This window comes from bacterium, assembly GCA_035528375.1.
GTDB lineage: Bacteria > RBG-13-66-14 > RBG-13-66-14 > RBG-13-66-14 > RBG-13-66-14 > RBG-13-66-14.
Genome location: DATKYS010000051.1, coordinates 1 through 56770, shown reverse-complemented (window position 1 = coordinate 56770; position 56770 = coordinate 1). Strand labels below are relative to the sequence as shown.

55 protein-coding genes (1 of these 55 cut by a window edge) are annotated in these 56770 nt (G+C 64.7%); 37 read left to right on the top strand and 18 right to left on the bottom strand.

Annotated features, from left to right (window positions below):
• On the top strand, positions 1 to 499 hold the final stretch of the coding sequence (locus VM054_03980; protein HUT98214.1) for an Ig-like domain-containing protein. 605 nt of this gene lie to the left of the window's left edge; the window shows 499 of its 1104 coding nt (coding positions 606-1104); its start codon lies beyond the left edge, outside the window; the stop codon is at positions 497 to 499.
• A 384-nt stretch (positions 500 to 883) separates the two neighbouring features.
• On the opposite strand, the gene VM054_03975 is transcribed toward VM054_03980, so the two are convergent.
• A complete protein-coding gene (locus VM054_03975; protein ID HUT98213.1) occupies positions 884 to 1891 on the bottom strand; it encodes an NAD(P)H-dependent glycerol-3-phosphate dehydrogenase in 1008 nt (335 codons plus the stop codon).
• 223 nt (positions 1892 to 2114) lie between these two features.
• On the opposite strand from VM054_03975, the gene VM054_03970 reads away from it, so the two are divergent.
• Positions 2115 to 2336, top strand: a complete 222-nt coding sequence (locus tag VM054_03970) for a type II toxin-antitoxin system HicB family antitoxin (protein ID HUT98212.1) — start codon at positions 2115 to 2117, stop codon at positions 2334 to 2336.
• Positions 2333 to 2518: a type II toxin-antitoxin system HicA family toxin gene (locus VM054_03965; GenBank protein HUT98211.1), complete on the top strand. Its 186-nt coding sequence runs from the start codon at positions 2333 to 2335 to the stop codon at positions 2516 to 2518. Before VM054_03970 ends, VM054_03965 begins: the two co-directional genes overlap by 4 nt.
• A 339-nt stretch (positions 2519 to 2857) precedes the next feature.
• Here the strand turns inward: VM054_03965 and VM054_03960 are convergent, their stop codons facing one another.
• Entirely contained in the window at positions 2858 to 3373 is a 516-nt protein-coding gene (locus VM054_03960; protein ID HUT98210.1) for an epoxyqueuosine reductase QueH, read from the bottom strand.
• An 89-nt stretch (positions 3374 to 3462) separates the two neighbouring features.
• Here VM054_03960 and VM054_03955 point away from each other — a divergent pair, with 89 nt between their 5' ends.
• Positions 3463 to 5358, top strand: coding sequence for an aspartyl protease family protein (locus VM054_03955; GenBank protein HUT98209.1), 1896 nt, complete (start codon positions 3463 to 3465; stop codon positions 5356 to 5358).
• Between the two features lie 7 nt (positions 5359 to 5365).
• Positions 5366 to 6952 carry a retropepsin-like aspartic protease gene (locus tag VM054_03950; protein HUT98208.1) on the top strand — a complete coding sequence of 529 codons (1587 nt, stop codon included), beginning with the start codon at positions 5366 to 5368 and terminating at the stop codon, positions 6950 to 6952.
• A gap of 206 nt (positions 6953 to 7158) precedes the next feature.
• On the opposite strand, the gene VM054_03945 is transcribed toward VM054_03950, so the two are convergent.
• The 3 genes from VM054_03945 to VM054_03935 form a co-directional block, all read right to left on the bottom strand.
• Positions 7159 to 7773, bottom strand: a complete 615-nt coding sequence (locus tag VM054_03945) for an ImmA/IrrE family metallo-endopeptidase (protein ID HUT98207.1) — start codon at positions 7771 to 7773, stop codon at positions 7159 to 7161.
• Entirely contained in the window at positions 7770 to 8135 is a 366-nt protein-coding gene (locus VM054_03940) for a helix-turn-helix transcriptional regulator (GenBank protein ID HUT98206.1), read from the bottom strand. Before VM054_03940 ends, VM054_03945 begins: the two co-directional genes overlap by 4 nt.
• A gap of 124 nt (positions 8136 to 8259) precedes the next feature.
• Positions 8260 to 10899, bottom strand: coding sequence for a C13 family peptidase (locus VM054_03935; protein HUT98205.1), 2640 nt, complete (start codon positions 10897 to 10899; stop codon positions 8260 to 8262).
• A gap of 214 nt (positions 10900 to 11113) precedes the next feature.
• Here VM054_03935 and VM054_03930 point away from each other — a divergent pair, with 214 nt between their 5' ends.
• The 15 genes from VM054_03930 (at position 11114) to VM054_03860 (ending at position 27504) form a co-directional block, all read left to right on the top strand.
• Positions 11114 to 13753 (top strand): CHASE2 domain-containing protein, encoded by a 2640-nt coding sequence (locus tag VM054_03930; protein ID HUT98204.1) that lies wholly within the window; start codon positions 11114 to 11116, stop codon positions 13751 to 13753.
• A gap of 153 nt (positions 13754 to 13906) precedes the next feature.
• Positions 13907 to 14920 (top strand): RnfABCDGE type electron transport complex subunit D, encoded by a 1014-nt coding sequence (locus VM054_03925; protein HUT98203.1) that lies wholly within the window; start codon positions 13907 to 13909, stop codon positions 14918 to 14920.
• Between the two features lies 1 nt (position 14921).
• The gene (locus VM054_03920) at positions 14922 to 15335 is read left to right on the top strand and encodes a HEPN domain-containing protein (GenBank protein ID HUT98202.1); all 414 of its coding nucleotides are present in this window, start codon (positions 14922 to 14924) and stop codon (positions 15333 to 15335) included.
• Complete coding sequence (locus VM054_03915; protein ID HUT98201.1) at positions 15314 to 15730, top strand: hypothetical protein; 417 nt, start codon at positions 15314 to 15316, stop codon at positions 15728 to 15730. The genes VM054_03920 and VM054_03915 overlap by 22 nt, the downstream gene beginning before the upstream one ends.
• Positions 15717 to 16349: an FMN-binding protein gene (locus tag VM054_03910; protein ID HUT98200.1), complete on the top strand. Its 633-nt coding sequence runs from the start codon at positions 15717 to 15719 to the stop codon at positions 16347 to 16349. Before VM054_03915 ends, VM054_03910 begins: the two co-directional genes overlap by 14 nt.
• Positions 16350 to 16354: 5 nt before the next feature.
• Positions 16355 to 17749, top strand: a complete 1395-nt coding sequence (locus VM054_03905) for an SH3 domain-containing protein (GenBank protein ID HUT98199.1) — start codon at positions 16355 to 16357, stop codon at positions 17747 to 17749.
• A gap of 3 nt (positions 17750 to 17752) precedes the next feature.
• On the top strand, positions 17753 to 18388 hold the full coding sequence (gene rsxE / locus VM054_03900; protein ID HUT98198.1) for an electron transport complex subunit RsxE: 636 nt from the start codon (positions 17753 to 17755) through the stop codon (positions 18386 to 18388).
• A 7-nt stretch (positions 18389 to 18395) separates the two neighbouring features.
• Positions 18396 to 19763 carry a glycosyltransferase family 87 protein gene (locus tag VM054_03895; GenBank protein ID HUT98197.1) on the top strand — a complete coding sequence of 456 codons (1368 nt, stop codon included), beginning with the start codon at positions 18396 to 18398 and terminating at the stop codon, positions 19761 to 19763.
• Between the two features lie 40 nt (positions 19764 to 19803).
• Positions 19804 to 20445, top strand: a complete 642-nt coding sequence (locus tag VM054_03890; GenBank protein HUT98196.1) for a hypothetical protein — start codon at positions 19804 to 19806, stop codon at positions 20443 to 20445.
• Positions 20446 to 20474: 29 nt separating this feature from the next.
• Positions 20475 to 21569, top strand: coding sequence for an FAD-binding oxidoreductase (locus tag VM054_03885; GenBank protein HUT98195.1), 1095 nt, complete (start codon positions 20475 to 20477; stop codon positions 21567 to 21569).
• Between the two features lie 90 nt (positions 21570 to 21659).
• Positions 21660 to 22703 carry a hypothetical protein gene (locus VM054_03880; GenBank protein ID HUT98194.1) on the top strand — a complete coding sequence of 348 codons (1044 nt, stop codon included), beginning with the start codon at positions 21660 to 21662 and terminating at the stop codon, positions 22701 to 22703.
• Positions 22704 to 22705: 2 nt separating this feature from the next.
• Positions 22706 to 23278 (top strand): Rnf-Nqr domain containing protein, encoded by a 573-nt coding sequence (locus tag VM054_03875; protein HUT98193.1) that lies wholly within the window; start codon positions 22706 to 22708, stop codon positions 23276 to 23278.
• Between the two features lie 373 nt (positions 23279 to 23651).
• A complete protein-coding gene (locus tag VM054_03870) occupies positions 23652 to 23951 on the top strand; it encodes a FeoA family protein (GenBank protein ID HUT98192.1) in 300 nt (99 codons plus the stop codon).
• A gap of 63 nt (positions 23952 to 24014) precedes the next feature.
• Positions 24015 to 26405: a ferrous iron transport protein B gene (feoB, locus tag VM054_03865; protein ID HUT98191.1), complete on the top strand. Its 2391-nt coding sequence runs from the start codon at positions 24015 to 24017 to the stop codon at positions 26403 to 26405.
• Positions 26406 to 26844: 439 nt separating this feature from the next.
• A complete protein-coding gene (locus tag VM054_03860; protein ID HUT98190.1) occupies positions 26845 to 27504 on the top strand; it encodes a hypothetical protein in 660 nt (219 codons plus the stop codon).
• Positions 27505 to 27546: 42 nt separating this feature from the next.
• Here the strand turns inward: VM054_03860 and VM054_03855 are convergent, their stop codons facing one another.
• The 6 genes from VM054_03855 to lpxK form a co-directional block, all read right to left on the bottom strand.
• The gene (locus VM054_03855; GenBank protein HUT98189.1) at positions 27547 to 28836 is read right to left on the bottom strand and encodes an ArsB/NhaD family transporter; all 1290 of its coding nucleotides are present in this window, start codon (positions 28834 to 28836) and stop codon (positions 27547 to 27549) included.
• Positions 28837 to 30120 (bottom strand): ArsB/NhaD family transporter, encoded by a 1284-nt coding sequence (locus VM054_03850; protein ID HUT98188.1) that lies wholly within the window; start codon positions 30118 to 30120, stop codon positions 28837 to 28839.
• A gap of 56 nt (positions 30121 to 30176) precedes the next feature.
• Entirely contained in the window at positions 30177 to 30644 is a 468-nt protein-coding gene (locus VM054_03845; protein ID HUT98187.1) for a CBS domain-containing protein, read from the bottom strand.
• 179 nt (positions 30645 to 30823) lie between these two features.
• Positions 30824 to 31297, bottom strand: a complete 474-nt coding sequence (locus VM054_03840) for a PTS sugar transporter subunit IIA (GenBank protein ID HUT98186.1) — start codon at positions 31295 to 31297, stop codon at positions 30824 to 30826.
• Positions 31298 to 31353: 56 nt separating this feature from the next.
• Entirely contained in the window at positions 31354 to 32280 is a 927-nt protein-coding gene (locus VM054_03835; GenBank protein HUT98185.1) for a lysophospholipid acyltransferase family protein, read from the bottom strand.
• Positions 32273 to 33295 (bottom strand): tetraacyldisaccharide 4'-kinase, encoded by a 1023-nt coding sequence (gene lpxK / locus VM054_03830; GenBank protein ID HUT98184.1) that lies wholly within the window; start codon positions 33293 to 33295, stop codon positions 32273 to 32275. Before lpxK ends, VM054_03835 begins: the two co-directional genes overlap by 8 nt.
• A 129-nt stretch (positions 33296 to 33424) precedes the next feature.
• On the opposite strand from lpxK, the gene VM054_03825 reads away from it, so the two are divergent.
• The 4 genes from VM054_03825 to VM054_03810 all read left to right on the top strand — a co-directional run bounded on the left by VM054_03825 (position 33425) and on the right by VM054_03810 (position 35909).
• Complete coding sequence (locus VM054_03825) at positions 33425 to 33889, top strand: lamin tail domain-containing protein (protein ID HUT98183.1); 465 nt, start codon at positions 33425 to 33427, stop codon at positions 33887 to 33889.
• Between the two features lie 148 nt (positions 33890 to 34037).
• Positions 34038 to 34313, top strand: coding sequence for a 50S ribosomal protein L31 (gene rpmE, locus VM054_03820; GenBank protein HUT98182.1), 276 nt, complete (start codon positions 34038 to 34040; stop codon positions 34311 to 34313).
• On the top strand, positions 34306 to 34818 hold the full coding sequence (locus VM054_03815; GenBank protein ID HUT98181.1) for a TlpA disulfide reductase family protein: 513 nt from the start codon (positions 34306 to 34308) through the stop codon (positions 34816 to 34818). Before rpmE ends, VM054_03815 begins: the two co-directional genes overlap by 8 nt.
• 503 nt (positions 34819 to 35321) lie before the next feature.
• Positions 35322 to 35909 carry a hypothetical protein gene (locus VM054_03810; protein HUT98180.1) on the top strand — a complete coding sequence of 196 codons (588 nt, stop codon included), beginning with the start codon at positions 35322 to 35324 and terminating at the stop codon, positions 35907 to 35909.
• 262 nt (positions 35910 to 36171) lie between these two features.
• Here VM054_03810 and VM054_03805 read toward each other — a convergent pair whose 3' ends face one another.
• The gene (locus VM054_03805) at positions 36172 to 37398 is read right to left on the bottom strand and encodes a hypothetical protein (GenBank protein HUT98179.1); all 1227 of its coding nucleotides are present in this window, start codon (positions 37396 to 37398) and stop codon (positions 36172 to 36174) included.
• 97 nt (positions 37399 to 37495) lie between these two features.
• Positions 37496 to 38764, bottom strand: a complete 1269-nt coding sequence (locus VM054_03800; GenBank protein HUT98178.1) for a hypothetical protein — start codon at positions 38762 to 38764, stop codon at positions 37496 to 37498.
• Between the two features lie 122 nt (positions 38765 to 38886).
• On the opposite strand from VM054_03800, the gene VM054_03795 reads away from it, so the two are divergent.
• The 6 genes from VM054_03795 to VM054_03770 all read left to right on the top strand — a co-directional run bounded on the left by VM054_03795 (position 38887) and on the right by VM054_03770 (position 42558).
• Positions 38887 to 39585 carry a DUF2461 domain-containing protein gene (locus VM054_03795; protein HUT98177.1) on the top strand — a complete coding sequence of 233 codons (699 nt, stop codon included), beginning with the start codon at positions 38887 to 38889 and terminating at the stop codon, positions 39583 to 39585.
• A 163-nt stretch (positions 39586 to 39748) separates the two neighbouring features.
• Positions 39749 to 40111 (top strand): endonuclease domain-containing protein, encoded by a 363-nt coding sequence (locus VM054_03790; protein HUT98176.1) that lies wholly within the window; start codon positions 39749 to 39751, stop codon positions 40109 to 40111.
• A gap of 192 nt (positions 40112 to 40303) precedes the next feature.
• Positions 40304 to 40846: a DivIVA domain-containing protein gene (locus VM054_03785; GenBank protein ID HUT98175.1), complete on the top strand. Its 543-nt coding sequence runs from the start codon at positions 40304 to 40306 to the stop codon at positions 40844 to 40846.
• Entirely contained in the window at positions 40836 to 41141 is a 306-nt protein-coding gene (locus VM054_03780) for a DUF167 domain-containing protein (protein HUT98174.1), read from the top strand. The genes VM054_03785 and VM054_03780 overlap by 11 nt, the downstream gene beginning before the upstream one ends.
• Before the next feature lie 5 nt (positions 41142 to 41146).
• Positions 41147 to 42061, top strand: coding sequence for a tetratricopeptide repeat protein (locus tag VM054_03775; GenBank protein ID HUT98173.1), 915 nt, complete (start codon positions 41147 to 41149; stop codon positions 42059 to 42061).
• Positions 42058 to 42558 carry a helix-hairpin-helix domain-containing protein gene (locus VM054_03770; protein HUT98172.1) on the top strand — a complete coding sequence of 167 codons (501 nt, stop codon included), beginning with the start codon at positions 42058 to 42060 and terminating at the stop codon, positions 42556 to 42558. The genes VM054_03775 and VM054_03770 overlap by 4 nt, the downstream gene beginning before the upstream one ends.
• A gap of 315 nt (positions 42559 to 42873) precedes the next feature.
• Here the strand turns inward: VM054_03770 and VM054_03765 are convergent, their stop codons facing one another.
• Positions 42874 to 44097, bottom strand: coding sequence for an ABC transporter permease (locus VM054_03765; protein HUT98171.1), 1224 nt, complete (start codon positions 44095 to 44097; stop codon positions 42874 to 42876).
• 603 nt (positions 44098 to 44700) lie between these two features.
• Between VM054_03765 and VM054_03760 the strand changes: the two genes are divergently transcribed.
• Together VM054_03760 and VM054_03755 are read left to right on the top strand one after the other, a co-directional pair.
• Entirely contained in the window at positions 44701 to 45879 is a 1179-nt protein-coding gene (locus tag VM054_03760; protein HUT98170.1) for an FprA family A-type flavoprotein, read from the top strand.
• Positions 45880 to 46004: 125 nt separating this feature from the next.
• Positions 46005 to 47525, top strand: coding sequence for an aromatic amino acid ammonia-lyase (locus VM054_03755; protein HUT98169.1), 1521 nt, complete (start codon positions 46005 to 46007; stop codon positions 47523 to 47525).
• Between the two features lie 281 nt (positions 47526 to 47806).
• Here the strand turns inward: VM054_03755 and VM054_03750 are convergent, their stop codons facing one another.
• The 3 genes from VM054_03750 to VM054_03740 are packed head-to-tail and all read right to left on the bottom strand — an operon-like array spanning position 47807 to position 49784.
• On the bottom strand, positions 47807 to 48454 hold the full coding sequence (locus VM054_03750) for a DNRLRE domain-containing protein (GenBank protein HUT98168.1): 648 nt from the start codon (positions 48452 to 48454) through the stop codon (positions 47807 to 47809).
• 8 nt (positions 48455 to 48462) lie between these two features.
• Positions 48463 to 49128 (bottom strand): DNRLRE domain-containing protein, encoded by a 666-nt coding sequence (locus VM054_03745; GenBank protein HUT98167.1) that lies wholly within the window; start codon positions 49126 to 49128, stop codon positions 48463 to 48465.
• 8 nt (positions 49129 to 49136) lie between these two features.
• Complete coding sequence (locus tag VM054_03740) at positions 49137 to 49784, bottom strand: DNRLRE domain-containing protein (protein ID HUT98166.1); 648 nt, start codon at positions 49782 to 49784, stop codon at positions 49137 to 49139.
• Between the two features lie 460 nt (positions 49785 to 50244).
• Here VM054_03740 and VM054_03735 point away from each other — a divergent pair, with 460 nt between their 5' ends.
• From VM054_03735 to VM054_03715, 5 genes are all read left to right on the top strand, one after another.
• The gene (locus VM054_03735) at positions 50245 to 50607 is read left to right on the top strand and encodes a VOC family protein (protein ID HUT98165.1); all 363 of its coding nucleotides are present in this window, start codon (positions 50245 to 50247) and stop codon (positions 50605 to 50607) included.
• A 78-nt stretch (positions 50608 to 50685) separates the two neighbouring features.
• Positions 50686 to 51453: a type I restriction enzyme HsdR N-terminal domain-containing protein gene (locus VM054_03730; protein ID HUT98164.1), complete on the top strand. Its 768-nt coding sequence runs from the start codon at positions 50686 to 50688 to the stop codon at positions 51451 to 51453.
• A gap of 59 nt (positions 51454 to 51512) precedes the next feature.
• Positions 51513 to 51875 carry a VOC family protein gene (locus tag VM054_03725; protein ID HUT98163.1) on the top strand — a complete coding sequence of 121 codons (363 nt, stop codon included), beginning with the start codon at positions 51513 to 51515 and terminating at the stop codon, positions 51873 to 51875.
• Positions 51872 to 52429, top strand: coding sequence for a 4Fe-4S binding protein (locus tag VM054_03720; protein HUT98162.1), 558 nt, complete (start codon positions 51872 to 51874; stop codon positions 52427 to 52429). The genes VM054_03725 and VM054_03720 overlap by 4 nt, the downstream gene beginning before the upstream one ends.
• 107 nt (positions 52430 to 52536) lie before the next feature.
• Complete coding sequence (locus VM054_03715) at positions 52537 to 54138, top strand: T9SS type A sorting domain-containing protein (protein ID HUT98161.1); 1602 nt, start codon at positions 52537 to 52539, stop codon at positions 54136 to 54138.
• A 486-nt stretch (positions 54139 to 54624) separates the two neighbouring features.
• On the opposite strand, the gene VM054_03710 is transcribed toward VM054_03715, so the two are convergent.
• The gene (locus VM054_03710) at positions 54625 to 56691 is read right to left on the bottom strand and encodes a S8 family peptidase (GenBank protein HUT98160.1); all 2067 of its coding nucleotides are present in this window, start codon (positions 56689 to 56691) and stop codon (positions 54625 to 54627) included.
• Positions 56692 to 56770: the final 79 nt, after the last annotated feature.

The following is a 56770-nucleotide window of genomic DNA, read 5'->3' as shown; positions in this document are numbered from 1 at the left end:
CGACGGCTGGGTGCTCTACAACAACGCCATCAAATTCGCGATAGGGTACGATACCTCCCCCCGACCTTGGGTGGAGGGCATGGACCCCGATGACGGGGAATCCGACGTGCCGGTGGGCAGGGACATCGTGTTCCACTGTTGCAGCGGGATGTTTGGAATTGAAGTTTCCACGATAGTCTTCACGGCGGAGGACCAGTCGCGGCGATCGGGAGACAGAGCCCTGCGCGCCGGTTCGTCTTCCCTCTCGACGAGCTGTAATCCCCGGCCCGCGGGCGAGATTCCGGGAACGCTCGTGATTGATGACAGCGACTGGACCGATGTCGTCTGCACATTCACCCCCGACGAGGACCTGCCGGTGGACCTCATCACCTGCACCGTGGACGGTTGCCTGGCGGATCGTACCGGTCGTGAGATGAGATACGACTTCGTCTGGAGCTTTACCACCGAGGAGCTCAACGTGGTGCAGACGAGTTGGGGCGCCGTCAAGGCGGAGTTTTAATCCGATACTCGGGGGGAACAAAAAGACGCCCGCGGACGACCCCCTCTCCCTTTTAGGGAGAGGGATAGGGTGAGGGTCGGGGCCGGGAACGTGAAAACGGCGGGGAAAGGATTTGCTTCGCATAGCTCGCTTCTCTCGGTTCCCCGCCCTACGGGCACCATGTCGAGACGGGCCGACCTGAACGGCGCGCCGTCGGTCGGCCCCTACGTCATTGCAATTCGCGGCGGCCCGCAGAGGGGCCGCCCTACGTTATCGCAGGCGCGGATAAAGGGTGCGACGGCCCCCTCTCCCTTCTAGGGAGCGGCTCGCCGACGGGCCGGGGTGAGGGTCGGGGCCGGCGGCGGGGACAGAAGTCCCCGCCCTACATTTAGGGAAAGGTCGCGACTACTCGGGCTTGAGCTCCCGGGTCATCAGGTCGCGGACGCAGTCGGCGGGGCTCTTCTCCCCGTATAGCATCCGGAAGACCTCGGCGGTGATGGGGAGCTCGATTTTGTGGCGCTCGGCGAGGGCCGTGGCGGCAACGGTGGTGGGCACACCCTCGGCGACGTGGACCATGTCGGCCAGGATGTCCCGCAGGCTCTCCCCCCGCCCCAGGCGGTAGCCCACGTTGTAGTTGCGGCTCTTGGGGCTGGAGCAGGAGAGGAGGAGGTCGCCCAGGCCGGAGAGCCCCTTGAAGGTTTTTCCCTTGGCGCTGACGGCCTTGCCCAGGCGGGCTATCTCGACGAGGGCGCGGGTGATGAGCGCGGCGCGGGCGTTGTCCCCCAGCCCCAGGGCGTCTATGGCCCCGGCGGCGATGGCGAAGATGTTCTTCATCGAGCCGCCGATGTCGGCGCCGATGGGGTCGTTGGAGGTGTAGAGGCGGAGGCGGTCGGAGGATAGCTTCTGCTGGATCCAACGGGCGGCGGCCTTGGAGCGGCTGGCGATGACGGCGGCGGCGGGGAGCCCCTGGGCCACCTCCTCGGCGAAGTTCGGCCCCGAGAGCACGCTCAGCCGCTTGTGGAACCGGTCGGGGAGCACCTCCTCGGCCAGCTCGGTCATCGTCTGGTGGCTGGTGCGCTCGATGCCCTTGGCGGCGTTGACGACGATGGCGCCCTTGGTGAGGTACGGTTTGAAGCGGGTGATGACGTCGCGGGCGAACTGGGTCGGCCCCATGGAGAAGACCGTCCCCGCGCCGCGGGCCGCCTCGGCGATGTCATCGGTGATTTTTATCGAATCGGGCAGCCGAGCGCCGGGGAGGTAGTCCACGTTCTCCCGGTGCAGGGAGAGTTTGGCGGCCAGGGCGGGTGTGTGGGCCCAGAGGGTGACCGGGACGCCCGCGTAGTCGAAGGCGATGGCCAGGGCGGTGCCCCAGCTCCCGGCCCCCATGACGGCGATTTTATCGGGCAGTTTCACAAATCCCCCGCGAAGGCTGACCGCCGGGGCATTATAGCCCCCGCCCCGCGGTGAGTCAAACCGGGGCCGTTTGTCGGAACGGGCTGGGGTGAGGGTCGCTTGTCCCCTCCCCCCTTTGGGGGGAGGCTCGCCTACGGGCTAGGGTGAGGGGTAAAACCAGCCGCTTGGTTGAAAAATGAGCTATACTGTACCCAGGTTTCGTCCGGCGGATGGAGGAGCGGAGATGAAAGTGCAGCTGACCGCTGTTTTTCAGAAAGTGCCGGAAGGCTATATCGCCTTCGTGGAAGAGCTTCCCGGCGCGAACACCCAGGGCGCGACCCTCGAAGAGGCCCGGGAGAATCTTCTCGACGCGGTCCGGCTGTTGCTGGAGTGCTACCGGGAGGAAGCGGAAAAACGATTGGAGAATACTGAGGTTATCCGGGAACCCTTGCAGCTGACGGCATGAAACGCCGGGATCTGATCCAGCATTTGATCGGGTCCGGGTGCCTTCTGAAACGCGAGGGTGGTAAGCACAGCGTATTCGTGAATGCGACGACGGGAAAGATGTCCACGGTCCCCAGGCACACCGGGATCAGCGATACATTGGCGAAGAAGATATGCGCCGACCTGGGGATTCCACAACCTTGAACGAGAGCCTGTAAAAGAGAACGGCCCTGCGGCCGGTTTTTTTTAAGAGTTGACGGTTGGACGAAGAAGTGAAGTCGTCCCGCGGTCCCCTCCCCCCTCTGGGGGGAAGCGCGCTTACGGGTTGGGGTGGGGGGTAAAGCGGCGGGGATTAAAATCCCCGCCCTACGTTTGGGATATAGCCGGGGTGAGGGGTGAAGCGGCCCCCCTCTCCCCGTGGGAGCGGGATAAAGGGTGAGGGTTGCCTTTGAAGAACGGGCCGACCTAAAGGTCGGCCCCTACGTCATCGCAACGCGCATACGGGGGATTTCGTAGAGGTAGCGGTGGGGGTAAAATCCCGCCCTACTCCTTCAGCCGGGCGTCGAGGCTGGGCAGGCAGCCGCAGTAGCGCTGGCGGTAGATGCCGAGCCGCCGGGCCCGGCTCTGGCCCCGGGCGAAGAGCGGCCGCCAGTCACGGTAGAGGAACTCCGCCCCGGTCTCGGCGGCCACCTGTTCCGCGACGCTTTTTATCAATTCGTGGCGCTGATGGCGGGAGAATAAAAGTGTGGTGGTGAAGGCGGCGCCGGACTCGGCGGCGAGGCGGGCCGTGGGGAGGAGGCGCAGGCGGTAGCAATAGCCGCAGCGCTCGTCGGAGGGCTCCGCCGCGGGAGGCGAAAACTCCGGCGCGTCCAGGCGCACCAACGGCAGCCCCTCGACCCGGACGACGGTCCCCAGGGCGTCCAGGCGGCGGTCGTGCTCGGCGGCCGGCTCGATGTTCGGGTTGACCCACACCCCGAGCACGTCGTGCCCCTCGCCGCGCAGGTCCCGGAGCGGCTCGAGGATGCAGATGCCGCAGCAGATGTGGATGAGGACGTCCATCGAGGCGAGTTTACCGCCGCGGGGCGCAGCTTGACAAGGCCCCGGGGCGCCTTTAATCTAACCGAAACGTCAACGCGGGAGTCGGACCGATGCGCCGGATCGCCACGCTGGTCTTTGTTCTGTCCCTCGTCATGGCCGCCGGCGCCGGGGAGGCGCAGGACGCCCTCGCCCTGCACCGGGAATCCCTCGGCGTGGACGCCATCTGGGAATCGCTGGAGTCCATCCGCTACTCGGGGACCATCGCCTCGGGCGGGATGGAGGGTTTTTCCGAAATCCTGGTGGTCCTGCCGGCGGAGAAGCCCGCGGTGAACGCCGACGGGACCTGCGACGCCGGGGACTTCATCCGGGGGATTTACTACAGAAGCGAGGTCACCCTCGGTCCCCTGCACGAGCTGGTGCTCATCACGCCCGAGGGGGGCTGGATCGCCGCTTCCAACGGCGAGGTCCGGGAGCTGGCCGGTGTCGAGCTCGCGGATTACACCACCTCTCTGGTCATGGACGCCCTCCTCTACTGTCACCCCGACCCGGCCCTCTTTTCCGTGGCCTGGGCCGGTGTCGAGGATGTGGACGGCGCCCCCTGCGACGTGCTGGACTTCGGTCCCGTGTCCGGCGGCCTCCCCTTCCACCCCCGGCGCTACCACCTGGACTCCGGCGACGGTTCCCTGCGCCGCATCACCTCCGAGCTGGACGGGATCGTCCACGTCACGACGTGCTCGGATGTCAGAGATTTCTCCGGCCTCCGTCTTCCCTCCCGCTTCCACACCACCCTCACGGGGCTGCCCCTCACGATTGACCAGACGATGGAAGACGTAGCCCTCGACGAGCCGGTGGACCCGGCCCTCTTCCTCCCGCCGGTCGGGGCGCGCCTGGTGTTCCCGGAGGGTGAGGACCGGGTTCGGGTGCCCGTTGAGTTCACCGGCGACGCCATCTTCGTCCCGACCCTGGTGAACGGGGAGCCGGTGTGGATGATTCTGGACAGCGGGGCCACGATGAGCGTCCTGTCCACGCCGGTGGCCGAGGAACTGGGCATCACCACTGTCGGCACCGGGGCGGGGGTCGGGACCGGCGGCCTGGGGGAGGTCGGCATCCTGCAGGCCGACAGCCTGACCATCGGCGGCCTGACCTTCGAGGAGCCGACCCTGGCGACGGCGGACCTCTCCGTATTCGGTTGGCACTTCGGCCGGGAATGGGGCGGAATCCTGGGCTACGAGCTCTTCGCCCGGACCGTGGTCGAGATAGATTACGCGGAGTCCGCGCTCACGATTTACGACCCGGAGACCTACGTGCCGCCGGAGCCCGAGCCCGGCGTCATCGAGATTCTGCCGCTCCGGCTGGACGAGGGCATCCCCGCGGTGGAGGCGGAGCTCGACGGCGTCCGGGGCTACTTCGCCCTCGACCTGGGGAACCTGAACTACACCACCGTTTACCGCCCGACGGTGGAGGAGTACGGCCTCGAGGAGCGTTATCCGGACTGGCGGCCGCAGCTGGTGAGCGGCTTCGGCGGGGCGAACTTCCACCGGCTGGTGAAGTCGGGCGAGTTGCGTCTGGGGTCGGTGAGCATCCCCGAGCCCCTGGCGGTGCTGACCGGCGAGACGGAAGGGGCGCTGGCCCGCAGCCGGGAGTTGGGGAACATCGGGCAGGACGTTCTTCGGCGCTTCCGGCGGGTGACGCTGGACTACCCCGACTGGCGGCTGATTCTCGAGGTGGGCTCCGACGGTCTCGGGGAAGGCGTTCCCCCCAACCGCCTCGGATTCACCACGGCGGGCGGCACGGTGGTCGTCGTCTGGGAAAATTCCCCGGCGGAGCGGGCGGGGCTCCTCGAGGGCGACGTCGTCCTGGCCCTTGACGGCGTGCCTCTCGAGATCCTCACCGCTCTGGATCTCGTCGAGTGGTCGGCGGCCGAGCCGGGCACCGAGCGAACCCTCACCGTCCTGCGCGGCGGGGAGGAGCTGGAATTACGCATGACGACCGAGGAGATTTGGTAAAAAACCGATGACGGGAAAGACTCTCCAGCGGAACGCCCTGTCCCTCCCCCTCGCCCTGGCGCTGGCGGCGGCGTGGCTTCCCGGGTGCGAAGGGGCCGGCGACGCCGGGGCCCTCTGGGAGGTTCACCAACGGCTCGTCCTGGGACGGGGGGAGCTCCCCCGCGCGGGGAGCCTCATCTTCACCACGGACGTCCTGGGGTACCTCACCGAGTCGGAGCTGGAGTACCGCCTCGGGGAGGACGGCTCGCTGGAGGGTTTCCGGATCATCCCGCTCAGCGGTCCCGACCAGGGGCTCGTCGTCTGGTCGCCGGACGGGGGATTGGAAAAGACCACGGGGGGCGCCGTCCGCCGCCTCTCCCCCCGCGAGAACGAGGAGGCGGCGATCAACGCCCTGTTCCTGAGCGGGGCCTACCTGGAGCTCGAACCCTCCTTCGGGCCGGAGGGCGAGGTGATTTTAAACTGGGACGGGGCGCTGCTCAGGCTCACCCTGGAGCCCGACGGGCGCCTGTCCGGGGCCGAGGTGTTCTTCGACGAACGTATCTGGTACGCGGGCTTCGGCGAGCCGGGCGACGGGGCGCCGCACCTCTCCCGCACCGTCTCCGTGAACCCCGGCGATTCCCCCGCCTACGAGCTCGAGCGGGCGGAGTTCCGGGAGCTGGACCCCGGGGAGGTGGACCTGACCCCGCCCGAGCCCTCGGGCCTGGTCTACGACGAGAGCGCGGAGCGCACCATCCCGTTGCGCCTGGCGGGTGGTATGCTCCTGGCGTCGGCGACCGTGGGCGGCCTCGAGCTGGAGCTCGCGGTGGATTCCGGCGCGGCGATAAGCTACCTTCGGCCCGATGTCGCTGAAAAACTCGGGCTCGTCCCCGTCGGCGAGAGCCTGGTCGTCTCCCTGGGCAACGACGCCACGGGGCACGGCGTGGCCGTGGTGGACGGGCTCGTAATCGGGCCGGTGACACTCGAGGGGCAGACGGTGGTCATCGGGGAGCCGTCGTTCCTGTTGAGCCTCGTCGCCCCCTTCGACGGGCTGATCGGTTACGATCTGCTGGGTCAGGTCCCGGCGCGGCTGGACGTGGAGGCCGGCACCCTGGAGCTCCTGCCGCCCGGTGCGGAGCCCGTGGTCCCCCCGGGGGCGGTGGTGGTCCCGATACACCTGCCGGGGCGGCTGCCGCAGGTCCCGGGCGAATTGGAGGGGGTGGGCGGCCTTTCCTTCATACTGGATTCGGGGTCGCCGCTGGAGCTCCTGGTCCTGCCGCGCAGCGCGGGCCGGCTGATGGACCTCTCGGGGGCGCAGCCCGGGGATTACACCTTCATGAGCCTGACGGGGCTCGGCGGGATCATGGGGGCGCTCTTACGGCAGGCGGATTACTACCTCGTCGGCGCTCAACCGGCGACGGGCGTACATCCTTCGTTCTGGCGGGTGGACGACCCCCGGGTGACCTACACCCTGGGCGAGGCCGGGGGGCCGCTGTCCGTCATGGACGCCGACGCGCTGCTGGGGCTGCCCTTTCTCGTTCGCTTCGCCGCCGTGATCTTCGATTACCCCCGGGAGCGGCTGATTCTGGAACCGCGGGCGGAGGGGCCTGCCGAGTAGGCGGTCGGTGTCCAACCCCGGTGGGGGTAGATGAAGCGCGTAGGGCGGGGGCTTGAGTACCCCGCCCATATCACGTTCAAGACCCCGACCCTCACCCCGGCCCGCGCCGTATGAATTGCGATGACGTAGGGGCGGACCTTTAGGTCCGCCCGTTTATTAACAAAGAGCTTACTTATCGAGCCGGTTTGGAAGTGAAGCATTTCCCTCTACAACCTGGGAGGCCACAACCCTTCGCGTTCGAGCCTTATTGCTATGACTCTTGGGGAAACACCAAACTCGACACAAATCTTTTCGCTCGCCACGGTTTTTAGGTAGTCAAGATTATCTGCAACAAATGCCCGTTGGTCAGACGGAATCGAGCTTATTAGCTTTTCGAATCTCTCTTGAAGCAGGTCTCTAGGCACTAACAGACGCCCTGCAAATTCATTGGCTTGAAACTCAAAACGTAAATACGCTTCATCTTGCTCTGCATCCAAGAATTCCAGATAATCATCTATCGTTTGCAGACTTAACTCTTCAAGAATGCTCCGGTGTAAGATGAAGTGCCCCAATTCGTGCGCAAAAGTGAAACGAAGACGATTTTCGTTACGGTCATCTAAATATCTATTCAGACTAACACATAACTCATTTCTACTTACAATGATGCAACAATCGAATACATTCGGCATAGCTGTTGGTACTACATCCAAGCCTGCCTTTTCGCATATCAGCTCGCTATCAATAGGTAATTTATAGTCCACTAGGTAAGTGGTCCGAATATCTTCCGCCCTCCCCCAAAGCTCTTCCTTTCTGATGAAGGGACACATGAATTGAAAGCTCATTTATGCGCCTCCTTAATGCTCTCCAGCAGTTGGATTATCTCTTGTCTAGTGGGTTTGATGCTGTCAATGGTCCTGAAAAAGACGGGCAGCAATTTAACTAGCTCCTCATCCTGCATCACATACCCTGGGATCTCTCCCCGGTCAACATGCGCCAGGTCGGAGAGCTCTTGCCACTTCGGTGAGCCAATTTCGATTTGCAGTAAATTTGCCAACCGCTCCAGAAATACCTCATCCTTGGGCGGCGGAAGAATCCCGCGCTCGACCTTGCTCCAGTTGCTGGGATCCAGTTCCAGCTTCTGGCAAAATTGGCGTAGGCTCAAATCCAACGCCAATCTTTGCGCCTTTACGAAGTCACCGAACATAGCTCCTCCATTACTATGTTGTCTGTTCAAGTGTCTGTGGTAAATATTATACCACATTCACAAGAATTTCAAGAAAAAAACGGAACCCGTACTGGGTTCCGTTTTATCTGCAATTGCCGCGCCGCTACCGGCTGATGACCAGGCGCTGGTTCAGGGTGCGCCCTTCGGTTACCAGGCGGATGATGTAAGCGCCCGAGGCGATACCCGAGGCGTCCCAGCCTATCTCGTGCCGCCCGGCGACGAGGTCGGTGTCCACCAGCGTGGCCACCCGGCGCCCGGCGAGGTCGTACACCGCCAGGGAGGCCCGGCCGTCAACGGCGAGGCTGAAGGCGAAGGTCACCTCGCCCGAGGCGGGATTCGGGAATGGCGCGTCGAACTTGGTCGTCCGCGAGCCGGCCTCGGCGTCGTAGTGGAACTCGACCGGTCCGAAGAGGGACAGGGTCCCGTCGGAGTCGGTGGCCTTGAGGTAGTAGAGGTAGTCGCCGCCGGAGGTCACGTCTGAGTCCAGGTAGCGGTAGCTGGAGCTGCCGCCGGGAATCGGCGTGGAGTTCAGCGGAACCAGCGGGTTGCGGTCTCCGGTCGCCAGGACCATGGAGTCAACGAGAACGCCGTCCTGGCGGTAAATGCTGAATCCGACGGTGGTGTCGCCGTCGCCCGGGGTCCAGGACACCAGGGCTCCCGCGTCGGTGGACCCGACGGTGAAATCAACCAGCGCGATGCCCACGTCGGGCGGCGAGACCTCGAAGTCGTCGAAGTAGAAGCCCTCGCGCTCGGTCGAACCGTTGGAGAAGAAGTTGAAGCGGAACTGGCCGATGACGCCGGCGTAGTCGGTGAGGTCGAAGGTCTCCTGCAGCCAATCCTGCTGGGTGCCGTAGTACACCTCCAGCTCCTCCCAGGTACGGGCGTCGTCGCCGAATTCGAGCCTGCAGCCGTCGCCTCCGGGAGCGATTTTGTAGAAGGTCCAGAAGTCGAGCTGCGGGTTTTCCAGACCGACGAGAATCATCGGGGAGTAGAGGTAGCAGTCCATGTTGGGCTCGTAGTTCCCGTCATCCTCGCCGCCGCACTTCCATGAATATTCCGGTGAGCGGGCGCGGTAGTCCTCGATGTGCCACAGGTCCACGTCACCCGAGTGGGCCCAGTCGCCCTCGCCGTCCTCGATGTCGTCGAAGAAGCCGAACTCGGAACCCACGGTGACCATGATGGTGAAGGTTTCTTGGATTCCGCCGTCCGCGGTGACATCGCAGCCGAGGTAGTAGACGCCGGGATCGTCGGCGAAGCTGGAAACTGTAATTTCGAAGGGGTTGGGCCCCTCCGTCTCCTCGTCGGGATCGAGGTCGCCGAAGTCAATCTCGTCCACGGTGACCTCGATGTCGGTGTCATCGGAGGAGAGGACGGCGACCACATTGGTGGCTGTCTCGCCGCCCGTGTTCTTCAGGGTGAGGGATATGTCGGCATCCTCGCCGGGAACCAGGAGCGCGTCGCCCTCGTCGCCCAGCACCTCGTAGGATGTCATGCGGATGCGGGGCCCGAGCCCGCCGCCCCAGAGGCTGATTTCCTCGCCGATGCCGGAGACGTCGCAGTACTGCGGCGTTTCGGATGAGAAGTCCTCCGCCTCGGCGTAGATGAAGGCCTCGTGCGCGGTCACGGTGCCGTCGTCGTCGGAGTCGGCGTCGGCCGTCCCGCCGCCCATGTCCACGGGCCAGCCGGGGAACTCACCGTTTACGCCCGCCGTCCAGAAGTACACGTAGGTGTCGTAGTAGTAGTTGGGAGGCATGGCCCAGGAGGACTCACTGGCCGAGCAGGCCGTGGAGATGACCACGTTGGGTATATCGTCCACGTCGTCTACGAAGCCGCCGGAGTAGCACTGCTCCATGGTGATGATGCACTGGGAGAAGGCGATGTCGTCCAGCTCGTCGGCGAACTCGTAGTCCCAGAGCGACTCAAAGTTCCACAGGTTGAGGTAGGAACCGCTCCCGCCGTGGTCGGTGGTGAAGATGAAGAGGCTGTCCTCGGACGTCAACAGGGCCTCGAGGTCGTTGAAGTACTGGAAGACGTAGGTCCGGGTGCAGGGGTCGTGGTAGTCGTCGTCCGAGTCGCCGTCGAGGTCCAGGGGCGAGTTCGTGCCGTCGGAGCGATCAACGCCCGGGTTGTCACCGTCGGACATCAGGACGAAGATGTCGTTCTCGTCGTAGCCATAGATGTTGATGAGCGTCCAGTACATGGAGGCCATGTCGTTCCAGTAGCGGATGTGGTTGTTGCCCTGGTTGGCGCCGCCGCTCATGAGGAACGCGTAGCGCACGCCGGCCCGCTCATCCGGCTGGGGGATTATCTTGTCCAGGTACTCGCGGGTGGGCTGGACCTCCTCCAAGGTGGGGATGTGGTACTCGGTGTGAATGAGCCCGTCGTAGATGCTGCCGTCGGTGAGCTCGACCAGGTCGTCCTGGAGGTACTTGGGGGGCGTGGAAACGTCCCAGATGGTGATCCGTCCGTCCTCGGTGACGAAGAAGGCGCGGGCGGGGTGTTCCCAGTTGGCCGCGGGGTAATCGTCCACGAAGACGAAGTACCCCGACTCGTCGGGAAGTGTGATCGAGTGGTGCCAGAACTCGATCTCGCCGCCGGAGAGGTTCTCGGGGTACACGTAGACCCTCTTGGCCTCGGTGACGCCGCCGAGATCGCGCTCGATGACGAGCCCACCGGCCTCCTGCGGTGTCATGGCCGCCCCGGCGCAGACGAGAAGGATCGAAATAAGGGCTATCTTTTTCATGTTACTCCCAAGGGAATGTGTCATTGACCGGTGGGGGCGCACCCACAGGGTATACGTCAACACCGTACGACCTTCCGGGAAGGATTTCAGCGCTGGACTTCTCCATGCACTAAGCTAGGAAAAAAAGTGGTCGTTGTCAAGGAAATACGTCGCCGGCGCGCTGTGCTAAAATGGAATCGGGTGGTTACCCCCTGCGCCTCGACGGCGGGTCGGGATGGAAAACGACGAGAAAGCGATGAACGGCGCGGATCGGGGGAAGAAAAAGCGGTTCCTCTCCTGGGGGTTCACGGTGGGCCTCCTGGCCGGCGTCGTGGCCGCGGCGTTGAGCGCCGCCGGCCTCCTGGACCGGCTCGAGGTGGGCACCCGGGACCTGCGGTTCCGCTTGCGGGGACCGGTCGAACCCGATCCCGAAATCGCCCTGGTGACCATTGACCAGCGTTCGCTGACGGAGCTGGGGCGCTACCCGTGGCCCCGGGGTCTGTTGGCGCAGCTCGTCGAGCGGATTCACTCCGCGGATCCGGCCTGCCTGGCGCTGGACCTGGCCCTCCTGGAGCCGGACAACCCGGCCTCCGACGAGCGTCTGGCCGACGCCATCGGCATGGGCGTCACCGTTCTACCGGTGTACCTCTCCCCGATTCCCGGCCAGCCGCTCAGATGGCTGACGCCGGCGGCGCCCTTTTCCGCCAAGGCCCACTCGCTGGGTCACGTGGCGCTGGTTCCCGACCTGGACGGCGTTTACCGCACACTGTACGCCTACCAGAGCTACGGCGGCCTTTCATACCCCGCCTTCTCCGCCGCCGCCGCCACCGCTTTCGGCGGGGGGAGGCTCGAACCGCTGTCCGCGTCCCTCGAATCCGGGGTGAGCCAGAGCGACCGGTTGGACATCACGTACCGGGGCCCCACGGGCACCTTCCCGACGTACAGCGCCGTGGCCGTCCTGCGCTCCGACGAAGCCCAGCTCGCGGAGTGGTTCCAGGGTAAGCTGGTCTTCTTCGGCGCCTCGGCGGAGGGGCTGCACGACGCCGTCATCACCCCCTTCTCCATGCGGGCGCCCATGCCGGCGGTGGAGGTGCACGCCAACGCGGCGGCTACGATTCTGGAGGGCGACGAGCCCACCGTCTGGCCGCGCTGGGCCCTCATCGTCCTGTCCCTGGTCCTGGCGGCGGTGACAGGCGACCTCTTCGCCCGCTTCCGCCCGAAAATCTCCATCGTCGTTTTCATCGGTTTCGTCGTCGGCTACCCCCTCGCGGCCGGGGCCGTTTTCGCCCTGGCGAACCATTTACTCCCCGTCGTGTCGGGCCTTCTGGCGGGCTCCCTGGCGTTTTTGTTCACCAGCCTGGGCCGGCTCGTATCGGTCAACCGGGCCCTGGACAAGCGTCTCATGGACCTGGAGCTGCTCCTCTCCGACCAGCTCTCCCGGGAGGAGCCGGTGACCGGCGCCGCGGAGGCGGCCACGAGCCTCACCTACACCCTGGGGCTCCACGGCCTGTTGCTGCGCGACGGAACGGGCAAGGTGCTCTTCCGGCAGGGCGAGGTCGGCAACCCCGAGGATGAGCCGGAGCCGCCGCTGCGCACGTACCGGGACAACTCCGCCGGGACCGAGCTCTGCCTCTTCTACTCGGGGACCCCATCGGTGAACGAGGTGGCGCTGTTGACCGCGGGCGCGCAGCAGTTCAAGCGCATCTTCCGCCCCGCCGGCGGGGAGATCGCCTGGCCCCTGGCCACCCTCACCCGGGAGCACACCCAGGCCAAGCTGGACATCCTGTCCCACCTGGAGGAGAACCTGGCCGCCAGCCGGCTCACGCTCCAGCACGTCCTGGACGCCGCCGCCGAGGTCATCCTGCTCACCAGCGTGTACGGGGTGGTCCGCCTGGCCAACACCGCGGCCCGGGAGCTCTTCGCCGACGGCGACGGGACCCGTGGACCCAAGGAGACGGTGGGTCAGAGCATATACTCCCTCATGCCGGGGCAGAACCTGCGCCAGTTCCTGGTGGATGCCGTGGACGGGGCCATCAGCGACACGGTGAAAATCCAGGGGATGACCTTCCTTCTTGCGGTGGCCCCCCTGGCCGACGAGCGCGGCCTGCGCGGCTTCGTCGTCACCCTCACCGACATCACCGAGCTGGCCCGCATAGACCGGATGAAGAGCGACGTGATGCACATCCTGTCCCACGACCTGAAGAGCCCGCTGGGGACCATCCGCGGCTTCGCCGAGCTCCTCGCGGACCGGGAGGTCTCCCGGGACGAGCGCCTGGAGTACGTGGGGCACCTGGCCGCCGAAACGGACAAGCTGTTGAAGCTCATCGAGACGTTCCTCGACGTGAGCCGCCTGGAGAGTGGCCGGCGGCGGGGCCAGTTCCTCCCCGTGGACCTCTGCGCGGTGGCCGAGGAGGTCATCGAGCTGGGGCGGATAACCGCCAACCAGGCCGGCAAGACCCTCCTCCTCGACCGTCCCCCCGCCGTGAGCGCCGTCCTGGCCGACGTGAACCTGGTCAGCCGGGCGCTGGCGAACCTGCTGGACAACGCCGTCAAGTACGCCCCCGCCGGGACCGACGTGACCGTGGCCGTCCGGGAGCTCGAGCGGGCGGTGGAGGTGTCGGTGACCGACGAGGGGCCGGGGATCGAGCCCGAGGAGCGGGAGCACATCTTCGAGAAGTTCTACCGGGCGAAGGCGGCGCGGGACGTGGGCGGCACCGGCCTCGGTCTCTCCTTCGTGGCCCAGGTGGCCCGGCTGCACCGCGCCGAGGTCCTGGTGGCCTCCACTCCCGGAAAGGGCGCCACCTTCACCCTCCGCTTCAACAAGCCGGATCTGGAGGGGGAAGAGCCGGAGGGTGTCGGGGAAACCGAGGCGTGACGCGCCCGCCCCCCGGTGGTTCGGGCCTGCGGGGGTCGGTTTATGTCGAGGGTCCGCGGGTCCCGTCCCCCGGTGGTTCGGGTTTGCGAGCTTGACAAAGGGGCCGTTTTTTTCCTAGCTTAAACTGATTCCAACCCTTCCCCGGGCGGAGGCATGGCGGACGCTACGAAGCCCTCTCTCGCGGACCATGCGCGCGGAAGCCTCCACGCCCTGCCCTTCTTCCGGGGCCGGACCAAGCCCCTGCCGCTCCACGCCAAGTTCTCCTGGGCCTTCCTCCCCCTCGCGCTCACCTCGGTTTATCTCTTCGGCTGGCGCTGCGCCTTCCTTTTGGCCCTGGCCTACGCCGTGGGCTGGGTCACCGCCGCGGCGTTCTCCATCGTCCGCCGTCGGCCCATGGACCCCAGCTTCTGGATTACGGCGCTTCTTTTCGGCCTGACCCTCCCGGCGCACGTCCCCTGGTGGCTGGTGGTCATCGGGGTGGCCGTGGGGCAGCTCTTCGGGAAGGAGGTCTTCGGGGGCTTCGGGCGCAATGTTTTCAACCCGGCGCTGGTCGGGCGGGCCTTCGTGACCATCAGCTTCCCGACGTACTTCGCCGGCTACTGGTGGAAGCCGTTCTGGGGCGGGATCGGGGGGTTCGCCCGCTGGGCCCCCGACCTGACCGCGGCCGACGCGGTGACCACCGCCACCCCCCTGGCGGCCTTCAAGGGCTCCGGCGTCCAGGGGCCGCTGGGGCCGATGCTCTGGGGGGACACCGGCGGGGCGATGGGTGAGACGGCGGCGGTTCTCCTCGTCCTCTTGGGGATTTACCTCCTCGCGCGGAAAATCGTCAACTGGCGCACGCCGCTGGCGGTCCTGGGCGCCGCGTCGCTGGCCGCCCTCGTGCTTCATTTCCTCTGGCCCGGTTTCGTCCCGGACGTTCCGTTCACCCTGGCCGGCGGGGGGCTCCTCTTCGGGGCGCTCTTCTTCGCCACCGACCCGGTGAGCGCCCCGGCCACGAACGGCGGCCGCTGGCTCATGGGCGCGCTCATCGGCGTTCTGGTCGTAATCATCCGAGCGGCGTCGAGCTTCTCCGGGGGCGTCTTCTTCGCCATCCTCTTCGCCAACACCTTCACCCCGCTGGTGGACTCGCTTATTAAGGAACGACAAAAGAGAAAGAGGGGAGTTTGATATGGGTACACTACTAATGAGTAGTGATTTAAAACAAATGGCACTTGATCGCGTAAGAGATGCTCAGATTTTGTTAGAAGCTAGAAGATACGTCGGTGCCTATTACTTGATAGGGTATGCCGTTGAATGTGCCCTGAAGGCTGTAATTGCTAAACGAACCCGGCGACACGAATTCCCAGAGAAAGAACGTGTGGATGCAAGTTGGACCCATAATTTCGATAAATTATTCGATAAAGCAGCTTTGGGAGAGGGACCAGCGAATAACCAGACAGCGATATATTTGGCTACAGTAAAAAAATGGAAACCTGATTCGAGGTATGAGCCAACGAAAAGTAAAAACGAAGCTGAAGACCTTTTCGAGGCAGTGACACATCCTCACGATGGAGTTCTATCATGGTTGAGAACATTCTGGTAAAGGAGTATCGGGAGGAAGGCTCGATAATTGTCAAGGCATTACTCAAGCACAGCATTCCCGTCGAGGCCGCCTTCTGGTCCTATTACGGTCTGTACGAGCGTTGGGAGTTCTATATCGTCTCCAGTTGGGCGGACAAAAAAGGGATAAATAAAACCTACGGGGAGATATACGATGTCAGAGAGGAGTTAGATACGCTTGAACTGCTGTCATTTACAGACATAAAGTTGATTGGTCTTTCGGATAGCCTCTATAAGCAATACAAGGATGTGCTTAAGCAGCATCAAGAGAAAGGTAGAAAACAGAGGCGGACATCATCCGGGAATCTGTATTCTGGTCCTGACTATCAGTTCTACTCGTACAACATCGTAGTGATAAAACAACATGCCCTTCAATAAAGACTCGCGGCCCTTCATGGTCCTCTTCCTCGTCGCCGCCTCGGTGCTGGTGGCCTCGGCCCTGACCGCCCTCTACGCCTACACCAAGCCGGTGATAGACGAGCAGAAGGCGCGCCTGTTCAACCGCCGCGTCATCGAGGTTTTCGGCCTGGCCGACCCCGGGGTGGAGCTCCCGCCCGCCCGGGTGGACGAAATTTACTCCAAGCACGTCAAGAAGGACCAGACCGGCGGGATGACGCTCTACCGGGGCTACGACGACGCGGGGAAGGAGCTGGGCGTGGCGTTCGAGGCCTCGGGGAGCGGCCTGTGGAGCGTGATTAAAGTCCTGGTGGCCCTGACGCCCGATTACAAAAATATTTACCGCCTGCGGGTCCTGGAGCAGGGGGAAACGCCGGGGCTGGGGGGGCGGATCGCCGAGCCGGAGTTTCTGCAAAAGTTCGACGACCTGCCGCTGGGCCCGGCGCCGGGCTACGTGGGCCTCGTGGCCTACCAGGCCCCCGACAAGCCCTACGAGGTGGCGGCCATCACCGGGGCCACCCAGACCTCGAAATCGCTCGAAAAGCTGCTGAACGAGGGCATCGCGGCCTTTCTCGCCGCGGCGAAGGGGGGGACGCCGTGAAATTGATGACCGTCATCGTTCTCGGCCTGACGGCGGCCGCCGGGGCCCTGGACGCGCCGGGGTGGGCCGATTCGATTTCAACGCCGGAACCGGAGCCGATGTACGCCCTGGTGGACGTGGACGCACTCAACGTCCGCGACGCACCGTCGGTGGACGGGAACAAAATCGGCCTGCTCCACCGGGGCGACCGGGTCGAGATTCTGGCCTGGGCGGTGGATTACGACTCATCGGATGATTACGTCTGGGCCGAGGTGCGCTCGGGCGACCTCCGCGGCTACGTCGCCGCCGAGGAGGATAACTACTACTGGGAGGAGGATGGCGTACGCCACCTGGTCGTCGAGCACGCCTTCGGCGAGCCGGAGCTCACGCTCGCCGCGGACCTGGACTCCGACGGCGCCCCGGAGCAGGTCCGGGTCGGGCCGGGGGAAATCCACGCGGAGTACGAGCAGTTCTACTACGATACGGATTACGTCTATTACCTGCCACTGGTGCTCCGGGTCGAGGGCTCGTTCAGCGCCGAGGTGCGCCTGGCCGATTTCTTCCTGGGGACGAGCGTCGAGGAGGTGCCCGCGGAGGAGTTCATCGCCCGGGAGAAGGAGTCCGGATATCTCGGTTGGGACTACAACTGGAGCCTCTACGGCCTGGAGGCGGGCGACTTCAACGGCGACGGGGCGGCCGAGCTGCAACTGACCCTGGACGCGCGCTCTTCATCCCCCAGGCCGGTCGGAGGGCCTCCCTCAACCCAACAGCGTGTGTTGGGCTTTATCCGGGACGGCGACGGTCTGCGTTGCATCTACGATTACACCGAATGGGCGTTCATCCCCGAATGGGAGGAAGAACCTACCGGGCGCTGGTTCTACATCAGCGGCGGGGCGGAGCTGACCCCGGAGGTGATGCGCTACCACTCCGTGATGAGTTACCTCGATGAGCCGGACCACATCCTGATGGCCCGCGAGTGGCTCAGTCCCCTGGACTGGGTGCGGCACCCGCTGCCGCCGCCCGATTATCTCGCCGGCGGCACGTGGTTCTCGACGGACCTGGAGGCCCGCTGGATTCCCGAGGCCGGCTTCTACGCCCTCTACTGCCCGCCGGGCAACGACTACGCCCGGCCCCTGGGTTACTTCTGGAGCCCGGTAAACCTGACCCGACTTCTCTACGAAGTTCGGTGTGAGGACGGCTCGTATGGCGAGCTGCTCGAACCGCTGACCCTCCTCTGTCTGCCGGAGGCGGGTTCCGCCGAGGCGGGGGTGTTGGAGGCGGGGACGTCCGTCCGGGTGCTGAGCTTCTCCACCGGTAAAGGAGACTGGTACCTGGTTTACACCGGGCAGTGGGACGTGTTCTACGAAGAAGCTGCGCCGTTGATGGGCTGGAGCCGCACCCCGCCGAAGATGGAGGAGTGACCCGTGGCCAAGAAGGGTGAAAACTGGAAGATATTCGTCAAGGGGCTGTGGGAGGACAACCCCATCTTCCGCATGATCCTGGGCATCTGCTCCACCCTGGCCGTGACCAACCAGGTGATAAACACCGTGGCGATGGGCGCAGCCGTGGTCTTCGTCACCGTGTGCAGCTCGTTTCTGGTGAGCCTGGTGCGCAACGTCACCGGCAAGCGCATCCGCATGGCGGTTTACACGCTCATCATCGCCGCCTTCGTCATCATGGTGGACATCGCGTTAAAGTCCTTCGTACCAACGGTTTCCAAGGCCATCGGGCCGTACGTGGGGCTGATAATAACCAACTGCATCATCATGGGCCGGGCCGAGGCCTTCGCCTCGAACAACAAGCCCCTGCCCAGCATTCTGGACGCCGCCGGGGTGAGCCTGGGCTACGCCATGAGCCTGTTGATAATTTCAATTTTCCGGGAGCTGCTGGGCTTCGGGACGCTGGCGGGGATTCCGGTCCTCGGGCCGGGATTCGAGCCGTGGGTGATAATGGTCATGGCCCCCGGCGCCTTCTTCATGCTCGGGACATACATCTGGGTCATCCGCACGGTCCAGGATGGAGCCGCGAGGAAAAGGGACCTCGGCAAATCAACGGCGTAGGTGACGCATGGTCGAACGACGACTGGGTGATTCGGCTGCGACGGGTCTCTTCGCCCACATTTGGGCGTGGGTGAAGGAATCCTGGAGCGTCAGACCGATTTACCGGCTCTGGATAATCCTCGGCGCCGTAGCCGTCGCCGCCTTCTGTTACCTGAGCCTGGCCTCCCTGGTGCGCGTGAACCTGGGAAGCGACAACGACCTGTCCATCTTCTACAGGGCCGCCAACGACTTCTACGCCGGCCGGCGGGTCTACGAGCCCGGGCAGTGGGGATACTTATATCCCCCCGCGTTCGTCGTCCTGCTCGGTCTGATCGCATGGCTGCCCCCGTCGGCCTTCTACGTCGCCTTTGGGCTCGTCAACCTCGGTCTCACGCTGCTCTGCCTGTCCCTCGTTTACCGCCTGCTCCGCAACGCCGATCCGGCGCTCGTCGGGAGCCGCCTGTTCGTCGTCATCGGCCTGCCGCTTCTGTGTACGGCGCATTACTGGTTCTGCAACCTCTTCATCTACGGGCAGGCGAACATCCTGTTGATGGCCCTCGTCCTGGGCGGCTTGGTCATGGCGGAGAAACAGCGGGATTGGAGCGCCGGTATCCTCCTGGGAATGGCGGTGGCGGTGAAGCTCGCCCCGGCGCTCTTCGTCCTGTACTTTCTGCTCCACAAACGCGCAAGGATCGCGGTGGGCGCGGTGATCGTTTTCTTGGTGTTCAACGGCTTGCTGCCGGTGTTGATCCGCGGATGGGATGGAACGCTGGCCTTATACAACGAGTATTACGTCAACTTTCTCCAACCGACGATGTTCGGCAGCCAAGGGGTTCACTACCTGGTCTATCACGACAAGAACGTCTCGCTCTCAGGCGCGCTGGCGCGCTACCTGGTCGCCCCGGAGGGGGCCGGGGCACCCGGCGTCAACCTGTTGAACGTCCCGCCGGCGGTCTTCTCCTGGATAGATAAGGCGCTGCGCCTGGCTCTGCTGGTCCCGCTGATGGTCGCGTTCCGGCGCGAACCGCGCGAACCGCGCCGGCGGCTCAACGAGTACATCGTGATTCTGTTGGCCGTATTTCTGCTCAACGCGGTGACATGGCCTACCTACCTGATTTTCTTGATTTTGCCCCTGGCCCTGGTTACGGCCGATAACGTGCGGCGCGAAAGGTGGTCCTTCGCCGGCATCGTCCTGCTCGCCTGGCCCCTGGTCGAGGCGGCGGCCTTTTTCGCCAACCGCCTGGGGGTTTACAAGCCGGCTTATTTGCTGTTCGTGGTGTCCTCCATCACTGTGTACCTGATCGGCATGAGCGTTTACTTTCTCAGGCGGCGGTTTACGGATGCGCGCGGCGCCGCGGAAACGGCGTCATCCGCACCGTCCGGGACGGGGCGTTGAGGGGGAGTGGGCTGCGCGCCCGGGCGGCTTAGGAGGGAACATGCGGGGAATCGGCCTCATTCTCGTGACGCTTCTGGTTCTCGGCTCGGCGGCCGACGTGCGCGGCCCCGACTTCTGGACCTCCCTGGAGAATGAATACTACTCGGCGTACCTGGAACGCTACGACGATTTCATCATCCTCGACGGGGTGGTGTGGGAAGAGGCGGCCCTCCTGGACGGCGATCCCGCCGCGGGATACGTCTTCCCCCTCGCCCTGGGGCCGGTGGAGGCCGGGAGCGAGATAGAGATCGAGTTGCCGCCCGTTCCCGAGTACGATCCGGCGCGGGAGCCCTACTCGGTTCACGTCTATTTCGGCGTCTCCGGCGACGAGTGGGTGGACCGTGACGTGGCGTACACGGTGACGCACCGCTTCACCGGCGGCGAGTACGACACGGCCGCGGTGGAGGGGCACTGCTGGAGCGCGCCGGTGACTTCCGGGCGGATGTCGGGCTCCCTCCACTCGGTGGTGGTTCAGACCGGCGGGTTCTTCGCCGAAACCGAGGGCGTGGAGACCACGGGGGTGAGTAGGCTTTTCCTGGTGGTGGGCGTCCTGGCGGCCGACGCGCCGGACTTCGAAAAAATCGCCGAATCCCTCCGCGAGGAGCCACCAGAGGGAACGACGGTCGTCTTCTCCGAGCCTTGAGAACTCACGTCAGCCGGTATTAGAGGTATATGCTCCCCATCATCCTCACCTCGGCGGCGGTCATCGGCGGGATAGCCCTCGCCCTGGGGCTCATCCTCGCCCTGGCCGACAAATTTTTGGCCGACTACGGCCAGGTCACCCTCACCCTCAACGGGGACAAGGAGCTCTCGGTCAGGGGCGGCAACTCGCTCCTCTACACCCTCTTCCAGCAGAAGTACTTCATCCCCTCGGCCTGCGGCGGGAAGGGGACCTGCGCCTACTGCAAGCTGGTGGTCACCGAGGGCGCCGGGCCGTACCTGCCCACGGAAAAAATCGTACTCACCGACGAGGAGATGGCCAGGAACGTGCGCTTGAGTTGCCAGGTCAAGGTCCGCAACGACATGCGGGTCGAAATTCCGTCGCAGTATTTTGAAATAAGCGAGTACGAGGCGGTGCTGGAGCGGGCCGAGCTGGTGACGCCGGCCATCAAGGAGCTGACCTTCCGGCTCAGCGACCCGCCGCAGATAAAGTTCAAGGCCGGGCAGTACGTCCAGATACAGGCCCCGGACCCCGAGACCGGTGAGGCGGTCTACCGCGCCTACTCCATGTCCAGCCTGCCCAGCCTGCGGGAGACCGTCTCCTTCAACGTGCGCCTCGAAGCACTCGGCGTCGCCAGCAACTACCTGCACAACATGAAGGAGGGCGACCCGGTGAAATTCTCCGGGCCCTACGGCGAATTCCTCTACGCCCATTCGGGGCGCAACGCCGTCTGCCTGGCCACCGGCGTCGGCCTGGCCCCCTTCCGCAGCCTGATCCCGGACATTTTGGCGAGCGACCCGGAGGTGGAGGTTTTTCTCTTTTTCGGCGCCCGCGTGAAGGGGGACCTCTACGGCGAGACGGACATCGGAGAGTGGGAGAAGAACCCCAAGTTCCACTACATCCCGGTGCTGTCGGCCGATGAGGAGAAGGACTGGGGCGGCGAGTGGGGGCGCATGGACCTCGTGTTCTTCGGCAAATTTTTCGAGGGCCACGCGGACGACGAGTACTACCTGTGCGGGGCGCCGGTGGTGGTCAACTCCCTCACCGCCGAGCTCATCGAGAAGGGCGTCCCGGAAGGCCGGATACACTTCGACAAATTCGGCTAGGCAGCGCGGGGCGCTGCACCCCGGTTCCGCGAGGTCGAGCTTCGTTGATTCAATGACCTTCGCCGCGAGCGATACCTTTTGGACGGTGCGATGAAACCGGTGTTTCTCTGCCTTTTGGCGATGTTGACCGCCGCGTCGGCGGTGCAGGATAAAATCGAACCGGCCCTGGCCTCCAACGGCGAGGGGATAGCCGCCCTCTGCGCCGAGAACGGACTGGCCGGCCGCGTGGCCTGGGTCTCCGATTGCGAAGGCGACCTCGAAATCTACGTGATGGACCTGGACACGGGTCTCCCGGACCGGATTACTTACAACACGTGCGCGGACCGGTCCCCCGCCCTCTCACCGGACGGGCGCTACCTGGCCTGGGTGAGCGAGATGTACGGACAGCCCGACCTCTACCTGATGGACCTGAACAATACCGGGCGGGACCGCGTCTGGGACAAGCTGACCGACACCCCCGGCGTCGAGAACGACCTCTCGTGGTCCGCCGACGGCGAGCGGATTTATTTCTCCTCTTACGAGGCCATTGACTACGGCGCGGTGGGGCTCTTCGCGGGGAGCACCGAGGAGCTGGAGCACCTGTCCGGGCGGCGGAACTGTTTCGCAGTTTACTACTACGATCTGGAGCGCGGGGTCTTGGAGCCGCAGAGCCTGGAGCCGGGAGACTACCGCTGGCCGGTCCACGTGGCGGGCTTCGGTGTGGTCTGCGTCTACGAACCCTGGTCCGAGTTGGTGTCGCCCTTCACCGCCGGGTTGGTTTTCGTTCATGACGCCCTGGCGAACTCGGATCTCGCCACCCCGGGGGACGAGGTTTTCGGCCCGCTCCGCCGCTTCCCCGACGGCACTCTCCTCGTCCCGTACCGGGAGGGGGAATTGATGTACGGCGCCCGGATGGACGCCCCCACGGAGACGGTTCTTTCCTCCCGGCCCCTGGAGCCGGACCGATTCAACCTCGCGCCCGATCCCGCCGGGGGGGACTGGTTCATCGGCCAGACGGCCGACGTGGGCGACCCTTCCTCTGAGATAATCCTGTTCGGGAGCGGGGCCGAATCCGAGCTTCCGGTGGAAATCCGGCTTACGGAAAACGAGAGCTACGACGGCGAGCCAGCCTGGGCCGCCGTCAAGGGGGAATAGCCATGCAAGCGCTGGTCGTCCTCTTCGCCGCCACCTTCACCAACAACATCGCCCTCACCAACTTCCTGGGCATGTGCCCCTTCATCGCCGTCAGCCGGGACGTGAAAACCGCCTTCGGCATGGGGATGGCGGTGACGCTGGTGATGACGCTGACCTCGGCGGCCAACTGGGCCATCCAGCATTACCTGCTGGTGCCCTTCGGCGTGGAGCACCTCCAGTTCATCATCTTCATCGTGGTCATCGCGGCCATCACCCAGGTGCTCGAGCTGGCCATCGAGCGGTTCTCCCCCGACCTCTACGCCTCCTTCGGTGTGTTCCTGGCGCTGATCACGGTGAACTGCGCCATCCTCGGGGTGAGCCTGTTCATGGTCCTGCGGGGGTACGGATTCCTGGAGACGGTGGGGTACGGGATCGGGTCGGGGTTGGGGTGGATGCTGGCGATCGTCGCGCTGGCGGGCATCCGGGAGAAGATAGAGAAGTCGGACATCCCGGCGGGGCTGAAGGGGCCGGGGATAACGATGATTTCCGCCGGCATCATGGCGATGGCCTTCATCGGGCTCACCGGGCTGATTTGAGCCGGGGCGGAGGATTGGCGCGGGAGTCCGTTGGGGCGCCCGTTTTTTATAAAGGCAGCCCTCACCCCAAAGCTGCGATGATGTAGGGCGGCCCGCAGGGGATGCATCCCACGGGGCCGCCCTACATTTGGGGGAGGCGCATCCGCGAAAGATAACGGGGAGAGCGTGGGAAAGTTTTCCCTCTCCCTGTGGGAGAGGGTCAGGGTGAGGGCTACCTTTGAAAAAAGGACCGGCCGGTCGGTCGGCCCCTACGAGTATGTAGCGGAATCGCGCCTCACCCGTTAAGGCGGGGGGCCATTCCGCCCTCCTATTGACATTTAATCTAATTTAGGCTAGACTATGAATGAGACTGGCTCTCAATAGGGCGGATTAAATGAGACACGACCACGGCGCCCCGCAACACTTCGGCAGGCATCATGGGTTCGGTCGCGTGGTCGAGAGGCGACCCGGCGAGGCCCTCTTCATCGAGGACCTGGCCCCCGGCGACGCCTTCGAGGTGGTCGCCGTTTACGGAGGGCGCATGGCGCGGCAACGGCTCTGCGAGCTGGGACTGGCGCCGGGCGTCCGGGCCGTCGTGGAGGAAATCTACCCCCTCATCATCTCCATCGGCGACACCCGCCTGGCCCTGGGCCGGGGCCTGGCCCGCAAGGTGGACGTGCGCCGGGTGGATTAGCGGCCCGTTCGTTTTTCTGATAGGGGGAGGGATCGGCCTCTCCTTTTTCCTCCCGCGGGACTCATGGCCGACGGCAGAACCATCCGGGTCGCCATCGCCGGCAACCCCAACTGCGGCAAGACGGCGCTCTTCAACTCGCTGACCGGCGGCCACCAGCAGGTGGGCAACTGGCCCGGCGTGACCGTCGAGCGGCGCATGGGCCGGCGCGTCTTCGATGGCTTCGACCTCGAAATAACCGACCTCCCGGGCACCTACTCCCTCTCCCCCCTCACCCCGGACCAGCTCGTGGCCCGGGATTTCATCACCTCGGGCGAGCCCGACGTCATCGTTAACATCCTCGACGGCTCCAACCTCGAGCGCAACCTCTACCTCACCACACAGCTCCTGGAGCTCGGCCTGCCGCTGGTGGTGGCGGTGAACATGATGGACGTGGTGGAGTCGCGGGGGGACACGCTGGACACGGCGGCGCTGGCGGAGCTTCTGGGCTGCCCGGTAGTCGGTGTCGTCGCCGTGAAGAGGCGCGGCCTGGACGAGCTCCTCGCGGCGGTGGTCCGGGTGTTCACCTCCGACGAGCCGCGCAAGGAGGTCCACGTCCACTACGGGCGGGACCTGGAACGGGAGATCGCCCGGGTCGAGGGATTTCTCCAGGAGCACCCCGAGGCCTTCCTGGGCGGGCCGCCGCGCTGGCAGGCGGTCAAGCTCCTGGAGTCCGACGCCGAGTACCAAAGCCGACTGGCTCGTCTCGGTGAAGCGGGCAAACCGCTGGCGAAGCTGGTGGAGGAATCCCGGGAGCGCCTGCGGAGCCTCCTGGGCCACGATCCCGAGGACCACTTCGTCGAGGCGGCCTACGGATTCGCCGCCGGGGCCATCCGCGAGACCTTGACCCGCAACGTCGAGGGGCGCGTCAAAACGGCGGAGAAGATAGACCACGTCCTCACCCACCGCATCTGGGGCCTGCCCATCTTCGCCGTCGTCCTCTGGCTCACCTTCGAGGTCACATTCCGGCTGGGCGAGCCGCTGATGGGCGTCATCGGCGGGCTGTTCGGCTGGCTGGGAGGCCTGGCGAACACGCTCATCCCGGCGGGGCTCGTCCGGTCCCTGGTGGCGGACGGGATCATCGGCGGCGTGGGCGGGGTGCTGGTCTTCGTGCCCAACATCCTCCTGCTGTTCGTGATGATTTCGCTGTTGGAGGATTCGGGGTACATGGCCCGGGGCGCCTTCGTCATGGACCGGCTCATGCACCGGCTGGGGCTGCACGGCAAGAGCTTCATCCCCATGGTCATCGGTTTCGGCTGCACGGTGCCGGCGGTGATGGCGGCCCGGACGCTGGAGAACCCCCGGGACCGGCTGGTGACGATTCTGACGGTGCCTCTGATGAGTTGCGGCGCGCGGCTACCGGTGTACATCCTTTTGGCCGGGGCCTTCTTCCCGGCGCGCTACGCGGGGACCGTAATATTCGCCGTTTACGCCCTGGGCATCGTCCTGGCGGTCGTCGCCGCCAAGGTTCTGCGCTCCACCGTCCTCAAGGGGGAGCAGGTCCCCTTCGTCATGGAGCTCCCGCCGTACCACGCGCCCACGGTGAAGGCGGTGCTCCTGCACGCCTGGAACCGGGCCTGGATGTACATCCGCAAGGCGGGGACGGTGATTCTTTTGGCCATGATCGTCATCTGGGCGCTCACCGCCTTCCCCTTGGAGCCGGAGGACGGCGGAAAGTTCGATGGCTCGATCGCGGGGGCGGACGCGGAGTACGTCGAGGAGCAGACCGCGGTGGCCGCGTCGCTCGGTCTCGGACCGGCGGAGGGCTCCGCCGCGACCGGCGACGGCTTCCTGCCGGAGTTGGAGAACGATGCGCCGCTGATGGCGGCGGTACACCGTCTGGAGGCGCTGGAATCGGCGCCGCGCCTGCCCGGCCTGGGAACTGCGGTCATGCCGACCGCCACGGGGGCGGACTCCCTCCTCGACGCCGCGGGAAAACTTCTCGCCGCACGGGATGCCCACCGCTCGCGGCTGGCCGGAATCGAGGCCGACCGTGAGGCCGAAAGGCTCTACCACACCCCGCTGGGCGTCATCGGCCGCGGCGTTTCGGTGGTGATGGAACCGCTGGGTTTCGACTGGAAGGTATCGTCAGCACTCGTCGCCGGTTTCGCCGCCAAGGAGGTCGTCGTGGGGACCTTCGGCGTGCTCTACTCCGAGAGCGGGGGCGATGCGGGAACCGCCCCGCTGCAGGGACGCCTGAAGGAGGAATGGGACGCCCGCACCGGCGGCGGAGGCTGGCTGGTCGCCCTTTCACTCATGGTCTTCGTCCTGGTTTATGTACCCTGCGTGGCGGTGTTGGCGGTGATAAGACGGGAGACCGGGAAGTGGCGCTGGGTGGCCTTCACCGCGGCGTACCTCACCGTACTGGCCTGGCTCGCGGCGGGGCTCACCCGGCTCGTCGGTTCTCTCTGGCTGTGAATGTGTCCACTCCCTCCCCCCTCTGGGGGAAGCGCGCTTACGGACCGGGGAGGGGGGAGCGGGCGGGTGTGGACACCCGCCCCTACGTCCAACCGCGAATCCGTCCCGTAGGGGCGACCGTCCACGGTCGCCCGTTTCCTCATTTACCAAACGTAGGGGCCGACCGACGGCGCGCCGTTCAGGTCGGCCCGCGGGCTGGTCTAAAGACCCGCCCCTACATCATCGCGAATACGAGGCACGGGTTAGGGTGAGGGTGAAGTTTGGGAACGTAGAAACCGCGGTGGGGATTAAAATCCCTGCCCTACGTCAGCGCAACCCGGACCGGGAACCGGGCGGCGTCTGCGCGACACCTTTTTTGTTGCCCGGCGACCGCAAATTTGGTAGCATGATTCAATTGGTCGAGGTAACCTGATACTCGTCACCTGAAAGGAGCCGAAACATGAGGAAGATAGTGATTCTGACGCTGGTCCTGGCCTCGGCGCTACTCTTCTCCTGCACCACGACTACCGATGGAGATGGTGATGGATTGACGCAGTACGCCTTCGACTGGGCGCTGGACAAGGCGAAATCCTGGGCTGAGGACCATTGGGGAAGTTGGGAATCGGCCGCCCATGTTTTCCTGTACCAGTGCGTCTGGGCCGACGACAAGTGCATGCTGGGCCGGCCCCAGGCTGATTCTTACTGGGTTGTATTCTTCCAGAACGCCGACGACGCGGCCTACAGCGTCTTAGTTGATTCTGACGGCGACTGCAACGGAGACGACTACGGCGATCAGGGGGGCGAAATTGACGAGATTGCATCGTACTCCAACGACAAGCTCGAAGAGATGATGCAGTTCGCCCTGTACGAGACGGACTCGTTCTGGGACGACTGCGGAGTAGACCCTGAGGACTTCAACTGGGCGGCCGAGGTGCGCACCGACTGGTACGACGACTTTGATGACGCGGACAACATGTTCTTAGTCTACTTCTACGAGGACCGTGGCGATGATTACGCCTGGGGCGCCATAGCCATTGATGCCGACGGCGATGGCGATGATTACGACTGGTGGTACGTCGTCTACTACGGCAACGGAGCCGCGTGGACGGCGGGCCGGTAGCTCGATACGGACGTAAAGACGGGGGCCGCGGCCCCCGTTTTTTTAATTGAACGCGAAGTAGCGCAGGTAGATGTAGAGGCTGGAGACGACCTGGGCCAGGACCATCGCCGGGAAGCCCAGACGGAAGTAGCTCCTGAAGTTTATGGGCTCCGGCGTCCGCTCGGAGATGGCGCTCATGGCCATGTTGCAGGCGGAGCCGATGAGCGTGCCGTTGCCGCCGATGCAGGCGCCCAGGGAGAGGGCCCACCAGACGGGCTCCGCCGCCGCGGGCCCCAGGCCCAGATGCGCGATGGCCGCGGCCGTGATGGGAATCATGACCGTGATGAAGGGCACCGCGGAGAGGAAGGCCGCGCCGAAGGAGGAGACCCAGAGAATCGCGATGCAGAACCAGAATGGGTTCGGGGTCAGCGAGGCGAAGAAGCGCCCCACCACGACGATGAGCCCCACTTTTTCCAGGGCGCCGGTGATGACGAAGAGCCCCAGGAAGAAAAATATCAACGGCCACTCGATGTGGCCCAACAGCTCCTTGGGCTTCGATCGGTTGACCAGCATCAGCACCCCGGCGCCGACCAGGGCCACCGCGGCCGGAGTGGCGCCGAAGGAGGGCAGCACCACGAACCCCGTCAGCACCAGGCCCAGGACGATCAGGCTCACCGCGAGGGTCGGTCGGTCCTGGATGTACTTGGTTTCGTCGAAGGAATCGGCGCTGATGGTTCGGCCCGTGGGCCTCAATTCCTCGCGCCGGGCGACGAAGAGGTAGCCGAGGCTTACGGCCAGCGCCAGGACGGAGGGCGGGCCGGTGTTTACGACGAAGTTGTGGAAGCCCAACCCGGCGGCCGAGCCGATGAGCATGTTGGGCGGGTCGCCGATGAGGGTGGCGGTGCCGCCGATGTTGGCCGCCAGCGTCAGCGCGATCAACAACAGGTAGGGCTTGTGGTGCAGGGCGTCGGCGGCGAATACGGCCACGGGGCCGAGCAACAGGATGGTGGTGACGTTGTCCAGAAAGGCGCTGGCGACGGCGGTGATGACCGACAGCGCCACCAGCAGGAGGCCGTAGCGCCCCCGGGTCAGACGCACCGCCCGCAGAGCGACGAACTGGAAGACCCCGGTCTGACCGATGACCCCGGCGATGAGCATCATCCCGACCAACAGGCCGATGGTCTCGAAGTCTATGAAGTACCGCCAGGCCTCCTCGAGAGACGTCACCCCGGCGGCGATTAAAAGCACGCCGCCGAAAAAGGCCGCCTTCGCCTTGTCGAGCTTCTCCGTGACGACGCAGAAGTAGACGAAGGCCAGGACGGCCAGGGTCGCAATGGTCGGGAAACCCCACATCTAGGAGAAGTACCTCAGGTAGATGTAGAACGAGCAGATGACCATGGATATGAGCATGGCCGGCAGGCCGACCTTCAGGTAGCTGCGGAAGGTGATGGGGTCCTTGGTCCTCTCGCTGATGCCGCCGACGATGACGTTGGCGCTGGCGCCGACCAGAGTGCCGTTGCCGCCCAGACAGGCCCCCAACGCCAGCGCCCACCAGAGCGGGTCGGCCTGGACCTGGGTCAGCCCCAGTTGGGCGATGGTGCCCTGCAGGAGCGGAATCATCGCGGCCACGAAGGGGATGTTGTCCAGGAAGGCCGAAAGAAACGCGCTGCCCCAGAGGATGATGAGGCTGAGGACCAGGACGCTCGAGGTTGAACCGGCGATGAGGCCGGCGAGCGCGGTGGTGACGCCGGTGGCCTTCAGTCCCCCCACCAGGACAAAAAGACCGGCGAAGAAGACGAGGGTGGGCCACTCTATCTCGCGCAGCAGCTCCTCGACCGGCGGCTTCGTGATGAAGGCGAGCACGGCCGCCGAGACAAGCGCCACCACCGCCGGGGGGAGCCCGAAGAGGTCGTGGACCATGAAGGCCACGATGGTCAGCCCCAGGACCACCAGGCACTTGATCAAGAGCGGCTTGTCGTGGATGGCCTTCTTCTCGTCGTAGCTGGAGATCCGGTGCCCGTCGCTCACCCCGGCGAATTGCCGGCGGAAGGCGAAACGGTTGTAGAGGATGATGACCGCGAGTACTACGACTATAACGGGGCCCAGGTTGGTCACGAATTCCGCGAAGCCCTTCCCCGCGGCCGAGCCGATGAGGATGTTGGGCGGGTCGCCGATGAGGGTGGCCGTGCCGCCGATGTTGGAGGCCAGTATCTCGGCGATTAAAAGCGGCCGCGGGCTCTTGCCCAACAGGTCCGCGATGTAGAGGGTGATCGGGGCGATCAACAGGACCGTCGTCACGTTGTCCAGGAATGCGGAGAAGACGGCGGTGATGATGGAGAACCCGACCATGACCTTCAGGTAGTTGCCGCCGCTCCAACGGGCTATCCTCAGGGCGACGAACTCGAACACCCCGGTGCGCTTCGTGATGTTCACGATGAGCATCATCCCGAACAGCAGGCCCAGGGTGTTGAAGTCTATGTACTCCCGCCAGGCGTCCCCCAGGGGGACGATCCCGGTCACCAGGAGCAGGGCTGCGCCCAGGGCGACGACCTTCGTCCGGTGGACCTTCTCCGAGATGATCAGGGCGAAGGCCGCCACGAAGAGTGCGATGGCGAAGATGGGCTCGTAAGATTCCATAATGAAAAGAGTAGGGCGTGGGTCGTCCGTCGGCCGTTCCCGGTCGTCCCGACCCGCTACCCGGTGTACTTCCCGAAGAAGGCCCGGGCGATGTCCGTGGCGGTGATGACCCCCAGGAGCTTCCCCCCGTCGTCCACCACGCAGAGGATGTCGGCCCGGTGCTTGTGCAGGAGCGCCGCGCACTTCAGGAGCGTCGTCTCCGGGCCCACCTTCAGCGGCTCGTAGTTCATCACGTCCTCGGCCAGCAGGAGGTCCGCGTCGAGGACGTCCAGGTTGCACGACTGGAGGGTGGAGAAATCCTGGATGAAGTCTATGTCGGCGAAGAGCTCCAGGTACTCGGGGAGGAAATAGCCCAGGAGGTTGAGCTTGGTGATGACGCCGCAGAGCTTCCCCTCGCGGTTCACCACCGGCACGCCGGAGATGGTGCTGGCGGCGAAGAGGGCGGCGACCTCGCGCAGCTTGTCACCGCGGCGGCAGGTGATGACGTCGGTGACCATGAAGTCGCGCACTTGTCGGGAGGGCATCGCAACTCCTTGAACTGACGACGTTTATTCGAAAGGGTCTGTAGGCTCCTCAAGCCCCGGACCGGCGGGATTACCTTCGGTCGCAGTTATCCCTTCGGGCGCAATTACGGCTCATGACGCCGCGACCATCGGGCGTCCCGGCGCCGGGGGACGGCTGCGATTGACGAGGGCGGGGCATGTTAACCGGGTATGCCGTTCATCGCGTCCATCTCCCGGATGAAGGTGAGGAAATCGCCAATCTTCTCGAGGTCCAGGAGCCGGCGGCGGTTGTCCTCCTGCTGACAGATGCGGGAGAGCTTGCCCAGGAGCTGGACGTTGAGCTCGGGGTTGGTGGAGGGTGTGAGGAGGAGGAAGACGAGCCGGACCGGCTCTCCGTCCACCGAGCCGTAGTCCACGCCCTTGACGAGGCGGGCGAAGCCCAGGACGGGGAAGGTGACCGATTTGACCCGGGCGTGGGGCATGGCCACGCCGTAGCCCATCCCGGTGGAGGAAAGCTCCTCGCGCTCGAGGATGGCCTCGCGGGCGGCGGCGGAATCCTTCACGCGGCCGGAGCGGCCGACCGCATGGGTCAGGGTCTTGAGGAGCTCGTCCTTGGTCTCGGCCTTGAGCTCGAGGAGGACGGCCTTCTTTTCAATCGCATCGGAGAGGTTCATGACGCCGATCCCGGTTCCCGTGTTTGTTTAGGTTTTCCCGCTTGAAATGTTGGGGGCTATTCTAACGCCGTTCGACCGTCTTTTACAAGGGACTTAGTTTTCCATCGCCGGTGCAGCCAGTACCAATCGGCGGGATAGCGCCGGACCCAGTCCTCCAGGGCGCGGGCGTACCCGACCGTGAGCCGGCGGACCTCGGCCGCCTCGTCGGCGGAGCGGTCGGCGCGGAGGGCGGGGAAAATCTCCGCGTGGAGGTGGCCGTTTTTGCCCCGGCGGGCGAAGCCGAAACAGACCGGGGCGCCCAGCTTGTAGGCGAAGAAGGCCGGCCCGCGGTGGAAGCTGGCCGGGGCGCCGAGGAACTCCACGAACTCGCCCGCGGGACCGGCGTCCTGGTCCGCCAGGATGTAGAGGATGCGGTTTTTTTTGAGGGCGCGGACCACCGGCCGGAGCTCCTCGTCCACGAAGATGACGTCGAGGCCGGCCTTGGCGCGCAGCTTGTTCAAGAAAACGTCCACGAGCCGGTTGTGCTGGCGGGTGGCCAGGGCCGCGCCGGGGGCCGCCTCCGCCGAGAGGTAGGCCGAGGTCAGCTCCCAGGGCCCGGTGTGGGCCGACGCCAGGATGACTCCCCCCTTCGCCTTCAGCGCCCCGTGCAGGTGCTCCATCCCCTCCACGGTCATCCACCTGTGCCGCCGTTTTTTGGTGAAGTAGGGCAGGCGCATGAAGTCCACGAAATTCTGGGCGGTGCGGCAGAAATTCCGGCGGGCGGTTTGGGCCGCCGCGCGCCGGTCCAGCCCCAGCCGATCGCGGAGGTTTCCCTTGGCGATCCGCCGGCGCCGACCGAGGACCAGGAATAAAAAATTGCCCAAAAGCCAGGCGTTGAACCGGGCCAGGGCGCGCGGGCTCAGGTTGGCCAGAAGAAAAATCAGCCAGACCAGGGCGTACTGGAGCCGGTGCCCCAGGGTGGGCCTGTAGTCTTCCTCAGCCACGTCCGCACCTCCGCGCGACCGCGCCGACTTCCCCCAAAAGCCTCGCGCCGTCCTCCCCGGCGAAGACCACGCGCCGGTCCAGGACCCGCAGGCCGTCGAGCGCCCCGGAGGGTATTTTCACCGCGTCCTTGGCGGTGGTGACGGGAAGGTCGCCGGGGTGGGCATCCATCAGGCGGCGCAGCTCGCCGAAACGCCGGGCGTCGTAGCGGGCGTGGTCGGGAAAGGCCCGCGTCTCCACCAGCTCCACCCCCAACGCCCTCAAGTCGTCGAAGAAGACCGTCGGCCGGGCGACGCCGCAGAAGGCGATCACCCTTCTCCCACTCAACCCGCCCGGTGGAAGTTCTCCGCCGTCCGGGGCGAGCTCCACGGGCTCCCGCCGGGCGCGCAGCATCAACGGGGCGGGGAAACGAAGGCTCAACCGCCGGGCCTCCTCCTCCGACGCGTCCCAGAAGACCACGGCGTCCACGCGCTCCAGGCGCACGAAGGGTTCCCGCATCCTTCCCCAGGGGACCAGACGCGTGCCGCGCTCGACGTAACCGAGCCAGTCGCCGCGCTCCAACACCGCGATGTCGTAGTCCCGCGCCAACCGCCGGTGCTGCAGGCCGTCGTCCACCAGAATCAGGTCCAGGTTCAGCGGGTCGAGGAGCTCCGCCGCCCGGGCCTTCACCCGGCAGACGGCGACCTCGGCGCGCGGGAGCCTTTTCGCCAGGAGCGCCGCCTCGTCCCCCGCCTCCTGGACCGAGAGGTCGCGGACCAGCGCCGGTCGGGCCGTTCTGTGCGCCCAGCTTCCCCGGTAGCCCCGGGCGACGACGCCCGCGGCGAGCCCCCGCTCCTCCAGCCGCCGGGTGAGCCAGTGGACGAGCGGAGTCTTCCCCGAACCGCCCGCCGCGAGGTTCCCCACGCTCACCACGGGGGTCCGGGTCCGGACGCCTCCGCGCAGGCCGTCCAGCAGGCGGTCCGCCTGGACGCCCACGGCGTATACGAAAGAGGCTGCCGCGGCGGGTGGGTTGAACATAGCGCACTCGTTGGATTATTGCGGCATGGTAGCACAGCACCCGGCCGCTTTCAACCCGATTGAATGTTGACTAGACCCGCCGGGCCCTGCTACACTCTCCTCTCCGCGAAACCAGGCGGAGGTCGGAGCTTGCGTCGCCCCAGTATCAGAATCGCCGCCATCCACCCCGACTCCCACCGCGAGTACCGCCTCACCCAGGGGCTGCCCCGGTTCAACTCGGAGTGGATCGAGCTGCAGAACGTGTCCGAACTCCCGGTGGATGTCTCCGGTTTCTTCATCATCAACGGGGGCGGGTACGAGTTCACCATCAACCTCGTCGGGCGCGAATCATTGATTCTGCGGCGCGGGCAGTCCATGCTCGTCTTCACCGGGATGCCGGACAACCCCCGGGACCCGGCCCGCTGCTACATCGCCGAGGAGGCCACCCGTGTGTTTCTCCAGCGCAAGGAGTACATCTGGAGCGTGGAGGAGGACGTGGCCTTTCTCTACGAGAGCCGCGACGACTACGAAGCCGACCCGGCCTCCTACATGGACTACCACCGCTTCACCCGCCAGGGCAACCCCAGGGAGCCCCGCCCGACGCCGGGCGCCTAGGCGGTCCGTTGACGGCGGCCCTGAATTGAATTAACATACCGCTCCCCGGCCGGGGGAGTGTTGCGATGAAAGCCCAACTGACGGCGATGGAGTTCGCCACCGTTCACCGGTCGGAGGGGCACCACCGGGCCATTTTACGGGAGTAGCCATGAAGCCCAAGATACACCCCGAGTACGTGGACGCGACCATCACCTGCGCCTGCGGCAATCAGGTCAAAACGCGCTCCACCAAGAAGGAGATCAAGGTGGACGTGTGCAGCGCCTGTCACCCCTTCTACACCGGCAAGCAGAAGCTGGTGGACTCGGCGGGCCGCGTCGAGCGCTACATGCGCAAGTACGGCCTGGAGAGGGGCGCCGAGGCGAAGAAGGATGAGGAGAAGGACGAGGAAACCGGGACCGAGGGAGAAGGAGAGGCCGATGCGTAAGTTGACCCTTTCCGTCGCTGCGGCGGCGGTCGCGCTCATCCTGGCCGCGGGCTGCGGCGGGGGCGGCGGCACCCTGGGCAATCCCGCCGTGGACTTCGAGGCCTCGGGGCTCGACGGCAAGATGTACAAACTTTCCGACTATTTTGACGATCTGGTCTTCCTCAACTTCTTCGCCAGCTGGTGCGAGCCGTGCCGCGTAGAGGTGCCCGGCATGCTACGGCTGGCCAAGGAGTACGAGGGCAAGCCCTTCCAGCTCATTTATGTCACCGAGGACACCGCGCCCGCCCTGGCCCAGGGCATGGTGGACGACCTGGGCATCTCCGTGCCGGTGCTCCTGGCCGCCGAGGAGCCATTCGCCTCTAACGAGGAGGCCAACAGGTTCTACGCCCACCAGGCCATCCCGGTCACCTTCATCATCGCCCGGGGGGACCTGGTGGAGGTGCTCGTCGGGTCCCAGATGGAAGAGACTTTCCGGGCCAAGATCGAGGCCAACCTGCCGAAGTAGGTTGGGCTGGTAGGGGGGTGGAAGTTCGCGCTAGGCCGTTCGGTTATACACCTCTGTGCGTTTTAACGTATGGCGGGGGCTCCGTACCCCACCCGTTTATTCGCCGCTTTCTGCATACATGTAGGGCGGCCCCGTGGGATACATCCCCTGCGGGCCGCCGCGTTTTATACGTTCCCAACCTTGACCCTCACCCTAACCCGTAGGCGAGCCTCTCCCTGAAAGGGAGAAGGGATATGCAGCGACCCGTGACTCGTGGATTGAGTGACGTAGGGGCGACCGTCCACGGTCACCCGCGGGCCGACCTAAACGGCGCGCCGTCGGTCGGCCCCTACGAGGGTGACGAATAAATTACGCCTCACCCGTAGGGGCGGGTGTCCACATCCGCTTTTTTTCCGTCACCCCACGGGCCCATCCACAGGGGAATTCACGGAACGTCTTGACGGCGTGTGTTTTCGGGTGTATAAGTATTAAACGTAAGTAAATACCGCACCGGGAGGTGCGCCATGCGCCGACTCAAGTTCGCCGCGGCCCTGCTGCTCGTTCTCTGCTCCGCGGCCCTCGCCGCCAAGGTCGGGGTCATCTACTTCTCCGACCAGCCGATGACCGTGGAAAAGCCGGCGACGGAGTACTACACGCGGGACTCCTTCGTTTTCGGCGCCGACATCACCATCTACGCCCGCGCCTACCTGCCCTACAACTACTCCATGCACATCGGCCTGATCAAGGTGGAGACCGGGGCGGAGAAGGTGCTTTCGTCGGGCCACCGCCTGGAGGTTTACGCGCCGGGGAGCGAGGTGCCGCTCTACACCTGGACGAAGATTGGAAGCCCCTTCAAGGGAAGCAAGGACCAGGCCACGATGCTGGGTATCCTGCCCAGCGAGTTCGGCCTGGACGCCGAGAACCGGGTGCGGACCATCGAGAACTGCGGCCGGGAGTGGGGCGATCCGCCCGTCGTGGTCACCGGGTCGTACCGCGTCGTGTACACCTACTACGTCGAGCTGGCCGGTCCCTTCGAGTTCGACAGCGGCGGGTACGCCTGGGTCAAGGAGATACCCGTCGCGGTGGGCTCCTTCGAGTTCCTGGTCCACTAGGTCGGCGGTCGGTCGTCCGGGGCCGTGCGTTCATGCGCGCCGGTTCGGTGGTTGGCCGACGTCAATTAAAATGCATGGCGGGGACTTTAATCCCCGCTGCTTTTTTACCTCGCCCCTCACCCCGGCCCGCGCCGCGCGGATTGCGATGACGTAGGGGCGGGTGTCCACACCCGCCCGCCCCTCACCCCAACCCTCTCCCTAAAAGGGAGAGGGAAAACACGGGCCGACCTGAAGGTCGGCCCCTACGAGGGTGACGTGCAATTCACAGCGGGTCATCCACGCCGAAGCCGTGGTGGTGCTCGAAGGCGTTGTCGTAGCGCTCCAGCCCCCCCGGCGCGACCTCCTTCTTGTACACACGCATCCTCTTGTACTCCCGCGCCCCGAAGCGCAGCATCTCCGCCTGGACCTTGGTGTTGAACTCCAACTCCTGGTGCGCGTCGGCGTAGGTGAAGCCGGCGGCGTTGGCGTCGCGGATGAGCCCCACGCCGAACATGGCGGCCAGACCACGGTTCCGGTACGCCTTCGTCACCCCGGCGATCATCAGGTCGAGCTGCTCCGTCCTCTTCTGGGCGGCCATGATTTTCAAAAAACCGAAGGGGAAGAGCCTCCCACCGGCCGCCTGGATGCCCTCGGTCATGTCGGGGATGCCGATGAAGAAGGCGACGACCTCGTCGGAGCCGGGCACGACGGGCCGACCGCGCTCCCCGGGCGGCAGCTTGTAGATGAACTTCACGAACCGGGGGTCGAGGACGGGCAGGTAGTCGCTGATGAGCTTCTTCCCCTCCTCGGCGGTCAGGGACACGAAACCGTAAATCTCGTCGAAGGTGTCGTTGTAGATGCGGACGAAGTCGGGGATGTGGGGGAGGAGGGCCTTCCTCTTGGTGAACTCGACCAGGACGAAGCCCCGGCGCTCCAGGCGCTCCTTGACCTTCACGTACACCGGCGGCGGCGCGGCGGGGATGGGGACCCGGAACACCCGGTAATCGAAATCCTTGGAGTAGCCGCACGCCTCCACGAGTTTCGGCAGGTAGGGGAGGTTGTAGAAGGTCTCTATGGTCGCGCGGTGCTCGAAGCCGTGGATGAGCATCCCCTGGCAGTCCTGATCGGAGAAGCCGTGGGGCCCGGTGACGGTCTCCATTCCGCGTTCGCGGGCCCAGCCCTCGACCGCCCCCAGGAGGGCCGCGCAGATTTCCCGCTCGTCGGGGCATTCCAGAAAGGTGAACCGCGCGTTTTTGATGCGCCAGCGCTCGTTCATCCTCCTCTGGACGATGCCCATGACGCGCCCCACCGGAGCGCCGGAGCGCCAGGCCAGGTAGCGGACCGCGTCGGCGGTCCGGTAGGCCGGGTACTTCGCCGGGTCGTGGAAGGTGCGCTCGTCGGACCAGATGGGGGGCACCCACTGGGGCACGCCGCGGTAGATGCCTACCGGCAGGCGGATGAACGCCTTCAGTTCTTTTTTACCTACGACTTCGCGGATTTCCAACGGCATGGCGCCCCTTGGAGTAATTTGTAGGGGCGGGTGTCCACACCCGCCCGCCCCACACCCAAGCCCAAGGCGCGCCTCCCCCCAGGGGGGGAGGGAGCATTTACTCCCCGCCCGGCATCATGTGCCGCGGGACGGCCTCCTCGGTGTTGGCCTGGTCACGCTTCAGGCCGCCCGGCACCAGCTCCTTCACGAAGATGCGCAGGCGCTTCCACTCCCGGTGCTCGAAGCGGCCCCACTCCTCGTGGACCTTCGAGTTGAACTCCAGCTCCTGGTGGGCGTCTATGTACTCCAGCCCCCGCGCCTTGGCGTCCCGGATGAGCCCCACGGCGAACATGGTGGTCAGCCCCAGGTTGCGGTACTTCTCCCTCACCCCGGCGTAGAAGAGGTCGAGCTGCCTGGTGGTGTTACGCGCCTTGAGAATCTTGAAGATGCCGAAGGGGAGCACGTTCCCCTTCGCCTTCTGGATGCCCTCGGTGATGTCGGGCATGCCCACGATGAAGCCCACCACCTCGTCCGTCTTGGGATCCACCGGCCGCCCGATTTCTTCCCTGGGGACCCGGTAGATGTACTTCATGAAGTGGGGGTCTATGATGGGCAGGTAGGAGTCTATGAGGGCCCGACCCTCCTCGGGGGTCATGTGGGCGTAGCCGTAGATCTGTTCGAAGGTGTCGTTGATGATGACCACGAAGTTGTCCAGGTGGGCCTTCAGCTCCTTCTTCGTCTCGAACTCCACCAGGACGAAGCCCTGACGCTCGAGGCGCTCCATTATTTTCAGGTACACCGCCGGCGCCTCGTCGGGGATTTTTATCCAGAAGACGCGGTAGTCGTAGTCCTTGGCGAAGCCGCACCGCTCGACCAGCCCGGGGAGGTAGGGGAAGTTGTAGTAGGTGGCGATGGTGGCGCGGTGCTCGAAGCCCGCGACCAGCATCCCCTCGGGGTCCTGGTCGGAGAAGCCGTGGGGGCCGGTGATGGTTTCCATGCCCGCGGCCTTGGCCCAGTCCTCCACGGCGCCCAGGAGCCCCCGAGCCACCTCGAGGTCGTCGGGGGATTCCAGGAGGCAGAAGTGGGCGTTCTTGGTGGCCCACCGATCGTTCATTTTATGGGAGACGATGCCCATGATCCGCCCCACCAACACGCCGTCGGAGTACGCCAGGAAGCACTTGGCCTCGGCGGAGGCGAAGGCCGGGTTCTTCCTCGGGTCGTAGTACTTCCGCTCCTCGTCGTAGAAGGGCGGCACCCACTGGGGAACCCCGGCGTATATCTTCCGGGGCAGGTAGATGAACTCCTTCAGCTCTTTCTTGGTCTCCACGGGTCGAATCTCGACGGCCATCTTCTCCGGCCTCCGGTCGGTGGCGCAGCTCGTCTGCACCGGGAAAGTGGTGGGTGAGCTTTTCGGTCATTATAAACCAAGGACGGCCGATACGGTAGACCGGGCTGACAGGGCGGCGCAGCCGGGTTAAAATGATACGGTAGCCGACGACGGGAGCACACATGGCCGGGCACCCCGTTTTCCCCTCCGCGGGGATAGAGTTCCTCCGGGACCTCGCCCGCAACAACGCCCGGAGCTGGTTCGAGGAGAACCGGCACTACTACGACTACGTCCTGGTCCCGGCCCTGCGGGAGATTCTGGGCTGGGTCTGGGGGCGGATCGGGTCGCTTTACCCGGGCTACGTCGCCGACCCGCGGGTCAATAAAAGCCTCTACCGGGTCAACCGCGACGTGCGCTTCTCCAAGGACAAGTCGCCGTACAAGACCCACCTGGGCCTCCTGATCTACCGGGGCGACCGCTCGGACAGTCCCTGCCTCTACCTCCACTTTGCCACGGACGAGGTTTTCTGGACCAACGGGTGGTACGCGCCGTCCCCGGCCGCCGTCCGCGCCTACCGGAGCTGGGTGGCCGACCCGGGGATCAACCGGCGGTTCGGCGACGAGGTGTCCCGCGTTTCGGAAAAGTATCCCCTCTCGGCGCCCCAGCTCAAGCGCGCGCCCCCCGAGGCCCGGGGGCTCGATCTGCCCCACCCCGACCTCTTCCTCTACAAGGGGCTGGTGACCTACGCGCCCCGGGAGCCCGGCGACTGGCTCGACCGGCGGGGCTGGCTGGAGGAGGCGGTGGAGATGTTCCGCTTCTGCCGGACCTTCATGGGCTTTCTGGGCGAGTGGCACGACCTGGCCCGGGGCGGCGGGTGGTGAGGGCCGCCGCAATCCCCTCCCCCCACTGGGGGGAGGCGTGCCTACGGGCCAGGGAGGGGGGTGAACGAAGCGGCCCGCAGAGGACTCGTCCTACGGGGCCGCCCTACGTCTCCCTCTCCCTGTGGGAGAGGGCCGGGGTGAGGGCTTCCTTATAAAAATGTCTCTGCATCATCCACAGGGCGAACTGCCCCCCAAGCTGGTCGAGCACTCCCGCTCCCTGCGGCGGAACCTGACCCTAGCCGAGAGAAAGCTCTGGCGTCTCTTGCGGGACCGCCGACTGATAAAGGCCAAGTTCCGCCGTCAGCACGTAACCGGCAATTACATCTTGGATTTCTTCTGCTCGGAGGCTGACCTGGCGGTGGAAGTGGATGGCGGGCAACATGCGCAACCGGAACAGGCGGAGTATGATCGGCGGAGGGATGAGTTTTTGAGGGGGCAGGGAATTACTGTTTTGCGGTTCTGGTGTAATGATGTCTTGGCGAATATTGATGCTGTGTTGGCGGAGATAGCGAAATATTTGGAATAAGGAAGCCCTCACCCCGTCCCGTCGGCGCGCCGCTCCCACAGGGAGAGGGGAGACACTGCAGGCCACCCACGGGGAGAGGGGGAAGCCGGCGCGGGGACCCTTTTTGACGCCCGCGGCTTGTCATGCGACCCGGATGGGCCTATAATTATGGAAACTTAAACCTCTCTTTCCACCACAGACCAGGAGCCGCCGGTGAGGATTACGCCGCAGGACATCCACCGCCAGGAATTCAACCGCTCGGTGCGGGGCTACACCGTCGAGGAGGTGGACGCCTTCCTCGAGCGGGTGGCCGACGAGCTGGAGCACGTGCACCAGGACAACACCAAGCTCCGGGACCAGCTCAAGGGGCTGGAGGCTTCCCTGGGCGAGTACCGCCGCCTGGAGAAGAGCATCGAGAAGACGCTGATGGCGGCCACCCAGGCCTCCGAGGACATGACCAAGAACGCCGAGAGTAAGCGCGACCTGATCATCCGGGAGGCCGAGCTCCGGGCGGAGGAGCTGATCATGGAAGCCCAGCGCCGCCGCGACGAGATCAAGGCCGAGCTGGCCCAGCTGAGCCAGCAGCGTCTGGTGTACATCACCGAGATGCGGGCCTTCCTGCAGGCCCAGATGAACCTCCTCGACGAGCTGGAGCTCCGCGGCTACAAGAATTCCCCGCGGCCGGTGCGACCCGCGCCGGAGGTGCCCGTGGAGCTGGACCTGGATAATCCCGAAGACGCGGGCCGTGCCCCTTAAGGTCGGCGAGGACGCGTCCGGACGCGCGCTGGTCCCGCTCCACGTCCAGCCGCGGTCGCGACGCGCCGGGCCGGCCGGCCTCCACGGCGGGGCGCTGAAGCTCCGCCTGAAAAGCCCGCCTCTCGACGGTCGGGCCAACGCCGAGGCGGTGGGGCTCCTGGCCGAACTGTTGGGAATCCCCCGGAACCGGGTCGAGTTGGTACGGGGGTTCGGGAGCCGGGACAAGCTCGCCGCCGTCACCGGCCTGACGGCGGAGGAGGTCGAAAGGCTCCTGGCCGCGCAACTGGAAGAGTGAAGGGTATGGGCGACCCCGCGATAAAAGTTCTTTTCACGCTCCTGGTTCTCGTTGCCCCGGCGGTCGGCGACTCGGCCCTGGAGCTGGTGGGCGACGGGAACGTGGCGCTGCGCGAGGGGAACTACGAGGACGCGGTGGTCTCTTTCAACCGGGCCCTGGAGCTCGAGCCGGGCTACCCGGCGGCGATTAACGGTCTGGGGCAGGTGGCGCTGGCCCGGGGCCGGTACGAGGAAGCGCTCCGCCTCCTCCAGCCGCTCATCGGCGAATACCAGGGCGACCCCATCTTCCTCCAGAACCTCGGGATAATCTTCAAGTACGTGAGGGATTACGGCAACGCGGTGGAGATGTTCCGCATGTCCGACAAGCTGTTGCCGGACAACCCGCCGGTCCTGGCCGGTCTGGCCGAGAGCCTCCTCCAGCAGGGCGACACGCTCGAGGCGTTGCCGCTCACCCGGCGCCTGGTGGACCTCGACCCCGCCCGACCCGACTACCACTACCTCCACGGCATGGCCGCCCTGTTCAATGACATCAAGGACGAGGCCCAGAGCGCCTTCGAGCGTACGCTGGAGCTCAACCCCTCCTTCGCTTACGCCTTCGAGCCGCTGTTCGAGATTTACTACGAGAAGGATGAGCTGATCCCGGCCCAGGAACTGGCCGGGCGGTGGTGCGCCGACCAGACGGGGAGCGGTTCCGCCTGGCGGGCCGTGGGCATAGTCTCGGTCCGGCAGGGCGATTTCCCCGCCGCCCTGGAGGCGACCCGGGCCATGCTCGAGCGCGGCCGCCTGGACAACAATTTGGTCCAGATTGTCACCAAGTGGCTCAGGGCCACGGACCGGGACGCGGAGGCCCGCGAGCTCTGGGAACGGGTGCTCGTCCTGGACCCCCACAACGTCGCCGCCGTCGCCGAGCTGGAGCGTTGATCGGCCGCGCCGAAACCGCCGCCGTGGTCGCGCTCGCCCTCGCGGCGGCCCTCTTCATCCTCCTCGACCAGCCCCATCCCCCGCCCCCGGGTGAAAAACCCGCGGTGGACTACGCCTTCGTCTTCGGTGACGCCGTGGCCCGTCCCGGCGCCTACCCCTTCCTCCGGGGGACCACACCCGATCTGGCCTACATCTACCGCCGGGCCGGGGGCGAACCCGCTCTCGCCGCCTCGCTGCCCCGGGTGACGCCGGGCCTGCCGGCGCTGGTCTGGTTCGACCGCCGCTGGCTCGGGTCCCGGGCGGAACCGACGGGGCCGTTCGATTTGAACCGCGCCCCGGCCTGGGAGCTCGAAAGGCTGCCGGGCATCGGCGAGGTGCTGTCGCGCAGAATCATCGCGGGGAGGCCCTATTCCTCCGTTGACGACTTGCTGCGGGTGGAGGGGATCGGGGAGGGGAAGCTGGCGGCGATGCGGGGGCTGGTGACCGTGGGCCGGTAAAAAACGGAGGGGATGGTCGTTAAAAAACGGCGGGGATTTGCCGGGGGCATAGCTCGCTTCGCTCGGTTAAAATCCCCGCCTACATTTAGGAGAGGGTCGGGATTAGGGTTGCCGCGTGTCCCCTCTCCCCTCTGGGGAGAGGGCTAGGGTGAGGGGCAAAAACGGGCGGGTGTGGATACCCGCCCCTACGTCGTCGCAATCCGCGGGTGAGGGTCGGCGCGGTCCCCTCTCCCTGTGGGAGAGGGATAGGGTGAGGGCTACCTTATAAAAAGGCGGGGAAAAAACCCCCCGCCCTACATTCGGGAAAAACCGTCCCTACGTCTTCTGCAGCGCGACGATGGGGTCCAGGCGGGCGGCCTTGAGCGCCGGGAATATGCCGAAGCTCACCCCCACCACCCCGCAGAAGATCATGGCCAGCGCCACGGAGCCGGCGGAAACCTCGACGGGCAGCTCCACCGCGCCCCCGATGAGGTTGGCCACCAGCGCCCCCAGCCCCACCCCGATGACCCCGCCCACCACCGTCACCAGGAGCGCCTCGGTGAGGAACTGGCGCAGGATGTCCGAGCGCCGCGCCCCCACCGCCTTGCGGATGCCTATCTCCCGCGTCCTTTCGCTCACGGCCACCAGCATCACGTTCATGATGCCGATGCCGCCCACCAGGAGGCTGATGCCGCCCACTACAATCATCACGCCGAAGATGACGCCGGTCATCTGCTCGAAGACGGACACCAGGAGCTTCTCGGAGACGACGCCGAAGTTGTCCGGCTCCCCGGGCGCCAGGTGGCGGACGGTGCGGAACGCCTGCTGGGCCTCGTACGATAGCTCGGAGACCTCCTCCTGGGAGCGCGCGCGGAGGTAGATGCTCACCGGGCTGCGGAAGCCGTAGTACTTGCGGAAGGTGGAGTAGGGGATGTCGGCGAAGTCGTCGGTGGACTGGCCCATGAGCCGGCCCTGCTCCGCGTACACGCCCACCACGGTGAAGGGCCTCCCGCCGATGCGCACCTCGCGGCCCAGGGGGTCGAGGCCGCTGAAGAGCTCACCGGCCACCTCGTAGCCCAGGACCGTCACCGGCCTCCGCCGGGCGACCTCGGCCTCGGTGAAGTACCTCCCCTCCTCGAGCGGACGCTCGTTGATGTTGTACATGTCGGCGCCCACCCCAAAGGTCCGGATGTAGCGCAGCTCCTTCCCCCCGGCCTCGATGTTGAGCCAGCTCCGCACCTGCGGCGAGGCGTAGAGATACCGTCCCTTGAGCCTGCGGACGAGGGAGGAGTACTCGGCGTCGGTGATTCGCGGACGCTTGGCGGCCTCGAGCCAGTCCTCCTCGCTCTGGATGACGCCCGTGCGGCTGATGATGAAGCTGTTGGCCCCCAGAGCGCCTATCTCCTCGCGCACGAAGCTGTCCAGGCCGCCGACCAGCGCCAGAATCGTCACCACCGTCATCACGGCGATGACGATGCCCAGCGCGGTGAGGATGCTGCGCATGAGGTTGCGCCGCCAGTCGGAGACGACGTTTTTCAAGAGGTCGGCGAGTCCGGTCATGGGGGTTTCCGCAGGTGCTCGATTGCCGGGTGATTATACCAAGCTTCCCTCCCCCCGTGGGAGGTCTGCCTTATTCCCCCTCTCCCCTTTGGGGAGTGGCTTGCCTACGGGCCGGGGAGGGGGGTGTAGCGGTCCCCCTCTCCCTCCGGGAGAGGGGATGGGGGTGAGGGCCACCTTATAAAAAACGCGGCGGGGATGGGAATCCCCGCCCTACTTTTGAGTCACTCCGATGCAACGAACGGGCGGGTGTGGACACCCGCCCCTACGGCTAAGGTGTGAATCGCGCGTCAACCTCGTAGGGGCCGACCGACGGCGCGCCGTTCATGTCGGCCCGCGGGCGGGTCTAAAGACCCGCCCCTACATCATCGCAGCTTGGGGTGAGGGTCGAAGCGGCCCCCCTCTCCCTCCGGGAGAGGGGATGGGGGTGAGGGCTTCCTTAAAAAAAACGGCGGGGAAAGGAGTCCCCGCCCTACGGCTGTTCAACCTTACCGCGTATAAAAACCGTCGGGGGATTCGGTCGGCAAATAGCCGACTTGAGCAGTCGGAATATCTGTGCTAGAATATCGGTGTGTCGAAAGCGAAATATTCAATCAAGGGAGGCCCATGAAACCGCGCAAGATTACCGAAAACGTGCACTGGCTCGGCGCCGTGGACTGGGACCGCCGGCTCTTCGACCAGCTCATCCCCCTGCCCGACGGCACAAGTTACAACGCCTACCTCGTCCGCGGGCGCGACAAGACCGTCCTCCTGGACACGGTTGACCCGCCGATGAGGGGCATCCTTCTCGAACAGCTCGAGGGCGTAAAGCGCCTGGACTACCTCGTCGCCCACCACGCCGAGCAGGACCACTCCGGCTCCATCCCCGACGTTTTGGCGATGTTCCCCGACGCGAAGCTCGTCACCTCCGAGAGGGCCAAGGGGATGCTCATGGACCTCCTGCGGGTCCCGGAGGAGCGGTTCAAGGTGGTGGCCGACGGGGAGACGCTGGACCTGGGCGGCAAGACGCTCAAGTTCATCTACACGCCGTGGGTCCACTGGCCGGAGACCTTCGTGACCTACCTCGAGGAGGACAAAATCCTCTTCAGTTGCGATTTCTTCGGCTCGCACCTGGCGACGAGCGAGCTCTACGCCGACGGGGAGCGGGTGGTGGCCGGTCCGGCCAAGCGGTACTACGCCGAGATTATGATGCCCTTCGCCGGTATCATCGCGAAGAATCTGAAGAAGCTGGAGCCCTACGAATTCAAGCTCATCGCGCCGAGCCACGGCCCGATTCACTCCCGGCCGGAGGTCATCGTCAAGGCCTACGACGGGTGGGTGAACGGCGAGCCGAAGAACATCGCGGTGCTGCCCTTCGTCTCGATGCACGGGAGCACCCTGGAGATGGTCAATCACCTCACGGCGGGCCTGGCGGAGCGCGGGGTGCGGGTGGAGCGCTTCGATCTGGCCTCGGTGGACATCGGGGCGCTGGCGATGTCCCTGGTGGACGCCGCGACGATAATCGTCGGCACGCCGACGGTCCTCGCCGGTCCCCACCCGCTGGCGGCCTACGCGACTCTTCTGGCCAACGCGCTGCGGCCGAAGGCGCGGTTCCTCTCCATAGTCGGCTCCTACGGCTGGGGCGGCAAGACGGTGGAGACCCTGGCTTCCCTCATCCCCAACCTGAAGGTCGAGGTGCTCGAACCGGTGCTGGCCAAGGGGCTGGCCGGGAAGGCCGATTTCGAGGCCCTGGACCGCCTGGCCGATACCGTGGCGGAAAAGCACGGGGAAGCCGGGTTGAAATAGGAAAAATCCGCGTCACGGGGCGGTGCAGGCCGCCCCGTTTTTCACATCGCGGGCGGTCGTTCGGGCTTGAGCGGACGCCCGGTTCGGTGTATCATCCCCCGGTAACCGACGCACAAGGAGAGCCGATGCCCGTCATCCTCAGCGGCGAGAACCTCACCCTCGAGCGGCTGAAGGCCGTCGCGGTGGGCCGCGAGCGGGTGGAGATTCCCCCCGAGGCCCTGGAGCGCGTGGACCGCTGCCGGGCCATGTGCGAGGTCAAGATAAAAAACCGCGAGGTCATGTACGGGGTGACCACGGGCATCGGCGAGTTCTCCGAGACGGTGCTCACGCCGGAGCAGACCCGTGATTTCCAGCGGTATCTGATCTACTCGCACGCGGCGGGAATCGGGGAGCCCATGCCCGAGCCGTGGGTGCGGGCGGCGATGACCGGCCGGATAAACGTGCTGGTCCACGGCAATTCCGGCTGCCGGCGCGAGGTGCCGGAGACCATGGCTGCCATGCTCAACGCCGGGGTGACCCCGGTGGTCTGCACCCGGGGGTCCGTGGGGGCCTCGGGTGACCTGTCGCCCATGGGTCAGATGGCGCTGGTGGCGATGGGCGAGGGGGAGGCGTTCTACGGGGGCGAGCGGCTGCCCGGGGCCGAGGCGATGCGCCGGGCCGGTGTGCCGGTCATCGCCTACGAGGCCCGCGACGGCCTGGCCTCCATCAACGGCTCCAACTTCATCAACGGCCTGGGTTCGCTTCTGTTGTTGGAGATGGAGACCTGGCTCAAGACCCAGGACGTGGCCGCCGCCATGACCCTCGAGGTCCTCAACGTCAACATGTCGGGCTACGACGAAAGGCTGCACCGCGTCCGGGGGCACGGGGGCTCGATCACGGTGGCGAAAAACGTCCGGCGGCTGACCGAAGGGTCGCCGCTTTTGATGCGTCCGGGCAAAAAGGTCCAGGACGCGTACTCCCTGCGTTCGACGCCCCAGTCCGCCGGTCCGGCCCGCACCGCCCTGGCCCACGCCCGCGAGGTATTCCTCACCGAGCTCAACGGCGTCGGCGACAACCCGGTCTTCTTCCCCGAGGACGACGAGGTCGTCGCCGGGGCCAACTTCCAGGGCACGCCCATGGCCCTGGCCCTGGAGTACGCCTCGATGGGCGTGGTGACGGCGGCGGTCCTCGCCGAGCGGCGCATCAACCGCCTGATGAACCCCGCGCTGTCGGCGGGGCTGCCCGGGTTCCTGACCCACGGCGGCGGGATGTTCTCCGGGTTGATGCTGGCCCAGTACACCGCCGGGGCCATGATCTGCGAGTGTCGGGTGCTCTCGACGCCGGCGGCCGTGGGCAGCATCCCCGCCGCGGCGGACCAGGAGGACTTCGTCTCGATGGGCTGGACCACCGCCCTGAAGACGCGCCAGATAATGGACCTCGTGCCCGGCGTGCTGGGAATCGAAATCATGGCCGCCTGCCAGGCGCGCGATTTCCGCGACACCGAGTTCGCCCCGGCCACTAAAGCCGTTTACGGGCTGGTCCGGGAGCACGTGGCGCACCTGGACGAGGACCGGCCGCTCTACGCCGACAATAACGAGATGGCCGAGTTGGTGCGCTCGGGGGCGATACTGGCGGCCGCCGAGGGGGTCATCGGCCCGCTGGACTGACGGTTTCCCCTATCCCCTCCCCCCTCTGGGGGGGGTCAGGGTGGGGGGTAAAGCGGCGGGGACTGAAGTCCCCGCCCTACATTTAGAACCGTGCAGTTCACCGTAGGGGCGACCGTCCACGGTCGCCCGCGGGCCGACCTGAACGGCGCGCCGTCGGTCGGCCCCTACATCATCGCGGTTTGTCGATAAAAACGGGCGGGTGTGGACACCCGCCCCTACGTCAATATCCAGCGCCCCCCGTAGGGGCGACCGTCCACGGTCGCCCGCGGGTGAAAAAACCGCTAGAACGCCGCCTTGATCTCCCCCCAGCTCGCCCCCTCGACCGCGGGCCCCGAGAAGGTCAACCAAAGCTCCGGCGCGTTTTCGGTCTCCCGGGTGTAGATTGTCCCCGGAGGATCGTCCTCCCACACCTGCTCGGTGTCAAAGATAAGGATTCCGTAGGCCGTTTCCGGCGCGTCCACCCAGGGCGCGATGGGGCCGATGTCGAGGTCCACGTAGTTGTCTCCACCGTCCATGTAGAAGGAGGCCAACAGGGCACCCGCCCCCGGACAGTTGTTGAATGTGATGGTCATCTCCTCCCAGGCGCCCCCCACCGCGTGGGCTTGCTGCAAACCATTAGCGTAAGACGCGGCGTGGAGTACGAGCTGCGCCCCGACCAGATACGTGCCATCGTAGTCGCCGAGCCCCGAGAAATCGAAGTGCATGAAGGGTATCTCGAATTCCTCGCCCCACTGGTAATAGTTATCCAGCACATACATCAGAGGCTCGCCGCCGAAGTTGTCGTCGGCGTACTCCGGGTCGCTCTCCCACTCTTCGTAGTATTTGACGTAGCTGTCCCCGTCGGCCTCCAGGACGACCTGGACCGTAGCCGTGACGGTGGTCGCGACGGCCAGGAAGACCGCGCAAACGAGCCGACCTCTGTTGTTCATTTCGCCTCCTATTCGAATGACGCCTTAATCTCCCCCCAGCTCGATTCCTGGACCGCGGGCTCCGAGAAGGTCAGCCAGAGCTCCGGTGGTGAATCGGTTTCCCGGCTGCAGAATACCCCGTAGTTATCCCAACTACCATTCCCCCCATGGTCAAGCTGGATGCCGTAGGCCAAATCCGGCGCGTCAACCCAGGGCGCGATTTTGCCGACATTGAGGTCCACGTAGTTGTACCCCTCGACCATGTCGAACGAGGCCACACTGTCGCCCCGCGGCGGTCGGTTTCTGTAGGTGATGCTCATCTCCTCCCAGGGGCCGGCCACCTTGGCGGCGAGTACCGCTCCCTCGACAGCATCAGTGGCATTGAATACCAGTTGAGCCTCGACCAAATCCGCGCCGTCGTATTCGCCGAGCCCGGAGAAATCAAAGTGCATGTATGCCATTTCGAGCACTTCCATCCACCACGGATCCGAAATGTACGTGTACGTGTTCGATACATGTAACTCCCATGCATCGCCGAAGTTGTCGTCGACGTAAAACTCAAGGGGTACTGACGGCTCGTAAAACCTACAAACATAGCTGTCGCCATCTGTTTCCAGTTTGACGACCTGCTCGGTGGCCGGAGCGACGGACGCGGCGGCCAGGAAGACCGCGCAAACGAGCCAAATCCTGTTCATGTCTCCTCCTACTCGAACGCCGCCTTTATCTCCCCCCAGCTCGCCTCCACGACGTCGGCCCCGCTGACCAGGAGTTTCAGCCGAGGCGGGAAGCCCCCTTCGCGCGAGGAGAAATCAACACAATTCCAGTCCTCAGAGGTCAAAATGATAATACCGTTATTGTCGTCCGGATTATCCACTATCAGTTCTATCTCTTCGGCATTGAGCTCCGCGACGTCGCTGTACTGGTAAAGGGGGAAGGTATCGTCCCATGAACCGAGAATTTCGGAAAACCACGGTTGGTCGTTCCAGGTGACCTCGTATTCATCCCACGCTTCACGGCAGCGATACACCCAGAACCTACCGCCCCAATCCAGGTAGGTGATGTAAAGGGACAGAATCGCTTCGAGAACGCTACTTTGGGGATCCATCCCCTCGAAATCGAAATAGATGAAGGAGCGTCGTTGAATCAGCGAGGGGTATCGCCGATAGAAATTGATGTACCAGGCGGAAAGTTCTACTTCTCCACCGAAGTTATCGTCCACGTACTGCGGTTCTTCTTCGGTGTCATCTTTGTAGTAGTAGACGTAGCTGTCGGCGTCGGCTTCCACGGTGATCCACTCCGCGGCCCAGACTCCGACCGCGGCTGCCAGGACGAGGATGACGATTCCCCTCATTTTTTCCTCCTTTTCCTTTCCATCATCATTTATCAGTATAGCACGTCTGGGTGGGGGATAAAAAAAGCCGACCTTTCGGCCGGCGGTTTAGGGGAGGGCGGCCCGTGAACCCCTGGTTTTCCTAACCCCCCGCTTTTTTACGCGGGTCGGGCCGCCCACCCTCCGCCACCGGGTAAAATAGCCGAAACTTCCCCGCCGTCAAGACCCGGAAGAAAAAAACACGGTCGTGACCGGGGGGCGCGGCCGTTCCGACCAATCGAGTCTGCATTCGACGGGCCGCCGTCCGGCGAAGCACTAAAACCCTTGCCACAGACGGGGCGGTTTTGTATCCTTTCCCTGCGTAAAACCGGCGTTACCCGGACCGGAGGGAGCGCCGACGGGGGGGAAGCGTATCGGGTTCGGTGTCCCGCGGAGAATCCACAGCAATCCCGGTGCGGTAATTCAGCGAAAGGAGTCAATCTTGGGTAAGCACGACATCTGCCACGTCGAGTTCGATTCCACCGACCTCGAGCGGACGCGGCGTTTCCTCGTCGGCCTCTTTGTGGACTGGAAGTTCGATGGGTGGGGCGACGACTACCTGTTGTTCTCGACCCCCGGCGGTCCCGGCGGCGGCCTCAACCGGGTGGACAAGATGCGGGGCGGCTCCGGCACCCTGGTCCACGTCGAGGTGGACGAGATAGAGCCCTACCTGGCGCGGGTGGAGGGCCTGGGCGGGCGCATCCACACGCCGAAGACCGAGATTCCCGAGGTCGGCTGGTTCGCCATCGTCAAGGACCCCGACGGGAACCTCCTCGGCCTCTACCAGGACAAGCCGAAGGGCTAGAGTGTTGACGGGGGATCGGGCCGCGGCGTCCGGTTCCCATCCACGTTAGTCAATTTTTAGTAAAGGGGTGGTTTGGAAATGGCTGTTTCTAAAAAGGTTTCCGATAGAATAGTGCAACAACTCAAGAAGTATCAACCAATTCTTTCGGATGCACAAGACCGTGATATCAGCGAATCGGACACAGTAGTCATCATCGCTGACATGCTTGCCGATATACTCGGTTATAACAAGTACACCGAAATTACGACAGAATTTGCCATTCGGGGTACATATGTGGACCTAGCCGTTAAAGTCGGTGCCGATGTGCGTTTTTTAATTGAAGTTAAAGCAATCGGCGTCGCCCTTAAAGACAGCCATATCAAGCAGGCTTTAGACTATGGGGCAAACCACGGTGTAGAGTGGGTAGTGCTCACAAATGGTGCAATTTGGCAGATTTATAAAATCCACTTCCACAAGCCCATAGACAAATCGTTGATTTTTCAAACTAACCTCCTGCAAAAAAACGTACGTAACCAGCAGTTAATAGAGTGTTTCGGCAACCTCAGCCGGGAAGGCTTTACACAATCATCCATGACAGCTTTTTACCAGCGGCAACAAGTAACAAGCAAATTCTCAATTGCCGCAGTCCTTACCAGCCCGCCAATGCTTCAAGCGCTAAAGCGGGAACTCAGGCATATTGGCGGTAACATCAAGATTCAAGTGGATCAACTTAAAGCACAGTTACAAAATGAGGTGCTTAAAAGAGAAACTGTGGACGGCGAAGAGGCGAAACAAGCGGCGGACTTTTTGAAGCAGGCCGCTAAATCTGTCGCGAAATCCAAGACTAAAAAAGAAGCAAAAGCGTGAAATCTGATTCAGTAATTTTGTTTATGAGACGCTTGGAATAACTGCAGAAAGGGAGGGGCATGGCCGAGCACGACCTGTACCACTTCGAGTGGGGCTGCACCGACATCGAGGCGACCCGGAAATTCTTCGAGGGCCTCTTCGGCTGGGAGTTCATCCCCTGGGCCGACAACTACATCCTGTTCCACACGCCCTCGGGCCTCTCCGGCGCCCTGGCCCAGGTGGACGATCTGGAGCCGAGCGTCCGGCCGCTGCTCTACTTCCAGGTGGACGAGCTGGAGCCCTATATGAAAAAGGTCAAAAAGCTCGGCGGCGACGTGGTCTCCGACATCCAGGAGGCGCCCGAGCTCGGAAACTTCTCCATCCTCTCCGACCCCGACGGCTCCCTGTTCGGCGTGTTCAAGCCGCTCGAGGGGGGCAAGTGACGGACGAGCGCGGTTTCAACATCCACTGTGTATGCTCCCACGAGGAGGCCCGTCGGCTCATCGAGGCTCAGAGCGGCTTTCGGCTCACCAACTGCGGCTGCCGCGAGGAGGTGGGCGGCTGCGAACGGTCGCGCACCGACGTGTGCCTCATGTTCCCCGGGGCGAAGGAGGTCAGCGATGACGGCGCCCCGTGGGCCATCAGCCGCGAGGAGGCCCTGGCCATCCTGCGCGAGGCCGGGCAGAAGCGCCTGGTCGCACGGCCCTGGCGCGAGGTGACACCGGAGCGCGCCGACGGCATCTGCTTCTGCTGCGACTGCTGCTGCGGCTACTTCCGCGAGCCCGACCGCTGGAAGTGCGACAAGGGGGCGATGGTCGAGCGGACCGACCGGGAGGTCTGCACCGGCTGCGGCACCTGCGTGGAGGTCTGCTACTTCGGCGCCCGGGCCCTCGACCCGGAGAAGGGCACCCTCGCTCTCGATGAGGATAAGTGCTACGGCTGCGGCCTGTGCGTCGCAGCCTGCCCGCAGAAGGCCGTTGAGCTATACATCCGCTGATTTTCCACATTTTCCTCTTGACCCCCCCCGTGCTATGTTACCTTTGCTTCGATAAGTAAAAGTCTTCCTGTGCCACAGATTAACAGTTACCGCCATAAGGAGTAGTCATGAAGAAGCTGACGACAGCTCTGGTGGTTCTGTTCCTGGCCACGATTACCTTCGCCGGCGAGTGGCACATCGAAACGGTGGACTCAGCCGATGAGGTGGGTTTGCAGACATCGTTGGCGCTGGATTCCTACGACAATCCCCACATCTCTTATTTCCTTTGGTATCCTGACGACGATCTCAAGTACGCTCATTGGGACGGTGACGCTTGGCAGATAGAGAGGGTGGATACAACAGGACGCGTGGGTTGGCCTTCTTCTTTGGCACTGGATTCCTCAGATTATCCCCACATCTCTTATAACGATGAAACCAACGGTGACCTCAAGTACGCCCGCTGGGACGGGGCAAACTGGCAGATTGAGGCCGTGGACACGGCGGGAGTTGTAGGCTCGGCCTCATCTCTGGCGCTGGATTCCAACGACTACCCCCACATCGCGTATTACGACGATACCAACCATAGACTAAAATACGCCCGCTGGGACGGTGAAGAGTGGCGGATCGAGGTAGTGGATGGAGGAGAGCATGTGTATGTTGGTGATTGGCCATCTCTAGCTCTGGATTCCAACGACTACCCCCATATTACTTATTATGATTACTTATACATGGCTATTAAGTATGCCTATTGGAGTGGCAGTACATGGCGGATAGAGACTATTGACTCGGTGGAATACGGTTATACTAGCTCTCTCGCGCTCGATTCCGACGATTACCCTCACATCTCGTATTACTATGAATCCACGCAAAACCTCAAATATGCCCGTTGGGACGGCGACGAATGGCAAATTGAAACCGTGGAAAGAGATGGTGATGTTGGTTCGAACAACTCCCTAGCGTTGGATTCTAGCGATAACCCTCACATTTCTTATCACAAGTGGCAGCCCGAATATGATCTTAAATATGCCCGCTGGGACGGTGATTCCTGGCACATTGAGACGGTGGACTCAGAGTTTTTTGTAGGTCAGAGCACCTCCCTAGCTCTGGATTCTTCAGATTGTCCCCACATTTCGTATTTCAATGCAACGACATCAGATCTTAAATACGCCTGGTACGAAAGCGGCCCGGGGGTGGATGATGTGGAGCTGTCGGTGTGCGTTCGAGACGAGGGGGCGCTGGTCGGCTGGACTATAACCGGCGATGCGCCGGTGAGCTTTAGCGTCCTGCGCTCGGTGGGCGAAAGCGAACCGACTACGGTCTCCGAGGCTCTGCCGGGGGCGGCGGTCCGCTGGCTGGACGCCGATGTGGAAGCGGGGGTCGAGTACCTCTACTGGTTGGAGACCGTTGACGAGGACGGGACGGTCAGCCGCTTCGGGCCCACGGAAGCCGTCTCCGTTACCGAGCCTGCGCATGAACTAGCCCTCTCGGCCTACCCCAACCCGGCGGACGACGCCGTTACCGTCGCCTACACGCTCCCCGCCGACGGGCGCGTAACAATTACCCTCTACGACCTCTCGGGCCGTCGGATTGCAACAGTTTTCGACGGGGAGATAACCGCCGGGCGGCACGACGTTTCCTACGTCACCTCGGCGCTCCCCCCCGGCGTATACCTCGCCCGCCTGACGACTGATTCCGGGACCCTCACCCGGCGGTTGGTGATTGCGCGGTAAATAAACCACCATCGACCATTAAATGTAGGGCGGGGATTCTATCCCCGCCATTTTTACGTACCCACCCCCGACCCTCCCCCCAACCCTCTCCCTAAAAGGGAGAGGGGGCTGGTCCTCACCTCGACCCGTGTCTCGTTGCGATGACGTAGGGGCCGACCTTCAGGTCGGCCCGTTTTTTATAAGGAAGCCCACACCCTAACCCGTCGGCGCGCCGCTCCCACGGGGAGAGGGGACACGTGCACTTCTCGTCCGGCTACTCACCCGGTAATTCGCGGGCGACCGTGGACTGTCGCCCCTACGGATTTGAGTCGCGATGTGCGGCTGTAGGGGCGGGTGTCCACACCCGCCCGCATTCTCAACCTTGCCCCTCACCCTAACCCGTAGGCGAGCCTCTCCCTGGAAGGGAGAGGGGGATTAACGCGGGCCGACCTAAACGGCGCGCCGTCGGTCGGCCCCTACGTTAATTATATGACCTTGGTTCTCTCTTCAGCGGGCCAGGACCAGGCGCCGGGTCTGGGTAAAACCGTCGGCGGCGAGTCGGTAGAGGTAGACCCCGGACGGGACGTCCGCCTCCCAAATACACTCGTGCCTCCCGGCGGCGAGCTCGGCGTCGGCTACGACGGCCACTCTCCGCCCCGCCAGGTCGTAGACCGTCAGCTCCACCCGTCCGCCTTGGGCCAGCTCGAAGCTGAAGTTCACACTCTCCCGCGCCGGATTGGGGTAGCAGGCGTGGAGGCGGGTCTCGCGGCCCGAGGGCAGCTCGCCCACCGACGGCAGGCGAACCTGGGGCGATAGGTGGCGGCGACCCTGGGCGTCGTAGGACTCGAAGCGGTAGTAGCAGGCCGCGCCGGGAACCCCCGTATCCAGGTAGGCGCCGGTGTCGGAACCGGGGAGGGGGGATTCGTTCAGCCGCATCCAACCCTCGGCGTCGGGGCGGTAACCCGGTCCCAGGGTCTCACCGGCGAAGGCCGTCTCCGAGCGCATGAGGTGGGCCGAGGCCCCGGCGACGGGCTCGACCAGGCGGTAGACGTTCAGCGCGGCGAGGTCGTTGTCGGTGGATATCCGCCAGGAGAGGAGCGCCCCATCCTCGTTGCGCTCCGCCCCGGTCGAATCCCACGTGAAGACGTCCATGTCCAGGTCCAACGCGGCGTCGTAAGCCTGGACGATTCCCCAGCCGTAGTCGTTGTCCGGCTCGTCGGCGCGGGTGGCGGTGTCCATGACGGCCTGGCGGATTTCGACCGCGGTGGCGTAGGGGTTAATCTCCCGCAACAGGGCCAGCACCCCGCCCACCAGAGGGCAGGACAGGCTGGTCCCGGCGGTGAAGTCGTAGGTGTCGGTCGATTCGGCGTCGGCGGCGTAGGTGTAGAGGCCGAGGGCGCACACATCGGGCTTGATGCGCCCGTCGGCGGTCGGCCCGTGGGAGGAGAATTCGGCCAGCACGCCGTCGGAGTCCACCGCGCCGCAGGCCAGGATGCCGTCGCAATCCGACGGGGAGTTGAGCGTCCCCGCGCCGTCGCGCCCATCGTTGCCCACGGAGTTCGCGTGGAGCATCCCGTTGTCCCGGGCCCAGTTCACCGCCAGGGCCACGATGGTCGTCTCGCCGTCCAGGTCCTCGTAGGAGTAGTCCCCCTCGTCGTCGTCGAAGTAGCGGTAGCCGAGGGAGGAGCTGGACACGTCCGCCCCCAGGGCCTCGCCCCACTGCAGGCCGGACTGGAACCAGTACTCCTCGTCGTGGACCTCCTGGGTGATGTCCTCGGTCTTGGCCAGCAGGAAGGTGGCCCCGTAGGCCGGCCCGATGAGCTCGGAGGGGTAGTAGCCGCCCAGGGTGCTCCAGGTGGCCGTGCCGTGGTTCCACGCGTCCGGGTCGTCGTCCGGCTCGTTGTCCACGTCGTTGTCGTCGTTGACGAAGTCCCACTCGTCCTTCAGGTCCAGCGCGGCGAAGACCTCGTGGTCGGTGCGGAAGCCGGTGTCCAGCATCAGCACCGTCACCCCCGCGCCGGAGTACCCCTCGTCGTGGAGCCGGTCCACCTGAATCTGTGTAATCTGGGTCTCCGAGAGGCCGTAATCCAGGCCCATCATCCCGCAATCCGCGCCCCCCGCGGGTGAGGCGTCGGGCAGGACGCTGGTCGCCGTGGGCTGGAGCCGGACCACGCAGGGGAGGAGGGCCACGGCGCGAATCTGCTCCGGCGTCGCGTCGAACGCGACCGCGTTGGCGATGTCGCTGGCGCCGATGCGGCGGGTGACGAGGGAGGCGACCGCCTCGTCGTAGGGCCGAAAGACGGGCAGGTCGCGCTCGTCGGCCAGGGAATCCGGGGGGCGGTTGAGGGCGCGGCGGGCGTACTGGTCGGGGTTCATCGTCGCCACGAAGGAGTTCAGGGCCGCCTCCATTTCCGTCGGTCCGGCGTACCCCTTGTCGGCGAAGAAGGCCCAGACGCCGAGGAGTTCGTCCTCCCCGGCGCAGGCCATCCGCCGCTCCAGAATCGGTGAAATTTCAGCCGTCGCCAGGGCGGGCAGCGTCGCCGCGAGGACGAGAAGGAGGGTCAGGCGCTTCATAACCGCACCCCTTTAAACGTCGTGCTCCAAGCCCACTATAGCACGGGGGGACCGGCCGTACAAGGAAGAAAGCCGATTG

Excerpts from the sequence above, each read along its gene's own strand:
- VM054_03970 (HUT98212.1), top strand. The coding sequence starts at position 2,115 with ATGAAAGTGCAGCTGACCGCTGTTTTTCAGAAAGTGCCGGAAGGCTAT.
- VM054_03965 (HUT98211.1), top strand. The coding sequence starts at position 2,333 with ATGAAACGCCGGGATCTGATCCAGCATTTGATCGGGTCCGGGTGCCTT.
- VM054_03960 (HUT98210.1), bottom strand. The coding sequence starts at position 3,373 with ATGGACGTCCTCATCCACATCTGCTGCGGCATCTGCATCCTCGAGCCG.
- VM054_03955 (HUT98209.1), top strand. The coding sequence starts at position 3,463 with ATGCGCCGGATCGCCACGCTGGTCTTTGTTCTGTCCCTCGTCATGGCC.
- VM054_03950 (HUT98208.1), top strand. The coding sequence starts at position 5,366 with ATGACGGGAAAGACTCTCCAGCGGAACGCCCTGTCCCTCCCCCTCGCC.
- VM054_03945 (HUT98207.1), bottom strand. The coding sequence starts at position 7,773 with ATGAGCTTTCAATTCATGTGTCCCTTCATCAGAAAGGAAGAGCTTTGG.
- VM054_03940 (HUT98206.1), bottom strand. The coding sequence starts at position 8,135 with ATGTTCGGTGACTTCGTAAAGGCGCAAAGATTGGCGTTGGATTTGAGC.
- VM054_03935 (HUT98205.1), bottom strand. The coding sequence starts at position 10,899 with ATGAAAAAGATAGCCCTTATTTCGATCCTTCTCGTCTGCGCCGGGGCG.
- VM054_03930 (HUT98204.1), top strand. The coding sequence starts at position 11,114 with ATGGAAAACGACGAGAAAGCGATGAACGGCGCGGATCGGGGGAAGAAA.
- VM054_03925 (HUT98203.1), top strand. The coding sequence starts at position 13,907 with ATGGCGGACGCTACGAAGCCCTCTCTCGCGGACCATGCGCGCGGAAGC.
- VM054_03920 (HUT98202.1), top strand. The coding sequence starts at position 14,922 with ATGGGTACACTACTAATGAGTAGTGATTTAAAACAAATGGCACTTGAT.
- VM054_03915 (HUT98201.1), top strand. The coding sequence starts at position 15,314 with ATGGTTGAGAACATTCTGGTAAAGGAGTATCGGGAGGAAGGCTCGATA.
- VM054_03910 (HUT98200.1), top strand. The coding sequence starts at position 15,717 with ATGCCCTTCAATAAAGACTCGCGGCCCTTCATGGTCCTCTTCCTCGTC.
- VM054_03905 (HUT98199.1), top strand. The coding sequence starts at position 16,355 with ATGACCGTCATCGTTCTCGGCCTGACGGCGGCCGCCGGGGCCCTGGAC.
- VM054_03895 (HUT98197.1), top strand. The coding sequence starts at position 18,396 with ATGGTCGAACGACGACTGGGTGATTCGGCTGCGACGGGTCTCTTCGCC.
- VM054_03890 (HUT98196.1), top strand. The coding sequence starts at position 19,804 with ATGCGGGGAATCGGCCTCATTCTCGTGACGCTTCTGGTTCTCGGCTCG.
- VM054_03885 (HUT98195.1), top strand. The coding sequence starts at position 20,475 with ATGCTCCCCATCATCCTCACCTCGGCGGCGGTCATCGGCGGGATAGCC.
- VM054_03880 (HUT98194.1), top strand. The coding sequence starts at position 21,660 with ATGAAACCGGTGTTTCTCTGCCTTTTGGCGATGTTGACCGCCGCGTCG.
- VM054_03875 (HUT98193.1), top strand. The coding sequence starts at position 22,706 with ATGCAAGCGCTGGTCGTCCTCTTCGCCGCCACCTTCACCAACAACATC.
- VM054_03870 (HUT98192.1), top strand. The coding sequence starts at position 23,652 with ATGAGACACGACCACGGCGCCCCGCAACACTTCGGCAGGCATCATGGG.
- feoB (HUT98191.1), top strand. The coding sequence starts at position 24,015 with ATGGCCGACGGCAGAACCATCCGGGTCGCCATCGCCGGCAACCCCAAC.
- VM054_03860 (HUT98190.1), top strand. The coding sequence starts at position 26,845 with ATGAGGAAGATAGTGATTCTGACGCTGGTCCTGGCCTCGGCGCTACTC.
- VM054_03855 (HUT98189.1), bottom strand. The coding sequence starts at position 28,836 with ATGTGGGGTTTCCCGACCATTGCGACCCTGGCCGTCCTGGCCTTCGTC.
- VM054_03850 (HUT98188.1), bottom strand. The coding sequence starts at position 30,120 with ATGGAATCTTACGAGCCCATCTTCGCCATCGCACTCTTCGTGGCGGCC.
- VM054_03845 (HUT98187.1), bottom strand. The coding sequence starts at position 30,644 with ATGCCCTCCCGACAAGTGCGCGACTTCATGGTCACCGACGTCATCACC.
- VM054_03840 (HUT98186.1), bottom strand. The coding sequence starts at position 31,297 with ATGAACCTCTCCGATGCGATTGAAAAGAAGGCCGTCCTCCTCGAGCTC.
- lpxK (HUT98184.1), bottom strand. The coding sequence starts at position 33,295 with ATGTTCAACCCACCCGCCGCGGCAGCCTCTTTCGTATACGCCGTGGGC.
- rpmE (HUT98182.1), top strand. The coding sequence starts at position 34,038 with ATGAAGCCCAAGATACACCCCGAGTACGTGGACGCGACCATCACCTGC.
- VM054_03815 (HUT98181.1), top strand. The coding sequence starts at position 34,306 with ATGCGTAAGTTGACCCTTTCCGTCGCTGCGGCGGCGGTCGCGCTCATC.
- VM054_03810 (HUT98180.1), top strand. The coding sequence starts at position 35,322 with ATGCGCCGACTCAAGTTCGCCGCGGCCCTGCTGCTCGTTCTCTGCTCC.
- VM054_03805 (HUT98179.1), bottom strand. The coding sequence starts at position 37,398 with ATGCCGTTGGAAATCCGCGAAGTCGTAGGTAAAAAAGAACTGAAGGCG.
- VM054_03795 (HUT98177.1), top strand. The coding sequence starts at position 38,887 with ATGGCCGGGCACCCCGTTTTCCCCTCCGCGGGGATAGAGTTCCTCCGG.
- VM054_03775 (HUT98173.1), top strand. The coding sequence starts at position 41,147 with ATGGGCGACCCCGCGATAAAAGTTCTTTTCACGCTCCTGGTTCTCGTT.
- VM054_03765 (HUT98171.1), bottom strand. The coding sequence starts at position 44,097 with ATGACCGGACTCGCCGACCTCTTGAAAAACGTCGTCTCCGACTGGCGG.
- VM054_03760 (HUT98170.1), top strand. The coding sequence starts at position 44,701 with ATGAAACCGCGCAAGATTACCGAAAACGTGCACTGGCTCGGCGCCGTG.
- VM054_03755 (HUT98169.1), top strand. The coding sequence starts at position 46,005 with ATGCCCGTCATCCTCAGCGGCGAGAACCTCACCCTCGAGCGGCTGAAG.
- VM054_03750 (HUT98168.1), bottom strand. The coding sequence starts at position 48,454 with ATGAACAACAGAGGTCGGCTCGTTTGCGCGGTCTTCCTGGCCGTCGCG.
- VM054_03745 (HUT98167.1), bottom strand. The coding sequence starts at position 49,128 with ATGAACAGGATTTGGCTCGTTTGCGCGGTCTTCCTGGCCGCCGCGTCC.
- VM054_03740 (HUT98166.1), bottom strand. The coding sequence starts at position 49,784 with ATGAGGGGAATCGTCATCCTCGTCCTGGCAGCCGCGGTCGGAGTCTGG.
- VM054_03730 (HUT98164.1), top strand. The coding sequence starts at position 50,686 with ATGGCTGTTTCTAAAAAGGTTTCCGATAGAATAGTGCAACAACTCAAG.
- VM054_03725 (HUT98163.1), top strand. The coding sequence starts at position 51,513 with ATGGCCGAGCACGACCTGTACCACTTCGAGTGGGGCTGCACCGACATC.
- VM054_03715 (HUT98161.1), top strand. The coding sequence starts at position 52,537 with ATGAAGAAGCTGACGACAGCTCTGGTGGTTCTGTTCCTGGCCACGATT.
- VM054_03710 (HUT98160.1), bottom strand. The coding sequence starts at position 56,691 with ATGAAGCGCCTGACCCTCCTTCTCGTCCTCGCGGCGACGCTGCCCGCC.